The organism is Streptomyces sp. NPDC048436 (genome assembly GCF_043200355.1).
GTDB lineage: Bacteria > Actinomycetota > Actinomycetes > Streptomycetales > Streptomycetaceae > Streptomyces.
On record NZ_JBICXP010000009.1, the window covers coordinates 56,584 to 112,304 of the forward strand.

The 55,721-nt window shown below is 70.6% G+C and carries 52 protein-coding genes (2 of these 52 only partly in view); 21 read left to right on the top strand and 31 right to left on the bottom strand.

Going from position 1 to position 55,721, the window contains the following annotated elements; genetic code table 11:
- Positions 1-398, top strand: the final stretch of a protein-coding gene (locus ACGFX9_RS27935; protein WP_393478603.1) for a DUF5937 family protein. Its footprint begins 715 nt before the window's first position; 398 of the gene's 1,113 nt are visible here — the last part of the coding sequence; its start codon lies beyond the left edge, outside the window; it ends in the stop codon at positions 396-398.
- A gap of 21 nt (positions 399-419) precedes the next feature.
- Here ACGFX9_RS27935 and ACGFX9_RS27940 read toward each other — a convergent pair whose 3' ends face one another.
- Together ACGFX9_RS27940 and ACGFX9_RS27945 are read right to left on the bottom strand one after the other, a co-directional pair.
- Positions 420-1,094 carry a response regulator gene (locus ACGFX9_RS27940; protein WP_393477803.1) on the bottom strand — a complete coding sequence of 225 codons (675 nt, stop codon included), beginning with the start codon at positions 1,092-1,094 and terminating at the stop codon, positions 420-422.
- 96 nt (positions 1,095-1,190) lie between these two features.
- A complete protein-coding gene (locus ACGFX9_RS27945) occupies positions 1,191-2,393 on the bottom strand; it encodes a sensor histidine kinase (protein WP_393477807.1) in 1,203 nt (400 codons plus the stop codon).
- A 186-nt stretch (positions 2,394-2,579) separates the two neighbouring features.
- On the opposite strand from ACGFX9_RS27945, the gene ACGFX9_RS27950 reads away from it, so the two are divergent.
- Positions 2,580-3,551 (top strand): SAM-dependent methyltransferase, encoded by a 972-nt coding sequence (locus tag ACGFX9_RS27950; RefSeq protein ID WP_393478606.1) that lies wholly within the window; start codon positions 2,580-2,582, stop codon positions 3,549-3,551.
- Here the strand turns inward: ACGFX9_RS27950 and ACGFX9_RS27955 are convergent.
- Positions 3,516-4,667 carry an NADH-quinone oxidoreductase subunit D gene (locus ACGFX9_RS27955; protein ID WP_393477811.1) on the bottom strand — a complete coding sequence of 384 codons (1,152 nt, stop codon included), beginning with the start codon at positions 4,665-4,667 and terminating at the stop codon, positions 3,516-3,518. The genes ACGFX9_RS27950 and ACGFX9_RS27955 overlap by 36 nt on opposite strands.
- A gap of 63 nt (positions 4,668-4,730) precedes the next feature.
- On the opposite strand from ACGFX9_RS27955, the gene ACGFX9_RS27960 reads away from it, so the two are divergent.
- The gene (locus ACGFX9_RS27960) at positions 4,731-5,249 is read left to right on the top strand and encodes a PH domain-containing protein (RefSeq protein WP_393477815.1); all 519 of its coding nucleotides are present in this window, start codon (positions 4,731-4,733) and stop codon (positions 5,247-5,249) included.
- A complete protein-coding gene (locus tag ACGFX9_RS27965) occupies positions 5,246-6,589 on the top strand; it encodes a PH domain-containing protein (RefSeq protein WP_393477820.1) in 1,344 nt (447 codons plus the stop codon). Before ACGFX9_RS27960 ends, ACGFX9_RS27965 begins: the two co-directional genes overlap by 4 nt.
- Positions 6,590-6,601: 12 nt before the next feature.
- Here ACGFX9_RS27965 and ACGFX9_RS27970 read toward each other — a convergent pair whose 3' ends face one another.
- From ACGFX9_RS27970 to ACGFX9_RS27985, 4 genes are all read right to left on the bottom strand, one after another.
- Positions 6,602-7,591 carry a hypothetical protein gene (locus tag ACGFX9_RS27970; protein ID WP_393477825.1) on the bottom strand — a complete coding sequence of 330 codons (990 nt, stop codon included), beginning with the start codon at positions 7,589-7,591 and terminating at the stop codon, positions 6,602-6,604.
- 95 nt (positions 7,592-7,686) lie between these two features.
- Entirely contained in the window at positions 7,687-8,661 is a 975-nt protein-coding gene (locus ACGFX9_RS27975) for an ABC transporter substrate-binding protein (protein ID WP_393477830.1), read from the bottom strand.
- A 69-nt stretch (positions 8,662-8,730) separates the two neighbouring features.
- Positions 8,731-9,399 carry an ABC transporter permease gene (locus ACGFX9_RS27980; protein WP_393477835.1) on the bottom strand — a complete coding sequence of 223 codons (669 nt, stop codon included), beginning with the start codon at positions 9,397-9,399 and terminating at the stop codon, positions 8,731-8,733.
- Entirely contained in the window at positions 9,396-10,124 is a 729-nt protein-coding gene (locus tag ACGFX9_RS27985) for an ABC transporter permease (RefSeq protein WP_393477838.1), read from the bottom strand. Before ACGFX9_RS27985 ends, ACGFX9_RS27980 begins: the two co-directional genes overlap by 4 nt.
- A gap of 134 nt (positions 10,125-10,258) precedes the next feature.
- Here ACGFX9_RS27985 and ACGFX9_RS27990 point away from each other — a divergent pair, with 134 nt between their 5' ends.
- Complete coding sequence (locus ACGFX9_RS27990) at positions 10,259-11,416, top strand: ABC transporter ATP-binding protein (protein ID WP_393477841.1); 1,158 nt, start codon at positions 10,259-10,261, stop codon at positions 11,414-11,416.
- Positions 11,417-11,477: 61 nt separating this feature from the next.
- Here ACGFX9_RS27990 and ACGFX9_RS27995 read toward each other — a convergent pair whose 3' ends face one another.
- A complete protein-coding gene (locus ACGFX9_RS27995; protein WP_393477846.1) occupies positions 11,478-12,596 on the bottom strand; it encodes an alpha/beta hydrolase in 1,119 nt (372 codons plus the stop codon).
- A gap of 163 nt (positions 12,597-12,759) precedes the next feature.
- Between ACGFX9_RS27995 and ACGFX9_RS28000 the strand changes: the two genes are divergently transcribed.
- The 6 genes from ACGFX9_RS28000 to ACGFX9_RS28025 all read left to right on the top strand — a co-directional run bounded on the left by ACGFX9_RS28000 (position 12,760) and on the right by ACGFX9_RS28025 (position 17,749).
- Positions 12,760-14,649 (top strand): phosphatidylglycerol lysyltransferase domain-containing protein, encoded by a 1,890-nt coding sequence (locus ACGFX9_RS28000; RefSeq protein ID WP_393477850.1) that lies wholly within the window; start codon positions 12,760-12,762, stop codon positions 14,647-14,649.
- Between the two features lie 30 nt (positions 14,650-14,679).
- Complete coding sequence (folP, locus tag ACGFX9_RS28005; RefSeq protein WP_393477855.1) at positions 14,680-15,552, top strand: dihydropteroate synthase; 873 nt, start codon at positions 14,680-14,682, stop codon at positions 15,550-15,552.
- A complete protein-coding gene (locus ACGFX9_RS28010) occupies positions 15,549-16,097 on the top strand; it encodes a nuclear transport factor 2 family protein (RefSeq protein ID WP_393477858.1) in 549 nt (182 codons plus the stop codon). Before folP ends, ACGFX9_RS28010 begins: the two co-directional genes overlap by 4 nt.
- A gap of 133 nt (positions 16,098-16,230) precedes the next feature.
- Positions 16,231-16,590: a dihydroneopterin aldolase gene (gene folB, locus ACGFX9_RS28015; RefSeq protein ID WP_393477862.1), complete on the top strand. Its 360-nt coding sequence runs from the start codon at positions 16,231-16,233 to the stop codon at positions 16,588-16,590.
- Complete coding sequence (gene folK, locus ACGFX9_RS28020) at positions 16,587-17,198, top strand: 2-amino-4-hydroxy-6-hydroxymethyldihydropteridine diphosphokinase (protein ID WP_393477867.1); 612 nt, start codon at positions 16,587-16,589, stop codon at positions 17,196-17,198. The genes folB and folK overlap by 4 nt, the downstream gene beginning before the upstream one ends.
- A 65-nt stretch (positions 17,199-17,263) precedes the next feature.
- Complete coding sequence (locus tag ACGFX9_RS28025) at positions 17,264-17,749, top strand: DUF3180 domain-containing protein (protein WP_393477870.1); 486 nt, start codon at positions 17,264-17,266, stop codon at positions 17,747-17,749.
- 25 nt (positions 17,750-17,774) lie between these two features.
- Here the strand turns inward: ACGFX9_RS28025 and folE are convergent, their stop codons facing one another.
- The 6 genes from folE to dacB form a co-directional block, all read right to left on the bottom strand.
- A complete protein-coding gene (gene folE, locus ACGFX9_RS28030) occupies positions 17,775-18,380 on the bottom strand; it encodes a GTP cyclohydrolase I FolE (protein ID WP_393477873.1) in 606 nt (201 codons plus the stop codon).
- 130 nt (positions 18,381-18,510) lie between these two features.
- A complete protein-coding gene (gene ftsH, locus ACGFX9_RS28035; RefSeq protein ID WP_393477876.1) occupies positions 18,511-20,547 on the bottom strand; it encodes an ATP-dependent zinc metalloprotease FtsH in 2,037 nt (678 codons plus the stop codon).
- 193 nt (positions 20,548-20,740) lie between these two features.
- Positions 20,741-21,301: a hypoxanthine phosphoribosyltransferase gene (gene hpt / locus ACGFX9_RS28040; protein WP_135330538.1), complete on the bottom strand. Its 561-nt coding sequence runs from the start codon at positions 21,299-21,301 to the stop codon at positions 20,741-20,743.
- A gap of 51 nt (positions 21,302-21,352) precedes the next feature.
- On the bottom strand, positions 21,353-22,525 hold the full coding sequence (gene tilS / locus ACGFX9_RS28045) for a tRNA lysidine(34) synthetase TilS (protein WP_393477878.1): 1,173 nt from the start codon (positions 22,523-22,525) through the stop codon (positions 21,353-21,355).
- Between the two features lie 227 nt (positions 22,526-22,752).
- Positions 22,753-23,883, bottom strand: a complete 1,131-nt coding sequence (locus ACGFX9_RS28050; RefSeq protein ID WP_393477881.1) for a zinc-dependent metalloprotease — start codon at positions 23,881-23,883, stop codon at positions 22,753-22,755.
- Positions 23,884-23,981: 98 nt separating this feature from the next.
- Positions 23,982-25,556, bottom strand: a complete 1,575-nt coding sequence (dacB, locus tag ACGFX9_RS28055) for a D-alanyl-D-alanine carboxypeptidase/D-alanyl-D-alanine-endopeptidase (RefSeq protein ID WP_393477884.1) — start codon at positions 25,554-25,556, stop codon at positions 23,982-23,984.
- A gap of 85 nt (positions 25,557-25,641) precedes the next feature.
- Here dacB and ACGFX9_RS28060 point away from each other — a divergent pair, with 85 nt between their 5' ends.
- Positions 25,642-26,130: an inorganic diphosphatase gene (locus ACGFX9_RS28060; RefSeq protein ID WP_135330561.1), complete on the top strand. Its 489-nt coding sequence runs from the start codon at positions 25,642-25,644 to the stop codon at positions 26,128-26,130.
- Between the two features lie 130 nt (positions 26,131-26,260).
- On the top strand, positions 26,261-27,934 hold the full coding sequence (locus tag ACGFX9_RS28065; protein ID WP_393477886.1) for a threonine/serine exporter ThrE family protein: 1,674 nt from the start codon (positions 26,261-26,263) through the stop codon (positions 27,932-27,934).
- 33 nt (positions 27,935-27,967) lie between these two features.
- Here the strand turns inward: ACGFX9_RS28065 and ACGFX9_RS28070 are convergent, their stop codons facing one another.
- On the bottom strand, positions 27,968-28,660 hold the full coding sequence (locus tag ACGFX9_RS28070) for a DedA family protein (protein WP_393477889.1): 693 nt from the start codon (positions 28,658-28,660) through the stop codon (positions 27,968-27,970).
- Between the two features lie 205 nt (positions 28,661-28,865).
- Positions 28,866-29,624 (bottom strand): MerR family transcriptional regulator, encoded by a 759-nt coding sequence (locus ACGFX9_RS28075; RefSeq protein ID WP_393477893.1) that lies wholly within the window; start codon positions 29,622-29,624, stop codon positions 28,866-28,868.
- Positions 29,625-29,758: 134 nt separating this feature from the next.
- Between ACGFX9_RS28075 and ACGFX9_RS28080 the strand changes: the two genes are divergently transcribed.
- A complete protein-coding gene (locus ACGFX9_RS28080) occupies positions 29,759-31,180 on the top strand; it encodes a glutamate decarboxylase (protein WP_393477897.1) in 1,422 nt (473 codons plus the stop codon).
- Positions 31,181-31,206: 26 nt separating this feature from the next.
- On the opposite strand, the gene ACGFX9_RS28085 is transcribed toward ACGFX9_RS28080, so the two are convergent.
- From ACGFX9_RS28085 to ACGFX9_RS28110, 6 genes are all read right to left on the bottom strand, one after another.
- On the bottom strand, positions 31,207-32,004 hold the full coding sequence (locus tag ACGFX9_RS28085) for an ABC transporter permease (protein ID WP_393478610.1): 798 nt from the start codon (positions 32,002-32,004) through the stop codon (positions 31,207-31,209).
- Positions 32,005-32,048: 44 nt separating this feature from the next.
- The gene (locus tag ACGFX9_RS28090) at positions 32,049-33,002 is read right to left on the bottom strand and encodes an ATP-binding cassette domain-containing protein (protein ID WP_393477902.1); all 954 of its coding nucleotides are present in this window, start codon (positions 33,000-33,002) and stop codon (positions 32,049-32,051) included.
- A 120-nt stretch (positions 33,003-33,122) separates the two neighbouring features.
- Entirely contained in the window at positions 33,123-33,767 is a 645-nt protein-coding gene (locus tag ACGFX9_RS28095) for a PadR family transcriptional regulator (protein WP_393477905.1), read from the bottom strand.
- A gap of 50 nt (positions 33,768-33,817) precedes the next feature.
- A complete protein-coding gene (locus ACGFX9_RS28100; protein ID WP_393477909.1) occupies positions 33,818-34,360 on the bottom strand; it encodes a DinB family protein in 543 nt (180 codons plus the stop codon).
- Between the two features lie 166 nt (positions 34,361-34,526).
- Complete coding sequence (locus tag ACGFX9_RS28105; RefSeq protein ID WP_393477913.1) at positions 34,527-35,984, bottom strand: aldehyde dehydrogenase family protein; 1,458 nt, start codon at positions 35,982-35,984, stop codon at positions 34,527-34,529.
- 57 nt (positions 35,985-36,041) lie between these two features.
- A complete protein-coding gene (locus tag ACGFX9_RS28110; protein WP_393477918.1) occupies positions 36,042-36,905 on the bottom strand; it encodes a helix-turn-helix domain-containing protein in 864 nt (287 codons plus the stop codon).
- 328 nt (positions 36,906-37,233) lie between these two features.
- Here ACGFX9_RS28110 and ACGFX9_RS28115 point away from each other — a divergent pair, with 328 nt between their 5' ends.
- The gene (locus tag ACGFX9_RS28115; RefSeq protein ID WP_393477923.1) at positions 37,234-37,722 is read left to right on the top strand and encodes an ATP-binding protein; all 489 of its coding nucleotides are present in this window, start codon (positions 37,234-37,236) and stop codon (positions 37,720-37,722) included.
- A 61-nt stretch (positions 37,723-37,783) separates the two neighbouring features.
- On the opposite strand, the gene ACGFX9_RS28120 is transcribed toward ACGFX9_RS28115, so the two are convergent.
- The 4 genes from ACGFX9_RS28120 to rpmG all read right to left on the bottom strand — a co-directional run bounded on the left by ACGFX9_RS28120 (position 37,784) and on the right by rpmG (position 39,906).
- On the bottom strand, positions 37,784-38,023 hold the full coding sequence (locus ACGFX9_RS28120; protein ID WP_393477928.1) for a DUF397 domain-containing protein: 240 nt from the start codon (positions 38,021-38,023) through the stop codon (positions 37,784-37,786).
- 307 nt (positions 38,024-38,330) lie between these two features.
- Positions 38,331-39,485: a CobW family GTP-binding protein gene (locus ACGFX9_RS28125; protein ID WP_393477934.1), complete on the bottom strand. Its 1,155-nt coding sequence runs from the start codon at positions 39,483-39,485 to the stop codon at positions 38,331-38,333.
- A 5-nt stretch (positions 39,486-39,490) separates the two neighbouring features.
- A complete protein-coding gene (locus ACGFX9_RS28130; protein WP_393477939.1) occupies positions 39,491-39,736 on the bottom strand; it encodes a type B 50S ribosomal protein L31 in 246 nt (81 codons plus the stop codon).
- A gap of 5 nt (positions 39,737-39,741) precedes the next feature.
- Positions 39,742-39,906 (bottom strand): 50S ribosomal protein L33, encoded by a 165-nt coding sequence (gene rpmG / locus ACGFX9_RS28135; RefSeq protein ID WP_362028402.1) that lies wholly within the window; start codon positions 39,904-39,906, stop codon positions 39,742-39,744.
- An 82-nt stretch (positions 39,907-39,988) separates the two neighbouring features.
- Here rpmG and rpmB point away from each other — a divergent pair, with 82 nt between their 5' ends.
- From rpmB to ACGFX9_RS28150, 3 genes are all read left to right on the top strand, one after another.
- On the top strand, positions 39,989-40,225 hold the full coding sequence (gene rpmB, locus ACGFX9_RS28140; RefSeq protein ID WP_393477942.1) for a 50S ribosomal protein L28: 237 nt from the start codon (positions 39,989-39,991) through the stop codon (positions 40,223-40,225).
- Entirely contained in the window at positions 40,225-40,530 is a 306-nt protein-coding gene (gene rpsN / locus ACGFX9_RS28145; RefSeq protein WP_393477946.1) for a 30S ribosomal protein S14, read from the top strand. The genes rpmB and rpsN overlap by 1 nt, the downstream gene beginning before the upstream one ends.
- Before the next feature lie 66 nt (positions 40,531-40,596).
- On the top strand, positions 40,597-41,091 hold the full coding sequence (locus ACGFX9_RS28150; RefSeq protein WP_393477949.1) for a hypothetical protein: 495 nt from the start codon (positions 40,597-40,599) through the stop codon (positions 41,089-41,091).
- A 39-nt stretch (positions 41,092-41,130) separates the two neighbouring features.
- Here ACGFX9_RS28150 and ACGFX9_RS28155 read toward each other — a convergent pair whose 3' ends face one another.
- Positions 41,131-43,332, bottom strand: coding sequence for an FUSC family protein (locus ACGFX9_RS28155; RefSeq protein WP_393477952.1), 2,202 nt, complete (start codon positions 43,330-43,332; stop codon positions 41,131-41,133).
- A gap of 117 nt (positions 43,333-43,449) precedes the next feature.
- Positions 43,450-44,661, bottom strand: a complete 1,212-nt coding sequence (locus ACGFX9_RS28160) for a DUF2786 domain-containing protein (protein ID WP_393477955.1) — start codon at positions 44,659-44,661, stop codon at positions 43,450-43,452.
- A gap of 84 nt (positions 44,662-44,745) precedes the next feature.
- Here ACGFX9_RS28160 and ACGFX9_RS28165 point away from each other — a divergent pair, with 84 nt between their 5' ends.
- Together ACGFX9_RS28165 and ACGFX9_RS28170 are read left to right on the top strand one after the other, a co-directional pair.
- On the top strand, positions 44,746-45,579 hold the full coding sequence (locus tag ACGFX9_RS28165) for an ABC transporter ATP-binding protein (RefSeq protein ID WP_393477958.1): 834 nt from the start codon (positions 44,746-44,748) through the stop codon (positions 45,577-45,579).
- Positions 45,579-47,801 (top strand): FtsX-like permease family protein, encoded by a 2,223-nt coding sequence (locus ACGFX9_RS28170; protein ID WP_393477961.1) that lies wholly within the window; start codon positions 45,579-45,581, stop codon positions 47,799-47,801. The genes ACGFX9_RS28165 and ACGFX9_RS28170 overlap by 1 nt, the downstream gene beginning before the upstream one ends.
- A 159-nt stretch (positions 47,802-47,960) precedes the next feature.
- Here ACGFX9_RS28170 and ACGFX9_RS28175 read toward each other — a convergent pair whose 3' ends face one another.
- Positions 47,961-48,800 (bottom strand): nitrilase-related carbon-nitrogen hydrolase, encoded by an 840-nt coding sequence (locus tag ACGFX9_RS28175; RefSeq protein ID WP_393477964.1) that lies wholly within the window; start codon positions 48,798-48,800, stop codon positions 47,961-47,963.
- Between the two features lie 168 nt (positions 48,801-48,968).
- Between ACGFX9_RS28175 and ACGFX9_RS28180 the strand changes: the two genes are divergently transcribed.
- Positions 48,969-50,684: a bifunctional 3'-5' exonuclease/DNA polymerase gene (locus tag ACGFX9_RS28180; RefSeq protein WP_393477966.1), complete on the top strand. Its 1,716-nt coding sequence runs from the start codon at positions 48,969-48,971 to the stop codon at positions 50,682-50,684.
- A 38-nt stretch (positions 50,685-50,722) separates the two neighbouring features.
- Here ACGFX9_RS28180 and ACGFX9_RS28185 read toward each other — a convergent pair whose 3' ends face one another.
- Positions 50,723-53,941, bottom strand: coding sequence for a BTAD domain-containing putative transcriptional regulator (locus tag ACGFX9_RS28185; RefSeq protein WP_393477972.1), 3,219 nt, complete (start codon positions 53,939-53,941; stop codon positions 50,723-50,725).
- A 440-nt stretch (positions 53,942-54,381) separates the two neighbouring features.
- Positions 54,382-55,721, bottom strand: partial view of a sensor histidine kinase gene (locus ACGFX9_RS28190; RefSeq protein ID WP_393477977.1) — the 3' portion only. 832 nt of this gene lie beyond the right edge of the window; only the last 1,340 of its 2,172 coding nucleotides appear in the window; its start codon lies beyond the right edge, outside the window — the gene reads right to left on this strand; the stop codon is at positions 54,382-54,384.

Sequence of the window (55,721 nt, forward strand, 5' to 3'; positions counted from 1 at the left end):
CCCTGGGCGCGGGGCTCACGTTCGTGCCGTCGCACTTCGCCTGGCCGCACCTGATGATCCTGCACGCCCCGGGCTGGCGCCCGGTGATCCACTACCCCGTATCCGCCCCGGACCTGGCCACACCCACCTCTGTGGAGACCCTGGAGCGGCGGCTCACGGCCCTCGCGCACCCGGTGCGCCTGCGGCTGTGTCGCAACATGGCCCGCGCGCCGTTCAGCACCGGTGAGCTGGCCCACGCGACCGGCCTGACGGCACCGGAGGTCTCCCGGCACCTCTCGCTCCTGAAGAAGGCGGGCCTGGTCACCACGGTGCGGCGCGGCCGGTACGTGATGCATCAGCTGGACGTCACCGTGGTGGCCCGGCTCGGCAGCGACTTCCTGGAGGGCATCCTGCGCTGACGTCCCGGCCCTTGGCAGCCCTCAGGCCGCTCCGCCACCCGCCCGCACGAGGCCCGTCTCGTAGGCGAGGACGACCACCTGCACCCGGTCCCGCAGGCCCAGCTTGGTCAGGATGCGGCCCACATGGGTCTTCACCGTGGCCTCCGACAGGACGAGCCGCGCCGCGATCTCGCCATTCGAAAGCCCCTGGGCGACCAGGATCATGACCTCGCGCTCGCGGCCCGTGAGCCGCTCGAGCTCCTTGTGCTGCGGCTGTCCGCCCGCGTTCGGCAGCATCGGCGCGAAGCGGTCGAGGAGGCGCCGCGTCGTGGACGGCGCGACCACCGCGTCACCGCTGTGCACGGAACGGATCGCGGCGAGCAGCTCGCCCGGGGGCACGTCCTTGAGCATGAACCCGGAGGCGCCCGCCTTCAGCCCCGAGAAGGCGTACTCGTCGAGGTCGAAGGTCGTCAGGATCAGCACCTTCGGCGGGTTCTCGTCCTGGCAGATGCGCCGGGTCGTCTCCACGCCGTCCAGTTTCGGCATGCGTACGTCCATGAGCACCACGTCGACATCGGTCGACCGCAGCTCCTGGAGCGCCTCGACCCCGTCGCCCGCCTCGGCGACGACCTCCATGTCCGGCTGGGCGGCGAGCACCATCCGGAACCCTGTGCGCAGCAGCGCCTGGTCGTCGACGAGCATGACGCGGATCGACATCAAAGGCCCTTTCGTGGATGTTCATGAGCGAACGGTTGTTCATGAGCGAACGGATGCGGTCATGAGCGTATGGCGTGAACGTCGCGGTGACAGGTGTCAATTTGCGGGCTTGAGCGGGAGCAGCGCACTGATGCGGAAGCCGCCGCCGGGCCGCGGCCCCGCGTCCAGCGTGCCGCCGACCATGCCGACGCGCTCCCGCATGCCGATCAGGCCGTGTCCGCTGCCGTCGGCGCCGCCGTCCTCGTACAGCTCGTGGGGCGCGCCCTTGCCGTCGTCCTCGACGAGCAGCCCAAGGCCGTCGTCGAAGTAGACGAGGCGCACACTCGCGCCGGTGTTCTCGCCGCCGTGCTTGCGGGTGTTGGTGAGCGCCTCCTGCACGATGCGGTACGCGGTGAGCTCCACGCCGCTGGGCAGCGGGCGCGGGGTGCCCTCGACCTTGAAGTCGACCGGGAGGCCGGCCGTGCGGACCTGCTCGATGAGCTCGTCGAGCTGCTCGACGTCGGGCTGCGGGACGTACTCACCGCTCTCCTCGTGCTCGCCGGTGCGCAGCACGCCGAGCAGCCGGCGCATCTCGGCGAGCGCCTGGCGCCCGGTGCCGGAGATGGTCTCCAGGGCCTGCTTGGCCTGCTCCGGGGCGGCGTCCAGGACGTACGCGGCGCCATCGGCCTGGACGACCATCACCGAGACGTTGTGCGCGACCACGTCGTGCAGCTCGCGGGCGATGCGGGCCCGCTCGGCGGCGACCGCCACCTTGGACTGCGCCGCCCGCTCCTTCTCCAGACGGTCGGCGCGCTCCTCCAGCTGCGCGAAGTAGGCCCGGCGGGTGCGGACGGAGTCGCCGAGCACCCAGGCGAGGGCGAAGGGCACCATCTGGAAGACCGTGAAGAGGATGTTCCCGAAGGTGCTTACGCTCTCCTCCGGCCAGCGCAGCGAGGACAGTGGAGCCGCGCACAGGCCGCCTATGAGAGCGAACCGCGAGGCCCACTTCGTGCCGTCGGCCGACGCGCTGTAGATGATCACCAGCATCGCGAAGTCGGCCGGCATCGTCTTCACGTCGAAGATCAGCTGGGCGACGCCGAGGACGGCGGCGAGGACCAGCATCTTCTCGGTGGCCTTGCGGCGCAGCGCCACCACCACGGACATTCCGACGATGACGAGGGCGGCCGGGACCGTCGGGTCATGGCCTTCCGCCTCGGCCATGGAGACGAGGCCGACCGCGGAGATCCCGAGCAGGGCGAGGGCCCAGAAGCCATCGACCCCGGTCGGGTTTCTGCGGAGGAAGTCATAGACGCGCTGCACGTAACCCAGCGTAGGCAGCCGCGGAGCCCCGCGGGGTCAACCGGAGGGCCGATCCGCACCCCGTGCATGTACTCCCCAAGGTGGAGGCCCGCTTAGCCTTCTCGCGTGACGAACGAGGCGGCGGGCAGGGCGGCGGACGAGGCCGGGGGCGGGCGGCACGGCGTGCGGCGCGGCTGGCGGGAGGCCATGGAAGCCGCGCTGTACGGGCCTGACGGCTTCTATCTGCGACCCGAAGGACCCGCCGGGCACTTCCGGACGTCGGTGCACGCGACGCCGCTCTTCGCCGCCGCCGTGGCGCGCCTGCTGTGCCGGGTGGACGAGGCGCTCGACCACCCGGACGAGTTGGCCTTCGTCGATCTTGGCGCGGGGCGCGGTGAGTTGACCGCGGGTGTCCTTGCCGCGCTGCCCGCCGATGTGGCGGCACGCGCGCGTGCCTATGCGGTGGAGCGGGCCGGGCGCCCGCCGGGACTCGACCCGCGCATCGAGTGGCGAGGCCGCCCGCCCGCCGGTGTCTCCGGCCTGCTCTTCGCGAACGAGTGGCTGGACAACGTCCCCCTGGACGTCGTCGAGGCGGATCCGGACGGTCTGGCGCGCCACGTTCTCGTACGCGACGACGGCACCGAATCCCTCGGCCCCCCTGTCGACGGTGCGGACGCCTCCTGGCTCGCGCGCTGGTGGCCGCTCGCCCCGGAGCCGGGCCTGCGCGCGGAGATCGGCCGCCCCCGCGACGAGGCGTGGGCGGCGGCCACGGGGACGCTCACCCGCGGCCTCGCGGTCGCGGTCGACTACGCGCACGACCGCGCGGGACGTCCGCCCTTCGGGACGCTGACGGGGTTCCGCGCGGGCCGCGAGACGGCGCCCGTGCCGGACGGCACCTGCGACATCACGGCCCATGTGGCGCTCGACGCGTGCGCGCTGCCCGGGGCCTCGCTGCTCACCCAGCGCGCCGCCCTGCGCGCCCTGGGGGTCCACGGTGGCCGCCCGCCGCTCTCGCTGGCCTCCACCGATCCGGCGGCGTACGTACGGGCGCTCACGCGCGCGGGAGAGGCGGCCGAACTGACCGCCCCGGGCGGACTCGGCGACTTCGGGTGGCTGTCCCAGCCGGTCGGAGTTGCTGAGGGCCTACTTGTCGATGTCGCCGACCACGAAGAACAGTGACCCAAGGATCGCCACCATGTCGGCGACGAGCTGTCCTGGCAGCAGCTCGGCGAGGGCCTGGATGTTGTTGAACGAGGCCGAGCGGAGCTTGAGGCGGTACGGGGTCTTCTCTCCCTTGGAGACCAGGTAGTAGCCGTTGATGCCGAGAGGATTCTCGGTCCAGGCGTACGTGTGGCCCTCAGGGGCCTTGAGCACCTTCGGGAGGCGCTGGTTGATCGGCCCCTGGGGCAGCTCGGCGAGCCGGTCCAGGCAGGCGTCCGCGAGGTCGAGGGCATTGTGGGTCTGCTCCAGGAGCACCTCGAAGCGGGCCAGGCAGTCACCCTCCTGACGCGTGACGACCCTCAGGGTGTCCTGGAGGTCCCCGTACGCGAGGTAGGGCTCGTCACGGCGCAGGTCGAAGTCGACTCCGGAGGCGCGGGCGATGGGACCGCTCACTCCGTAGGCGTGCACCGCCTCCGGGGACAGCACCCCGACACCGCGCGTACGCCCCCGGAAGATCTCGTTGCCGAGCACCAGCTTGTCGTAGACGTCCATGCGCGAGCGGACCGAGGCGACCGCCCCGCGCGCGCGGGTGGCCCATCCGGCGGGGAGGTCCTCCTTGAGGCCGCCGACCCGGTTGAACATGTAGTGCATACGGCCGCCGGAGATCTCCTCCATCACGTTCTGGAGCTCCTCGCGCTCCCGGAACGCGTGGAACACCGGGGTGATTCCGCCCAGTTCGAGCGGATAGGACCCGAGGAACATCAGGTGGTTCAGTACGCGGTTCAGCTCGGCGAGGAGCGTGCGCATCCAGACGGCGCGCTCGGGCACCTCCATGCCGAGCATCCGCTCCACGGCGAGCACGACGCCCAGCTCGTTCGAGAACGCGGACAGCCAGTCGTGCCGGTTGGCGAGCACCACGATCTGCCGGTAGTCACGCGCCTCGAAGAGCTTCTCCGCACCGCGGTGCATATAGCCGATGACCGGCTCCGCGTGCTGGATCCGCTCGCCGTCGAGGACGAGGCGCAGCCGCAGCACACCGTGCGTGGACGGGTGCTGGGGGCCGATGTTGAGCACCATGTCGGTGCTCTCCGCGGCACCGCCGATGCCGAGCGTGGTCTCCGTCGTGGGGCTCATGCGCGCATTCTCTCGTACGCACGGCCATACGCGACTGTCACATCGGCTACGTAGGCTTGAGGCATGGATACGGGGACGGCACAGCCCGCACGACCGGCGCAGCCTGCCGGGACAGAGGCGGAGCCGGTGTGGACCGGGCTGCCGCGGGGGCTGCTGCGTATGCGGCGGCTGCTCCTCGTGGTGTGGTTCGTGCCGCTCGCCGCGGCCGTCGGGGTGCTCCTGGGGATGTTCGCCGGGCCCGCGTGGGCGGCCTTCGCGGCCCTTCCGCTGGCCGTCGTGGTGTGGGGCTGGCCGGTGCTGGGGCGCAACTGGCGGTCCTGGCGGTACGCGGAACGGGCCGACGACCTGCTGATCAGCCGGGGCGTGCTCTGGCGCGAGGAGACGGTCGTCCCGTACGGCCGGATGCAGCTCGTCGAGGTGACGTCGGGGCCCGTGGAGCGGCGCTTCGGCCTGGCGAGCGTGCAGCTGCACACGGCGGCGGCGGCCACGGACGCGCGGATCCCCGGCCTGCTCCCCGAGGAGGCCGAGCGGCTGCGCGACCGGCTCACCGAACTGGGCGAGGCCCGCTCGGCGGGGCTGTGAGCGGCGTACGGGAGGCGGCGGGGGAAGAACACGCCCCTGGCGCCGAAGACGTACGAGAACGGCGTCTGCACCCCGTGACGCCCCTGCGCAGGGCATGGGCGCCGGTCGCCGTCCTCGTGGGCTTCGCCGTGCACGACCCGAACGGCGCCCAGCGCCGGGTCTCCGAGCTCGCCGCGGCCCAACTGCTCGCCGGGCTCGCCGTCGTCCTCCTGGGCGGCGCCCTGTACGGCTTTTTGAGCTGGTGGTTCACGCACTTCGCCGTCACCGACACCGAGCTGCGCATCCGCACCGGTCTTTTCTTCCGGCGTACGGCGCACATCCGGCTCGACCGGCTGCAGGCGGTGGACGTGACGCAGCCGCTCGCGGCCCGCATCGTGGGTGTCGCCAAGCTCAAGCTGGATGTCGTCGGGACGGAGAAGAAGGACGAACTGGCCTATCTCGGCCAGGAGGAGGCCTCCGTCCTGCGGGCCGAACTCCTCGCGCGGGCAGCCGGTTTCGCGCCCGAGACGGCCCGCGAGGTCGGCGAGGCCCCGGTCCGCAACCTGGTGCACGTTCAACCACGGATGCTCGCCGTCTCACTCCTCCTCACCGGCACGACGTGGGGCATGCTCGTCGCCGGGCTCGCCGTGCCGTCCTTCCTGTGGTTCATCACCCACAACGTGTGGACGGTCCTCGCGGTCGGACTGCCCATGCTGGGCGGGGCGTTCGCGAGCAGTGTGGGGCGCTTCATCGGGGAGTACGACTGGCAGGTGGGCGAGTCCCCCGACGGCCTGCGCATCGACCACGGGCTGCTCGACAAGACGCACGAGACGGTGCCTCCGGGCCGGGTGCAGACGGTGCGGGTCGTGGAGCCGTGGCTGTGGCGGCGGCGTGGCTGGGTGCGGGTGGAGCTGGATGTGGCGGGCTCGTCCAACAGCGTCCTGGTCCCGGTCGCCTCGCGGGAGGTCGCGGAGTCGGTGATCGCGCGGATCCTGCCGGGTGTCCGGGTGCCGGCCGCCGCCGAGCTGATCCGCCCGCCCGCGCGCGCGGCGTGGTGCCTTCCGGTGTGGTGGAAGGGGTACGGACTCGCGGTGACGGACACGGTGTTCGCGGCCCGGCACGGCTTGTTGCGGCGCCGGCTTTCCCTGGTACCGCACGCGAAGGTGCAGAGCGTGCGGCTGAGGCAGGGGCCCTGGGAGCGGTACAAGGGCGTGGCCGACGTCCAGGTGGACACGGGGGCGAACAAGACGGTGACGGCACGGTTGCGTCCCGCCGGGGAGGCGGTCGCACTGCTGTCCGCGCAGGCGGAGCGCTCCCGTACGGGGCGCAGGACCGCGCGGCCGGACCGGTGGATGGCGTGAGGGGCGTCCCGCCTACGCCCGAAGCGCCGACCGCAGCTCCGCCACGTCGATCTGCTCGGTCTCGTCATGCGCCGTCAGGTCGATGACCTGGCCCACGCCCCGCTCGGCGGCGTCGCCCTCCGGGGCCTGCTTGAACTCCGCCTCGGCCTCCGCCTTGTGCACGGCGAGTGCCTCCTCGCCCACGACATCGGCGAGGTCCACGTTCTGGACGGCCTCCAGCGCCCCGGCGGTCGTCTCGCTCTTCGTACCGAAGAAGTCGAAGCCGCCCTGGGCGACCGGCCGCCGCCGGTGTGCGGGCGGCGCGACGGCGACCGCGCGCTCATGCCCGCCGTACCCGTCGGCCGCCCCGGACTTCCCCCGCGCTTCGTCCCCGTCCGTGCGCTGCCGGGCAGCACCGCCGTCGGGGGAAGGCTTCGGTGTCAGCCGGTCGAGCGCCATGTTCGCCCGGTCGTACAACGACGGAGGCGCGATCGCCCCCGGGCGCACGACGGGGGCCGGCGCCTGCGCACGGGCCGCCGGGGCCGGTGGCAGCGCCCGCGCCGGAGCGGAGGCCTCGATGGCGAGCAGCCGCCGTCCCTCGAGCGCGCTGGCCCGCTCGGTCTCCGCCGTCGCGTAGCGCCGCAGCAGCGCCGCGTGTTCGTTGCGCAGCGCGGCGAGCTCGGCGCGCTTTGAACGCAGCTTCGTCTCCAGGCGGCCCCGCAGTTCGCGGGACTCGTCGAGGTCGGATTCGCACTCGGCTATGCGTTCCTCGTAACGCCACTCGTCGCTCTTGCGGGCCCGGCCCAGCTCGGCGACGCGTTTTCCGGCCGCCAGGTCCCAGCGGCGCATGACGACCGAGCCCACGACGGCTGTCGCGGCAGCGGCGGCGGCGAGGCCGCGGAGCACGATGGGTTCCGCGAACAACCAGGCGCCACCGGCGCATACGAGGGAGAGACCTGCGACCGTCGAGGGAGGCAGCAGCCTGTGCAAGGGTGGGGAATGGCGGTGACGTCCACGTGGCATGGCCAGAAACTTACCGCGCGTAGGCGAACTCTGTTGCCCCGCCCGCCAAAAATGGCCGCGCGAGAGCCGAATCCCCCGCCCTTCCCGGCCGGCCGCTACTTCTTGATCAATCCCTTCGACTCCAGATACTCCCGGGCGACATCGGCTTCCTTCTGCCGCTCCACATCGACCTTCCGGTCGAGTTCGGCGAGATCTTCCGTCGTCAGCGCCTTGGTGAGCTTCCCGAGGGCCTCGGCTATCTCCTTGTCGCCCGCTTCCTTCGCGTTCACAACCGGAAGGATGTTGTCCGCGTTCTGGAGCTTCTTGTCGTCCTCAAGGGCCACAAGACCGAAGCTGTCGAGCGTCGCGTCGGTGGTCGTGGTCAGCACCACCTGGTCGGTGCGGTTCTTCACGGCCTGCTTGGACTGTGTGGTGCCGACGCCCTTGGGGTCGATTCCCGTGATGTCGATGCCGTACGTCTTCTTCAGTCCCGGAGCGCAGAACGGCCGCGACTCGCATTCGTCACTCGCGGCGATCTTGACCTTCTCGCCGGACTTACCGAGATCGGAAAGCGTCTTGAGCTTGTGCTCCTTCGCGTATTCCTTGCTCACCGCGAACGCGTTCTGATCGACGGCCTCACCGACGGGAAGCACCTTCAGGCCCCGCGGCTCGGCGAGCTTCTTCAGCTCGGCCACCGTCGCGTCGACATCATTCGACGCGACCGGCTTCGCCTTCGGGCCGTTCTTGCCGAGGTTCAGGAACTCCGCGAGCGTCGCCGCGTATTCGGGAGCGACATCGATCGAGCCCTTCTTCAGCTCGGGTTCGTACACCTCGCGGTTCTGGACGGTTTTGACCTCGGCGTCGTATCCCGCGTCGTCGAGTACGCCCGCGTAGAGCTCGGCGAGCACCTTCTGCTCGGTGAAACGGGCCGACCCGACCACTATCTTGCCCTTGCCGCCCGCTTTGTCCGAGCCGCCCCCGCTGTCCTTCTCCAGGCTGTCCCCGCCGCACGCGGTGAGCCCCGCGGTCAGCGCCACGACGGCCACGGCCGCCCCTGCCATCCGTCGCGCACGACGCGTTGTGCTGTTCATCGGTGAACCACCATTTCGAAAGACTTGGGACTTGGGAAACAGATCACTGGGATCACTGGGATCACTGCGCTACGCCCGCCCGCGCATGGGGCTGAAGACCTTCCCCACCACGACAAGCACCACCTCCACGAACAGCGCGAGCACCGCCACGAGCAGCGCCCCCGCGACCACCTGCGGCGTGTTCTGCAGGTTGAACCCGGCCGTGATGATCCGGCCGAGGCCTCCCTCGCCCGCCATCGCGGCCAGCGTCGCCGTGGCGACGACCTGTACGCCGGCGGACCGGACGCCGGTCATGATCAGTGGGTACGCGAGGGGCAGTTCGACCCGCGCGAACAGCTGGCGGCCGCTCATGCCCATGCCCCGCGCGGCCTCCACCACCGACTTGTCGACCTCACGCATCCCGATGTACGCGTTGGTCAGCAGCGGCGGCACCGCGAACAGCACGAGCGCGATCAGCGTCGGTATGTCCCCGTGCTCACCGAGCGGGGTGAGTGTGAGGAGCACGAGCACCGCGAGGGTCGGCACGGCACGGCCGATGTTCGAGATGTTCACCGCGAGGGCGCCGCCCTTGCCGATGTGGCCGAGGAACAGCGCGATCGGCAGCGCGATCACACACGCGACGGCCAGGCACACACCGCTGAAGTAGAGGTGCTCGGCCAGCCGGTGCCACACCCCCTTCTCGCCCTGCCAGTTGGCGTCCGTGGTCAGCCAGTCGTACGCACCGGTGATCGCGTTCATGCGGGTTCAACCACCTTGGCCGGGCGCTCCGCGCGGGCGGTGCGGTTCGTGCGTATGCGGGTCACGCGTGTCCACGGCGTCAGCCACCGCTGGAGCACGAGAAGCAGAAGGTCGGCGACGACGGCGAGCAGGACACAGAGCGCGGAGGCGGTGAGCACCTGCGCCTTGAAGGTCGTGTCGAGGCCGTCGAGGATCAGCGATCCGAGGCCTCCGTAGTCGACGATCGCGCCCACGGTCGTCAGGGCCACCGTCGAGACGGTGGTGATGCGGACACCGGCGAGCAAGGCGGGCAGCGCGAGCGGCAGTTCGACCTCCCACAGCAGCCGCAGCGGCCCGTACCCCATCCCCCTGGCCGCGTCCCGTGCCTCCTCCGGCACGGCTTGCAGCCCCGCCAGGATGTTGCGCACCAGGATCGTCAGGGAGTACAGCACGAGGCCCGTGACCACCAGCGAGGCGGAGAGCCCGAAGAAGGGCAGCAGGAGCGAGAACATCGCCAGCGAAGGCACGGTGTAGAGGACGGTCGTCACGCCGAGGATCGGCCCGGCGAGGAAGCGCCAGCGGCGTGCGAGCAGCGCGAGCGGCAGCGAGACGGCGACGCCGATCGCGACCGAGGCCGCGGTGATGCCCATGTGCTGCACGGTGGCGTCGATCAGCTCCTGGCTGCGGGAACTGACGTACTCACCGCAGATCCAGTCGTTCGTCACCAGACAGTTCTGCTCGCTCATCCCGCCCCACTCCCCCCGCGTCCTGAATTCTGAGGCCGTCTGGCGAGACCCTAACGCGGAGCACCGACAATCGCCGAGACTCGTCGTACTGGCGCAACATGGGCTTTACACAATGCCCGCGACAATGGGGAATCATGATCCGGTTCGAGCACGTCACCAAGCGGTACGCGGACGGCACCACCGCCGTGGACGACCTGTCCTTCGAGGTCGCCGAGGGCGAACTGGTCACACTCGTGGGCCCGTCGGGCTGCGGGAAGACCACGACGATGAAGATGGTGAACCGTCTCATCGAGCCGACCCAGGGCCGGATATACGTCGAAGGTGACGACATATCCGCCATCGACCCGGTTCAACTCCGGCGCCGCATCGGCTATGTCATCCAGCAGGTCGGCCTCTTCCCGCACAAGACGGTCCTGGAGAACACGGCGACCGTCCCGCACCTCCTCGGCGTCAAGCGCGGCAAGGCCCGCGAGCGCGCCGCCGAACTGCTCGACCTGGTCGGCCTCGACCCGGCCACCTTCGGCGACCGCTACCCCGATCAGCTCTCCGGGGGCCAGCGCCAGCGCGTCGGCGTCGCCCGCGCCCTGGCCGCCGATCCGCCCGTGCTCCTGATGGACGAGCCGTTCGGCGCCGTCGACCCGGTGGTGCGCGAGCACCTGCAGAACGAATTCCTCCGCCTCCAGCAGGCCGTCCGCAAGACCGTGCTCTTCGTCACGCACGACATCGAGGAAGCGGTCCGCCTCGGCGACCGCATGGCCGTCTACGGAGAGGGCCGCATCGAGCAGTTCGACACCCCCTCGACGATCCTGGGCGCCCCCGCCAACGGCTACGTGGCCGACTTCGTCGGCGCTGACCGCGGCCTCAAGCGCCTCTCCGTGACGCCCATCGAGGAGGGCGACCTGGAGCAGCCGCCCGTCCTGCACCTGGACGACCCGCTGCCCGCGAAGCTCGACGCCCGCTGGGCCGTCGTCCTGGACGGCGAGAACAACCTGCACGGCTGGATCTCCGCCGAGCACGCGCACGGCGGCTCCGGGACGGTCCGGGACCGCGCCCGCCGCATGGAGGCGTGGCTTCCGGTGGGCGCGAGCCTGAAGCAGGCGTTCGCCACGATGCTGCAGCACGACGCGGGCTGGATCGCGGTCATCGACAAGGACAGCGAGGGCCGCTTCCTGGGTGTCCTCACCCCGGCCCGGCTGCACGAGGCCCTGCGCAGGTCGACGGCCGCCGACGCCCGCGACATCGCGCGCGGGGAGGTCGAGTTGGAGACGATCACGGCCATCGCCGGTAACTGAGCGGCTACTTGTGGGTGCTTTCTTGAGGGACGCCTAGCTATGGGCACCTTCTTGTGGGCGCTTACTTGCCTTCGAGCCGCCCGCTGAGCCACTCCAGCGTCGCGGGAATCTCCCGGCGCCACGTGTTGAAGTTGTGCCCGCCGCTGTCGAGCGTGATCGACGAGACCCTGGTGGGCGCCTTCACCTTGTCGATGAACTTCTCCGTGTCCCCGTAGTTGTCCTCTCCTTGTTTGCTGGTGGTGACAAGGAGGGACGTCTTGGGCGGCGTCATGTGATCCAGGGACCACATGAGGTCGGCGTGCCGCTCCAACTCCTTGTCGCCGTGGAAGAGATCGCCCGTCGTGACGTCGATGGGCGCCTTGTAGTACGCGGAAAGGCCCGCGCCCGCCGCGTACACATCGGGGTGGTGCACGGCGAGCTTCAGGGCGCAGTAGCCGCCCGTGGAGTCACCGACGACGCCCCAGCTGCCCGCCGTACGGCCCGCCCTGTAGTGCGCGGAAATGGCGCCGGGCAGGTCCTTGGCGAAGAAGGTCTCGGCCTGCGGGCCCCCGGGGATGTCCACGCACTCGGTGTCCCGCGGCGGCGCCACGGTGGGCCGCATCATGACCAGGATCATCGGCTCCATCGTGCCCCGCCTGACCTGCGCGTGGGCGGTCTGCGGGTAGTGCAGGCCCTTGATCAGCGCCTCGGCGGTGCCGGGGTAGCCGGTCAGCACCACGGACACGGGGAACGTGCGGTTCTTGTACCGCGGCTGGAAGTACTCGGGCGGCAGATAGACGTACGCGGGGCTTGCTATGTCGGACTCTTTCCCGCTGACGACGACCTTCTGGATCTGGCCGCCGGTCGAGGGCCTGTCGCCGCCGGGCACCTTCACCGGCCGGGTGCTGCGCACGTCGACGGGGGTCTCACCCTTCGCGGGGTCGTGGTCGACGACCACTCCGGGGCTCGTCTCCTGGCCGAAAAGGTCCGCCCACGTGGCGTAGAAACCGAACGCCTGATTGGCGGCGAGGCCGACCGAGGCGAAGACCGCGAGCTGCGTGGCGAGCAGCAGCCCGATACGGCCGGTGACGGCCCGCCAGGTGCGGCGGGCCAGGCGCGGCCAGAGCCAGACCGTGCCGATGAACAGCACGACGGCGATGAGCACCGTGACCGCGATGACCGTGTTGCTCGTCAGACCCATGGGGTGTTCCGCCTGCGCTTTCTGCCTGTTCCGTAGTTCTTTTCCAGCGGTTTTCCGGTCGGGAGTGAACCCGACTCCCAGAAGAACCGTCCTAGAGGGCGCAATGTCGCCGGATGCCGTTTTGGTGCCGGATTCGAAATCTCTCGCAGAACCACGGGATGCGATGTCTGTCAGGATAGATGCGGAAATGTCGGGCGCGGTTCCGGACAGTGAGGGCAGCCGCCCCGAGGGTCGGCGCCGTACCGGCGGGCTCCGTGACGGCGGGCTCCCTGACGGCAGACTCGGCCGGCTGCTCCGCGGGCCCCGCCCCGAGACCGTACCGACCTTCGTCGCCCGCGCCTGCACCCTCGTAGGCCTCCTGAACGTCGCGTCCGGCGTCTTCCCGCGCTTCAGGCACAGCCGCATGCACGCGATCGCCGAGGTCCTGCCCGGCGCGCTCGGCCCCTTCGCCGCCGCCCTCGCGCTCAGCTCCGGCGTCCTCCTGCTGCTGCTCGCGCACGGCCTGCGCCGCCACAAGCGGCGGGCCTGGCGGGCCGCCGTGGTGCTGCTCCCGGTCGGGGCCGTGGCCCAGTTCGCCTACCGGCACTCGATCATCGGCGTACTGATCTCGCTGGCGCTCCTGACGCTGCTCATGCGCCACCGGGGCGAGTTCGCCGCGCTGCCCGACCCCCGCAGCCGGTGGCGGGCGCTGGCCAACTTCGTGCTCCTGGGCGCCGGTTCCCTCCTCCTCGGCCTGGTGATCGTAAGCGCCCACCCGGGCAACGTCATCGGCGATCCGAGCATCACGGAGCGGCTGGCCCACGTCCTGTACGGCCTGTTCGGCTTCGAAGGCCCGGTCGACTACTACGGACGTACGTCGTGGACGGTCGCCTACTCCCTCGGAGCGCTCGGCCTGCTCACCGCGATCACCACCATCTACCTGGCCTTCCGCCCCGAACACCCGGCCGCACGCCTCACCGAGGACGACGAGACGAAGCTGCGCGCCCTGCTCGACAAGCACGGTGCCCGCGACTCGCTCGGCCACTTCGCGCTCCGCCGCGACAAGGGCGCCGTCTTCTCGCCCAGCGGCAAGGCGGCGGTCACCTACCGCGTCGTCTCCGGGGTGATGCTCGCGAGCGGCGACCCGATCGGCGACGTGGAGGCCTGGCCCGGCGCGATCGAACGCTTCATGGACGAGGCGAAGGCCCACTCCTGGACGCCCGCCGTCATGGGCTGCTCCGAGACGGGCGGCGAGGTCTGGACACGCGAAACCGGCCTCGACGCCCTCGAACTGGGTGACGAGGCGGTGGTGGATGTCGCGGATTTCTCCCTGTCCGGGCGTGCGATGCGCAACGTACGCCAGATGGTGAAGCGGATCGAGCGCAATGGCTACGAGACGCGCGTACGGCGCGTGCGTGACCTCGGGGAGCGGGAGCTTGAGCGGATACAGCGCGCCGCTGACGACTGGCGCGGCACCGACACCGAGCGCGGCTTCTCCATGGCGCTCGGCCGGATCGGCGACCCCGGCGACGGCGACTGTCTGATCGCGACCGCCCACAAGGCGGACGCCGAACCGGGCCCCTACGGAGACCTCAAAGCTGTCCTCCACTTCGTTCCGTGGGGCAAGGACGGCGCCTCCCTCGACCTCATGCGCCGCGACCGCTCGGCCGACCCCGGCATGAACGAGCTGCTCATCGTGGCCGCCCTCCAGGCCGCCCCGAAGCTCGGCATCGCCCGCGTCTCGCTCAACTTCGCGATGTTCCGCGCGGCCCTCGCCCGCGGCGAGAAGATCGGCGCGGGGCCCGTCCTGCGCGCCTGGAGGGGCCTGCTCGTCTTCCTCTCCCGCTGGTTCCAGATCGAGTCCCTGTACAAGTTCAACGCGAAGTTCCGCCCCCGCTGGGAGCCCCGCTTCGTCGTCTACCGCTCCTCCAAGGACCTCCCCCGCATCGGTTTCGCCGCCATGCAGGCCGAGGGCTTCGTCACGCTCGCACTGCCCCGCTTCCTGCGCGGGGCCGGGGCGCAGCGCCGCCCCTGCCCGCACCGGACCGCGGAGCGCGAGGTCCAGGCGGCGTAGAGCCCGCCCCCACGGGCCTAGGCTGGAGGCATGAGTACGTTGAGCGGGCGGGGATCGGTCGAGGGGCTGCCGGAGTGGGGCCGCTGTGCGGTCATGGGGGTCGTGAACGTGACCCCCGACTCCTTCTCCGACGGAGGCCGCTGGTTCGACACCACGGCCGCCGTCAAGCACGGCATCGACCTCGTCGTCCAGGGCGCCGACCTGGTCGACGTGGGCGGTGAGTCGACCCGTCCCGGCGCCTCGCGCGTGGACGAGGACGAGGAGCTGCGGCGCGTGGTCCCCGTCGTGCGGGGGCTCGCGGCCGAGGGCGTGACGGTGTCCGTGGACACGATGCGCGCCACCGTCGCCGAGCAGGCGCTCGCCGCGGGCGCCGTCCTGGTGAACGACGTCAGCGGCGGCCTCGCAGACGAGCGCATGGTCCCCGCGGTCGCCGCCGCCGGGGCGCCCTTCGTGGTCATGCACTGGCGCGGCTTCCTCACCGACATGCACGCCAAGCCCGTGTACGAAGACGTGGTCTCCGAAGTCGTCGACGAGCTCCACGCGCGCGTGGAGGCCGCCATCGAGGGCGGCATCGCCCCCGGGCGCGTCGTCGTCGACCCGGGTCTCGGCTTCTCCAAGGACGCCGAGCACGACCTGGCGCTCCTGGCCCGGCTCGACCGCCTCCATGAGCTCGGCCACCCGATCCTGGTCGCCGCCTCCCGCAAGCGTTTCCTCGGCCGGGTCCTCGCGGGCCCCGAGGGCGCGCCGCCGCCCGCCCGTGAGCGCGACGCCGCCACCGCCGCCGTCTCCGCCATCGCGGCCCACCAGGGCGCCTGGGCGGTCCGCGTGCACGAGGTGCGGGCCACCGCCGACGCGGTCCGTGTCGCACACGCCGTGACCAGCGCGGCCGGCGGCTCTCTGTGACCGCGGCGCGGACGGACGTCGAGCAGGTCGAGGCGGCCAACACGGCCTTCTACGAAGCGCTGGAGCGCGGCGACTTCGACGAGCTCTCCGACCTGTGGCTGGACACGGAATCGGCCCTGGCCACGGAAACGGCCGGCCCCGACGGCCTTGACGACCCCGAGGACCGGGGCCTTGGGGACGACGAGGAAGACGACGAAGCCGCGATCTCCTGCGTCCACCCCGGCTGGCCGGTCCTCACGGGCCGCGGCGAGGTCCTCAGGTCGTACGCGCTGATCATGGCGAACACGGAGTACATCCAGTTCTTCCTCACCGACGTGCACGTCGGCGTCGCCGGTGACACCGCCCTGGTGACCTGCACCGAGAACATTCTCAGCGGCGGCCCGCCGCCCGAGGCCGGCGGTGAGCTCGGCCCGCTCGTCGGCCAGCTCGTGGTCGCCACGAATGTGTTCCGCCGCACAGCCGACGGCTGGAAGCTCTGGTCGCACCACGCCTCACCCGTACTCGCCGAAACCGATGACGAAGAGGGCGAGGAGTCACCCTCCTGAGTGGGTAGGCGGGCGTACAGGAGCCCCCGCGGGCAAGGACTGTCAGAGCTCGCAGGTAGATTCGATCGAGGCTGCTGTGCCGACCGCACTCGGCGCAGGCCTGCCGATACCGACGATTGCAGGAGTGATTCGCGTGGATCGTGTCGCGCTGCGCGGCCTCAAGGCCCGTGGACACCACGGTGTCTTTCCGCGGGAACGCGAAGAGGGCCAGACCTTCATCGTGGACCTGGTCATTGGCCTGGACACGCGAGCGGCGGCGGCCGACGACGACCTGGCGAAGACCGTGCACTACGGCATCGTGGCCGAGGAGGTCGTGGCCGCCGTCGAAGGCGAGCCCGTGGACCTCATCGAGACGCTCGCCGAACGCATCGCCCAGACGTGTCTGAAGCACGAAGGAGTCCTGGAGGTCGAGGTGTGCGTCCACAAACCGGACGCCCCGATCACCGTCCCCTTCGACGACGTGACCGTCACCATCACCCGGAGCCGAGTATGACCGCGTTTTCCACGCAAGGGCAGAGCGACCCGACCGTCCAGCCGGTTCCCACCGCCGTGGTCGAGCAGGTGGACGCCGCCGACACCACCCTCTCCAACCCCAAACGCGCCGTGATCTCCCTGGGCAGCAACCTCGGCAACCGCCTGGAGACGATCCAGGGCGCCGTCGACGCCCTGGAGGACACCCCCGGCCTGCGGGTCAAGGCGGTCTCTCCGGTGTACGAGACGGAGCCCTGGGGCGTCGAGCCCGGCACGCAGCCGTCGTACTTCAACGCGGTGGTCGTGGTGAAGACGACCCTGCCGCCGTCCTCGCTCCTGGAGCGGGCGCACGCCATCGAGGAAGCCTTCCACCGCGTACGGGACGAGCGGTGGGCCGCACGCACGATCGACGTCGACATCGTGGCGTACGCGGACGTCGTCTCTGACGACCCCGACCTCACGCTCCCCCACCCGCGCGCGCACGAGCGGGCCTTCGTGCTCGCCCCCTGGCACGACGTGGAGCCCGACGCGCACCTCGCCGGCCGCGGCGCGGTCGCGGAGCTGCTCGACAAGATCACCCGCGATGGCGTCACGCCCCGTGCCGACCTGGAACTCCGGCTGCCCGAGTAGTCGTTAGGGTCTAACGGACCCGCACGACGAGTTGGCGGGTCCGTACGACGACGAAGGGTCCATCCGTGAAGCAGCTGCGCATCAGGACACTGGCCGGCCTCTTCGTGGTGGCCGGAGTGCTGTCCTGGGCGGGCGCCCGGCTGTGGGACTCCGTCGGTACCCTCCCGCGGGTCCCGCTGGCCGCTCCCATCGTGCTCGCGGTGATCGCCGCGGTGCTCCTCGCCACGGCGCTCTCGCTGCGGGCCAGGCTGCGCGCGCAGCGCGAGCGGCGTCCCGGCGCCAAGGGCGTCGAGCCGATGATGGCCGCGCGGGCCGTCGTCTTCGGCCAGGCCAGCGCCCTGGTCGCCGCCCTCGTCGCCGGGATGTACGGCGGCACGGGCGCCTTCCTCCTGGAGTATCTCGACGTCCCGGCCCGCCGGGACCAGGCGATCTACGCGGGCCTCTCACTCGTGGCGGGCATCGCGGTGATAGCGGCCGCCTTCTTCCTGGAGCGGGTCTGCAAGCTCCCGGAGGACGACGACGAGAACGGCGAGAGGGCCGCGGCCGCCTGAGACGGCTTTTGCCGCCGGACGGGGCCTAGCGCGCCATGATGAGGCTCATCGCCTCGCTGCGCGTCGCGGGGTCCCGCATCTGCCCGCGCACCGCCGACGTGATCGTCTTGGCGCCCGGCTTGCGCACCCCGCGCATGGTCATGCACATGTGCTCGCACTCGACGACGACGATGACGCCACGCGGCTCAAGGATCTCCATCAGGGAGTCCGCGATCTGCGTGGTCAGCCTCTCCTGCACCTGCGGACGGCGCGCGTACACGTCCACGAGGCGGGCGAGCTTCGACAGGCCGGTGATCTTGCCGTCGGACGACGGGATGTAGCCGACGTGCGCGACGCCGTGGAACGGCACCAGGTGATGCTCGCAGGAGCTCTGCACCTCGATGTCCTTCACCAGGACCATCTCGTCGTGGCCCAGGTCGAACGTCGTCGTCAGGACGTCCTCGGCCTTGAGGCGCAGACCGCCGAATATCTCCTTGTACGCGCGTGCCACGCGTGCGGGAGTCTCCCGCAGACCCTCACGGTCCGGGTCCTCCCCGACCGCGATCAGCAGCTCGCGCACGGCGTTCTCGGCACGCTTCTCGTCGAACTCGCCGATCGCGCCCTCGCCGTCCAGCGTCACGGGGTCGGTCATATGTGTGCCTCGTTCCTGGCGTCCCGCATCAGTGCGTATGAAAAAACTGGTGCGTATGAAAAAACTGCGCCCCCCAGGCTAGAACCAGGGGGGCGCAGCATCCATTCCGGGCCTGCTGAGGCGCTCGGGGTCAGCTCTCGGGGCTGTCCTCGGGGGCCACCTCGATGCCGGTCGAGGGCTGGGACTCCGTCGCACCGGCGGTCACCGCGGGGGTGGCGCCGTTCGCTCCGTTCGTCAGTGACAGCTCCCGGGGGGAGAGCACCGGCGGGCGGGTCGAGGGCGTGCGCCGGGTGGAACCGGTCCACGCCGGGCGAGCCGGGCGCTTCACGATGCCGGCGAAGACCTCGGCGATCTGCTCCTTGTTCAGGGTCTCCTTCTCAAGGAGCTGGAGGACCAGGTTGTCGAGAACGTCGCGGTTCTCGACGAGGATCTCCCACGCCTCGTTGTGCGCGGTCTCGATGAGCTTCTTGACCTCTTCGTCGACCAGCGCCGCGACCTCTTCCGAGTAGTCGCGCGGGTGACCCATCTCTCGGCCGAGGAACGGCTCGGTGTTGTCACCGCCGAACTTGATCGCGCCGAGCCGCTCGGTCATGCCGTACTGCGTGACCATGGCCCGTGCGGTCGCGGTGGCCTTCTCGATGTCGTTCGCCGCGCCCGTCGTCGGGTCGTGGAAGACGAGCTCCTCGGCCGCGCGCCCGCCCAGCATGTATGCGAGCTGGTCGAGCATTTCGTTGCGCGTGGTCGAGTACTTGTCCTCTTCGGGCAGGACCATCGTGTAACCGAGGGCCCGTCCGCGCGACAGGATCGTGATCTTGTGGACCGGGTCCGAGTTCGGAGACGCCGCGGCGACCAGGGCGTGACCGCCCTCGTGATACGCGGTGATCTTCTTTTCCTTGTCGGACATGATCCGGGTCCGCTTCTGCGGGCCCGCCACAACGCGGTCGATCGCCTCGTCCAACGCGTGGTTGTCGATCAGCTTCTTGTCGCCGCGCGCCGTCAGGAGCGCCGCTTCGTTCAGCACGTTCGCCAGGTCGGCACCGGTGAAGCCAGGCGTACGCCTGGACACCGCGCCCAGGTCGACGTCCGGGGCGACCGGCTTGCCCTTCTGGTGCACCTTGAGGATGTCCAGACGGCCGATCATGTCCGGGCGGTCGACGGCGATCTGCCGGTCGAAACGTCCGGGGCGAAGGAGCGCCGGGTCGAGGATGTCGGGCCGGTTCGTGGCGGCGATCAGGATGACGCCGCCCTTCACGTCGAAGCCGTCCATCTCGACGAGGAGCTGGTTCAGCGTCTGCTCGCGCTCGTCGTGACCGCCGCCCATACCGGCACCGCGGTGACGGCCGACGGCGTCGATCTCGTCGACGAAGACGATCGCCGGGGCGTTCGCCTTGGCCTGCTCGAAGAGGTCACGCACACGCGAGGCACCGACACCGACGAACATCTCGACGAAGTCGGAACCCGAGATCGAGTAGAAGGGGACGCCGGCCTCACCCGCGACAGCGCGCGCGAGGAGCGTCTTACCCGTACCGGGCGGGCCGTACAGGAGCACGCCCTTGGGGATCTTGGCCCCGACCGCCTGGAACTTCGCCGGCTCCTGGAGGAACTCCTTGATCTCGTGCAGCTCCTCGACGGCCTCGTCGGCTCCGGCCACATCGGTGAACGTCGTCTTGGGGGTGTCCTTGGTGATCAGCTTGGCCTTGGACTTCCCGAACTGCATGACCCGGGAGCCGCCGCCCTGCATCTGATTCATCAGGAACAGGAAGACAACGACGATGAGTACGAAGGGGAGCAGGGAAAGAAGGATGCCGACGAACGGGTTCTGCTTCGACGGCGAGACGGTGTAACCGTCCGGGATCTTCTTGTCCTGGTACTTGTCCTGCAAGATCTTGGCGATGGCGACGCCCTGGTCGCCGATGTAGCTCGCCTGGATCTTGCTGCTGTCCTTGATCTTCTGGTCGCCCTTGAGTTCGACCTTGATGGTCGACTCGTCACCGGTGGTGAGCTTGGCTGATTCGACCTTGTCGTCGTTGATCGCCTGCACTACCTGGCCGGTGTCCACCGTCTTGTAGCCGCCGGACGAACCGACGACCTGCATCAACACGACCACGGCAAGGACGGCCAGCACGATCCACATGACTGGCCCACGGAAGTATCGCTTCACGTCCATCCATACGGAGCGAAGACGCCCCGTCCCTCCTGCCATAGTGAGTTTGATAAAGACTGTTCTTCGGACGGTACCCCAGCATTGTCACCCGAAGCCGCACGGGACGGCTGACAAACCCGTCTTCGCATGCTTCAACGGCGGGAAACGGGTGAGGGTTCCCGGCCGCTCGTGCGGAGTTGGCCGGGAGGCCGGGGATTCAGCCGCCGTAGACGTGCGGAGCGAGGGTGCCGACGAACGGCAGGTTGCGGTACTTCTCCGCGTAGTCCAGGCCGTACCCGATGACGAACTCGTTCGGGATGTCGAACCCGACCCACTCCACGTCGATCGCGACCTTGGCCGCCTCCGGCTTGCGCAGCAGCGTGCACACCTTCAGCGACGCGGGCTCGCGCGAACCCAGGTTGGAGAGCAGCCAGGACAGCGTCAGACCGGAGTCGATGATGTCCTCGACGATCAGGACGTGCTTGCCCTTGATGTCGGTGTCCAGGTCCTTGAGGATCCGCACGACACCGGAGGACTGGGTGCCCGCGCCGTACGACGACACGGCCATCCAGTCCATGGTGAGCGGGGTGGACAGCGCACGCGCCAGGTCCGCCATGACCATCACCGCGCCCTTGAGCACTCCGACGATCAGCAGGTCCTTGCCCGCGTACTCCGCGTCGATCTTGGCGGCCAGCTCAGCCAGCTTCGCGTCGATCTCTTCCTTGGTGATGAGCACCGACTGAAGGTCGGTGCCCATGTCTTTCGCGTCCACCCGCATCACTTTCGGTCGTCCGTCCCACCGGCCGCGCCGGGGCCAGGAGCCCCTCGGTCAACAGCCTTGCCGGATCACCAGTCTGCCACCCTGGCGCTGGGCGACGACTTTGCCCGGGAGGTTGATGGCTCCCTGGCCTCGCCAGCCGGTGATCAGACGGTCGACCTCTTCGAGGTGTCTGGCGAACAGCGCACCGGCCGGGGCGCCCGCCTCGATGGCCGCGCGGCGCACGATGCGGCGGCGTACGGCGGGCGGCAGGGCGTAGAGCTTGGCGCACTCCAGGAGGCCCGCGGCGTCGCGCACGGAGGCTTCCGCCTGCGCGGCCCAGGTGTCCAGGGCGTCGGCATCGTCCCGGGACAGCTGGGCCGTACGGGCGAGTGCTTCCACGACGCCTTTGCCGAGCGCCTTCTCCAGCGCGGGCAGGCCTTCGTGCCGCAGCCGGGAGCGCGTGTAGGCGGGGTCGGTGTTGTGCGGGTCGTCCCAGACGGGCAGCGACTGGACCATGCAGGCCTTGCGGGCGGTCTGCCGGTCGATGTGCAGGAACGGGCGGCGGTAGCGGCGGTCGGCGCCCGGTCCGCCGGACACGGCCGCCATCCCGGACAGGGAGCGGATGCCGGAGCCGCGGGCGAGGCCGAGCAGGACGGTCTCGGCCTGGTCGTCACGGGTGTGGCCGAGCAGGATCGCGGCGGCGCCATGGCGGTCGGCGACGGTGTCGAGCGCGCCGTACCGTGCGTCGCGGGCCGCGGCCTCGGGGCCGCCGTCCCTGCCGACGTCCACGGCGACGGACTCGATGGGGTCGAGGCCGAGGGCGGTGAGCCGCGCCACGACTTCCGCGGCGCGCAGGTCGGACCCGTCCTGCAGCCCGTGGTCGACGGTGACGCCGCCGGCGCGGATGCCGAGTTTGGGGGCCTCGAAGGCGAGGGCGGAGGCGAGGGCCATGGAGTCGGCGCCACCGGAGCACGCGACGAGCACGAGTGGCGCGGGGGCCTGCCCGTGTGGAGGGTGGGGCTGAGCGGGGCGTGCGGGGTCCGCGGGGGGTGCGGGGACGTGCTGGGGGCTGCGCTGTGCGTCGGCGCGCGGGGGATCTGTGCGCGGGGTATCTGTGCGCGGGGTATCTGTGCGCGGGGTATCTGTGCGCGGGGTATCTGTGCGCTGGAGGTCGGTCAGTACGTCGTGGAGTACGCGGCGGACCGCCAGGCGTATCGCCGCGACCGCAGGATGGGGACCCATGTCCGGTTCCCTTCGTGAAATTCGGGGGTGAGCCTCGGACCTGTCACTCAGGACCGCGCTCGAGAGATCGGGCCTCAGCCAGATCTCACGAGGTTAGTCACTCAGAGTGTGTTGATGGTGACAGAGCCGAGCCGTTCCCCGAGCATTGCACGCCTACCCATGGCTCACGGTCCCTCGGACGGGTGATTGCGGGGGCGTTCTCCTGCCATCGGCCGCATCTCGCTCCTTTACTGCCCTCGCTCCCCCTTACGGTGCATCCGCGCGACCCAGTCCGCCGGTTTGGCGATCTCCGCCTTGGTGGGCAGCGTGTTCGGCGAAGTCCACACCCGGTTGAAGCCGTCCATCCCGATCTCGCCGACGACCGCGCGCACGAAACGCTCGCCGTCCCTGTATTGGCGCAATTTCGCGTCGAGGCCGAGCAGCTTGCGCAGGGCCTGGTCAAGGCGGCTCGCCCCGCGGGCACGGCGCTGCTGGAACTTCTCGCGGATTTCGTTGACGGAGGGCACCACGTCGGGACCGACGCCGTCCATCACGAAGTCCGCGTGGCCCTCAAGGAGGGACATGACGGCCGTGAGGCGGGCGAGGATCTCGCGCTGGGCGGGGGTCTGGACGAGCTCCACGATGGAGCGGCCCCCGTCCTCCTCCTCGCCCTCGGGTCGGCCTCCGGCGAAGGACTGGGCCGCTTCCCTGATGCGCTCCAGGAACGTCATCGGGTCGACTTCGGTCTCCGAGAGGAATGACTGGATCTCACCTTCGAGGTGGTCCCGCAGCCAGGGCACGGCGGAGAACTGCGTGCGGTGCGTCTCCTCGTGCAGGCACACCCAGAGCCTGAAGTCATGGGGGTCCACGTCGAGTTCGCGCTCCACGTGCACGATGTTCGGCGCCACGAGGAGGAGCCTGCCGCCGCCGTTCGTTCCCGCGGGGAGGTCACGGGTGCTCGGGGCGAAGGTCTCGTACTGCCCGAGGACACGGGAGGCCAGGAAGGAGAGCAGCATCCCCAGCTCGACGCCGGTGACCTTGCCGCCGACGGCTCCGAGCACGGCGCCGCCGGGGCCGCCGCCGCGGCGGTCCTGCATCTTGTCCAGGAGGGGCTTGAGGATCTCCCGGAAGCCCGCGACGTTCGCCCGGATCCATCCGGCCCGGTCGACGACGAGCACCGGGGTGTCGTGGGTGTCCTCCGTGCCCATCCGGGTGAAGGAACGGACGTGCTCCTCCGAGGACTTGGCATGTTTACGGAGCTCGGCGACGATGGCCCGTGCCTCGTCCCGGCTCACTTCTGGACCCGGCCGCACGAGCCGTGTCGCGGTCGCCACCGCGAGATTCCAGTCGACCATCTCCGCACCACCGATGCTCGTCATGCGTCAACGGTACGTGGTCGGCCCCTCCAACGGAGGGGGTTGAACCCCCAGATTGCCCTGGCCCCACCCCGTAGGGGCCAACGGAACCCCAGTGCCCGTCAGCGGCACCCGCACTTCGCCACCGCCGACGCCATGCCGTCCAGGGCTGCCTGTGCCGCCTTTGGGTCTGTTGTTCCCGTGGTCATGAATGCGAAGACCAGGAGTCGGCCGTCCGCGTCCACGACCGTGCCCGCCAGGGTGTTCACGCCCGTCAGGGTGCCCGTCTTGGCGCGTACGACGCCGGTGCCCGGGGAGTCCTTGGGGTAGCGGTCGACCAGCGTGCCGGTGAATCCTGCCACCGGCAGGCCCGTCACCACCGAGCGGAGTTCGGGGTGGGCGGGGTCGGCGGCGCGGGCCAGGAGCGCGGCCAGCAGTTCGGCGGAGCTGCGGTCGGCGCGGTCCAGGCCGCTGCCGTCGGCGAACTTCGTGCCGTCGAGCGGCAGTCCGGCCTTCTTGAGCTGGGCCCCGATCGCCCTGGCGGCGCCGTCGAAGCTCGCCGGTTCCTTCGAGGCGAGCGCCGCCTGGCGGGCCAGCGCCTCGGCGATGTCGTTGTCGCTGTGCGTCAGCATCCGCTCGACGAGGGCGGAGAGGGGCGGGGACTCGACCTTGGCAAGGGACTCGGCACGGTCGGTCACCTTGGATGGGCCGGGGTCCTTCTTCTTTTTGGTACCCGTCTCGATGCCCTGCTTTTCCAGGAACCCCTCGAACTTCTTCGCCGCCTCCGCCGCCGGGTCACCCGCCCGCGGGGCCGGGCCGCTGGAGGAGTCGTCGAGGCGGCCCTCGTCGGCCATCAGGGCGCTGACCAGGCTGAGGTTCTCGTTCGGGCCGATGGGGTGCTGCGGCTGCCCGGCGTACAGCGAGGTGTCGTACGACAGGGTCACCTTGTCCGTGCCGCGGTCCTTCAGGGCGCGCGCGGTGTCCTCGGCCAGGTCACGCAGGCTCGCGGCGCTTCCCGAGTAGGGGCCGTCCTTGCGGGCGGTGAGCGTGGGGTCGCCGCCTCCCACCAGGACGACTTTCTTCGAGTCCGGCTCGATGACCGTCTTCGTGGTGATGCGGTGGTCCGCACCTGCCGAGGCCAGCGCGGCGACCGCCGTGGCGATCTTGGTGGTGGACGCGGGCGTCAGGGTGTCGCGGCCCCCCTTGCCGTAGACGCGCCGCCCGGTCCCCGCGTCGATGACGACCGCCGTGCGCTCGGGGCCGAGCGCCTTGTCCTTCAGGAGCGGGTCGAGGACACCCGCGAGCGCCTTGCCGTCCGGCGCCGGCGCGGAGCCGCCGTGCGCGGAACCGACGGGGACGCCGAGCCCGCTGAGCACGGAGGGGGCGCTCGGGGCGGCCGAGGGCGCCCGACCGGACGTACGACCGCCGTGATCTGTGCCACCCCCGCCCTCCTGGGAGGCCGCCCAGTCACGCTCGGCCGTACGCTGACCGGAGGAGTCCCAGGGGCCGGCCGCGGCCACCGCACCGGCCGCGATCGCGAGTCCGACGGTGGCGGCACCCGCCGTGAGCTGCAAGGTCTTGAGTTTCGCAGAAGCCTTGAGGGCGGCAGGGAACGTGGCCGCCGACGGTCTCGGAAGCTGCCGCAGCAGCTTCTGGGCCTGCTGCCGGGTCTGCTGCCAAGGCTTGAGCTCCGGCACGACGACCAGCCCCTTTCGCGATCACACATCTGCGTGAGGGACACTTAACCACCCGAAGTATGTGCTGATCATGGAGGAGCCACCCGTGGAGTTCGACGTCACCATCGAGATTCCGAAGGGTTCGCGGAACAAGTACGAGGTGGACCACGAGACCGGCCGGATCCGCTTGGACCGTCGCCTCTTCACGTCGACCAGCTACCCCGCTGACTACGGCTTCGTCGAGAACACCCTCGGCGAGGACGGTGACCCGCTGGACGCCCTCGTCATCCTGGACGAGCCGACCTTCCCGGGCTGCCTCATCAAGTGCCGCGCGATCGGCATGTTCCGGATGACCGACGAGGCGGGCGGCGACGACAAGCTGCTCTGCGTCCCGGCATCGGACCCGCGCGTCGAGCACCTGCGCGACATTCACCACGTCTCCGAGTTCGACCGCCTGGAGATCCAGCACTTCTTCGAGGTCTACAAGGACCTGGAGCCCGGCAAGTCCGTCGAGGGCGCCGACTGGGTCGGCCGAGCCGACGCCGAGGCCGAGATCGAGAAGTCCTACAAGCGTGCCGAGGCCCAGGGTCACTGAGTTCCCTGTTTGCTCACCGGACGGGCCGCGTGGTCTTCACCAGGACCACGCGGCCCGTTCGCGTATCTGTGCGCATACTGTTCGTACGGGAGGTGCGCAAGGTTCGTATGTGGGAGCGAGGCAAGAACGAGTGGCTGACCAGGAGACCGAGGACCGAAAGCCACAGTCGGATGAGGCACGCAGCGCGTTCAGCCCGCCCGCCGGCGTAGTGCCGCAGCCACCGGCTCTCGAGGACGAATCGCAGACGACCTCGGAGTTCGCGATCCCGAACGGCCTTGCGAACCCCGCGACGGTCACGCAGGAGACCGAGAAGTCGGCGTTCACGACGCCGCACACCTACAGCTCCCGCAACGCGCCGCCCGCCTTCACTCCCCCGCACGGCATACCTCTGGTCAAGCTCACCAAGGAAACGCCGTGGCAGGACCAGATGCGCACGATGCTGCGCATGCCGGTCACCGAGCGGCCCACTCCGGAGGCGACGCAGAAGCACGAGGACGAGGCCGGGCCCGCCGTGCCCCGCGTGCTCGACCTGACGCTGCGTATCGGCGAGCTGCTGCTCGCGGGCGGCGAGGGCGCGGAGGACGTGGAGGCGGCGATGTTCGCCGTCTGCCGCAGCTACGGCCTCGACCGCTGCGAGCCGACCGTGACGTTCACGCTGCTCTCGATCTCGTACCAGCCGTCCCTGGTGGACGACCCGGTCACGGCCTCCAGGACGGTACGCCGCCGTGGCACCGACTACACGCGTCTCGCGTCGGTCTTCCACCTGGTGGACGACATCAGCGACACGGACATCGAGGTCTCCCTTGAGGAGGCCTACCGCCGGCTCGCGGCCATCCGCCGTAACCGCCACCCCTACCCCGGCTGGGCGCTCACGGCGGCCGGCGGGCTGCTCGCGGGCTCGGCCTCCGTGCTCGTCGGCGGTGGCGCCCTGGTCTTCCTGGTCGCGGCGTTCGGCGCGATGCTCGGCGACCGGCTCGCCTGGCTGTGCGCGGGCCGCGGACTGCCGGAGTTCTACCAGTTCGTGGGGGCCGCGATGCCGCCCGCCGCGATGGGCGTCACGCTCAGCCTCGTGCACTCCCAGGAGGTCAACGCGTCCGCGGTGATCACCGGTGGGCTCTTCGCGCTGATCCCGGGAAGAGCCCTGGTGGCCGGCGTCCAGGACGGCCTGACCGGCTACTACATCACGGCGGCCGCCCGTCTCCTTGAGGTCTGCTATCTCGTCGTGGGCATCGTCTGCGGTGTGCTGCTCGTGCTGTCGCTCGGCGTGATGCTGGACGCGACGAGCCTGCAGCCCGAGACGACGTTCGTGGCGACCGACTCGCGTCCGGTGATCCAGATCCTGGCCTCGATGGCGCTGAGCCTCGCCTTCGCGATAATGCTCCAGCAGGAACGGAACACCGTACTGATCGTGACCCTCAACGGCGGCATCGCCTGGGTCATGTTCGGCGCCCTCGCGCAGACGCCGCTGGAGCTCTCGCCGGTCGCCGCGACGGCCGTCGCGGCCGGGCTCGTGGGCCTGTTCGGGCAGCTCTTCTCGCGCTACCGCTTCGTCTCCTCGCTGCCGTACGTCACCGCGGCCATCGGCCCGCTGCTGCCCGGTAGCGCCACGTACTTCGGACTGCTCGCCCTCGCTCAGAACGACATGAACACGGGCATCAGCTCGCTCACCAAGGCGGCGGCGACGGCCCTGGCCATCGCGATCGGCGTGAACCTGGGCAGTGAGGTCTCGCGGCTGATCCTCAAGGTGCCGGGCGCCACCACGGCGGCGAACCGCCGCGCGGCGAAGCGGACGCGAGGGTTCTGACCGTTCTGGCCAGAAGCCCCGTCGCCCGCCGAGTCAGCGCTTCGCGTGCCGGCCGCGCGATGCCGGGGTGGCCCCGTGGGCGTCGCCATCGGCCGCCGCCGCCTTCTTGGACTTGCTGCGCGCCCGCAGGAACTCGATCGCGATCGGCACCACCGAGATCAGGACGATCAGGATGAGGATCGCCTCGATGTTCTTGTGCACGAAGTCGATGTTGCCGAGCCACGCGCCGAGCAGCGTGACGCCCGCGCCCCACAGGACGCCGCCGATGATGTTGAACGTGATGAACGAGCGGTACCGCATGCCGCTGACGCCCGCGATGATCGGCGTGAACGTCCGCACGATGGGCACGAAGCGGGCAAGGACCAGCGACTTCGGGCCGTACTTCTCGAAGAAATCGTGCGCCTTGACCACGTTCTCCTGCTTGAACAGCTTGGAGTCCGGGCGGTTGAAGAGCGAGGGGCCGACCTTCTTGCCGAAGAGGTAGCCCGCCTGGTCGCCGAGGATCGCCGCGACGCAGACGAGGACGACACAGAGCCAGAGCGGGAAGTCGAGCTGCTTCGTCGTGATCAGCAGGCCCGTCGTGAACAGCAGCGAGTCACCCGGCAGGAAGAAGCCGATGAGCAGGCCCGACTCGGCGAAGACGATCGCGAGCAGACCCCAGATCCCGAACGTGTTCAGGAGGTAATCCGGATCCAGCCAGCTTGGTCCGAGCGCAAGCGTCGTCACGGTTCGGGGCTCCTGTGGGTGAGAGGGCGGTGCGGCGGGGATGGCCGCCCAAAGCTATCAACGCCAGGTGACGCGCCCAGGTTCCACGGTTCTCCCCAGGGCTGCCGCGTACAACAGGTTATCGGTCCGCCTTCGGCCTCCCCGCCCGCTCCCGGCGCCTCAGCAGAAGCAGAACCAGAAGCAGAACCGGAAGCAGAACCGGACGTCAGCTGTTCCGCGCCCCGTTCGCGACGATCGCGTCCCGCATATAGACGGCGAGCCCGGGCCGGATGGCCTCGTACGTGGCCGTGAAGCGCTCGTCCGCCACGTACATCTCGCCGAGGCAGGTGTGGAGCTCGTGCGGGCAGGTGTAGTGCCAGCGCGAGATGAGCAGGCGGTGCTCCTCCGCGACGTCCATCGCCTCTTCGGAGTCCGCGGGCGTCCCCTGGTCGAGCAGATCCCCCATGCGCGCGTGCAGGGCGTTGAACCCGTCGGTGATCCGCTGATAGTCCTCCTTTGTGTACGAGGCGGCCTTGAGCTGCGACTCCTTGTAGGCGTCGGTGTCGCCCCAGCGTCGCTCGACCTCCTCCGCGTACTGGTCGGGGTCGTGGTCTCCGAAGACCTCGAACTTCTCCTCGGGCGTGAGGTTGATGCCCATCTTTTTCGCCTCCATGGCGGTCTCGACGGCGGCGGCCATCTCCTGGAGCTTGGTGATCCGGGCGGTCAGCAGCTCGTGCTGCCGGCGCAGATGCACGCGTGGGTCCGTCTCCGGGTCGTCCAGGAGGGCGGCCACCTCGTCGAGGGGGAAGCCGAGCTCCCGGTAGAACAGGATCTGCTGCAGCCGGTCCAGGTCGGCGTCGCTGTAGCGCCGGTGACCCGCGTGGCTGCGCCCGCTCGGCACGAGCAGGCCGATCTCGTCGTAGTGGTGCAGCGTGCGCACCGTCACCCCGGCGTAACCGGCGACCCGTCCCACGGAGTAGCTCATGGCCTCCGCCCTCTCTTTTCGGTACGCGGCTCAGCCTGGGTCCTCACGCCACGTGAGGTGCAAGTGCAGGCTCCGGCACCCCGCCATATCCTCGCCAGCAGGGACAGAAAACCTCACCCACGAGGAGACCGCCCATGCCGCGCCGCCACCCCGGCCCCGAGCAGCCCAAGAAGCGCACCCTCTCGGTGAACCCCTTCTACGGAGAGGCCAACCCGGTCAGCGGCATGACCGAGGCGCCGCCCAAGCACCGCCTCCCCGATGGGCCGCTGCCGCCCACGACGGCGTACCAGCTGGTGCACGACGAGCTGATGCTGGACGGCAACTCACGGCTCAACCTCGCCACCTTCGTCACGACGTGGATGGAGCCGCAGGCCGGCGTCCTGATGGCGGAGTGCCGGGACAAGAACATGATCGACAAGGACGAGTATCCGCACACCGCCGAGCTGGAGAAGCGCTGTGTGGCGATGCTCGCCGACCTCTGGCACGCGCCGGACCCTTCGGGCGCCGTCGGCTGTTCGACGACGGGGTCGAGCGAGGCGTGCATGCTCGCCGGGATGGCGCTCAAGCGCCGCTGGGCCACGGCCGAGCGGAACCGTGACCGCTACCCCTCCGCGTCCGCCCGCCCGAACCTCGTCATGGGCGTCAACGTCCAGGTGTGCTGGGACAAGTTCTGCAACTTCTGGGAGGTCGAGGCGCGCCAAGTCCCCATGGAGGGTGACCGGTTCCACCTCGACCCGGTGGCCGCCGCCGAGCTCTGCGACGAGAACACCATCGGGGTCGTGGCGGTGCTCGGGTCCACGTTCGACGGTTCGTACGAGCCGGTCGCCGAGCTCTGCGCGGCCCTCGACGACCTCCAGGAGCGCACCGGTCTCGACATCCCCGTGCACGTGGACGGCGCGTCCGGCGCGATGGTGGCGCCCTTCCTCGACGAGGATCTGGAGTGGGATTTCCGCCTCCCCAGGGTGGCGTCGATCAACACCTCGGGACACAAGTACGGCCTGGTCTATCCGGGCGTCGGCTGGGCCCTGTGGCGGGACGCGGACGCGCTTCCCGAGGAGTTGGTCTTCCGGGTGAACTACCTGGGCGGTGACATGCCGACGTTCGCGCTGAACTTCTCCCGGCCCGGCGCGCAGGTCGTGGCGCAGTACTACACGTTCCTGCGTCTGGGCCGCGACGGCTACCGCGCGGTGCAGCAGGCCGCCCGTGACGTCGCCCGCGGCCTCGCGGACCGTATCGAGGCGCTGGGCGACTTCCGAATGCTCACCCGGGGCGACCAGTTGCCGGTGTTCGCCTTCACGACCCTGGACGACGTGAAGGCGTACGACGTCTTCGACGTGTCACGGCGGCTGCGCGAGCGGGGCTGGCTGGTGCCCGCGTACACCTTCCCGGCCCATCGCGAGGATCTGGCGGTGCTCCGCGTGGTCTGCCGCAACGGCTTCACGGCCGACCTCGCGGAGCTCTTCCTGGCGGACCTGAGCAGCCTGGTGCCCGAACTGCGGGAGCAGCCGCACCCGTTGACCCGGGACCGCGAGGCCGCGACCGGCTTCCACCACTGAGGGGTCCGGAGGAGGGGCCAGAGGGGCTACTTGTCGAGCGCCCCGAACCTCCTCACGGCCAGCGGCATGAAGACGCCCACAAGCACCACGGGCCACGCCACTGCAAGCAGCCCGGCGTGCCCGGCCGCCCAGGACGTCCCCACCACTCCGGGGTCGTTGCCGAACAGGTCACGCACCGCGGTGGCCGTCGCCGACATGGGGTTCCACTCGACCACCGCGCCGAGCCAGCCCGGCATGTTCTGCGGGACCGTGAAGGCGTTGGACAGGAAGCCCACCGGCCAGACCAGGATCTGTACGGCCACGACCAGCTCCGGCTTGCCCGCGACCATCGCCAGGTGGATGCCGATCCACAGCATCGCGAACCGCAGCAGGAGCAGCAGCCCGACCGCGCCGAGCGCGGCCCCGAACGAGCCGTGCCAGCGCCAGCCGATCGCGAGGCCCACGCCGGTCATGACGAGCAGCGAGGCCAGCGACTGGAGCATGTCGGCGGCCGAACGGCCCACGAGGACGGCACCGTTGGTCATCGGCATGGACCGGAACCGGTCGATCACGCCCTTGTTGAGGTCCTGGGTGACGGCGACCATCGTGGCGTCAAGGCCGAAGGCCATGGTCAGGGCGAACATGCCGGGCACCAGGAACTCGGCGTAGTCGCCCTCGATGCCTTTGCCGCCGCCGATCAGGTAGTTGAACATCAGCAGCAGCATCACCGGGAAGACCAGGCCGACGAGGACCTGCACGGGCTGGCGCGCCCAGTGGGCGAGTTCGCGCCGCGTCATGGTCCAGGAGTCGACCGCGGCCCACTTGGCGGGCGTGCCGCTCGTCATCGCCGTACGGCTGATCGGCTTCGTAGGGCTGGTTGTCGTCGTACTCACACGGCCTCCTTCGTACGTTCCTGGTCATCCGCTCGGCCCGTGAGCCGCAGGAACACCTCGTCCAGGGTCGGCCTGCGCACCGCGATGTCCTCCGCCTCCACACCGGCGTCCCGCAGGGCCTGTACGACCCCCGTGAGCGCCTCCATGCGGTCCACCACGGGCGCGCTGGCCAGCCGCCGGTCCGCGTCCAGCGTGGCCTCGCCGGGCAACAGCCTTGCCGCGAGCTCCAGTTGTGAGCCGTCCCGCACCACCACGTCGATCCGGTCACCGCCGATCTTCGACTTCAGCTCGTCCGCCGTGCCGTCCGCGATGACCCGGCCCCGGTCGATCACCGAGATGCGGTGGGCGAGCTGGTCCGCCTCTTCCAGGTACTGCGTGGTGAGCAGCACCGTCGTACCGCCGTCGACCAGCGTGCGCACCGCCTCCCAGACCTCCGTGCGGCCCCGCGGGTCGAGGCCCGTGGTCGGCTCGTCCAGGAAGAGCACGTCGGGCTCCGTGATGAGCGAGGCGGCCAGGTCCAGGCGGCGGCGCATGCCACCGCTGTACTGCTTGACCGCCTTGCGGCCCGTGTCCCCGAGCCCGAACCGCTCCAGGAGCTCGTCGGCCCGCCCGCCCGCGCGCCGGGCACCCAGGTGGTAGAGCCTCCCGAACATGTCCAGGTTCTGCCGGCCGCTCAACTCCTCGTCGAGCGCGGCATGCTGGCCGAGCAGACCGATACGCCTGCGCACCTCGTCGGGCTGCCTCCGTACGTCGTACCCGGCGACCTCCACCCTTCCCTCGTCCGCCCGCAGCAGCGTGGCGAGCACCCGCACCGCCGTGGTCTTGCCCGCGCCGTTCGGACCGAGCACGCCGTGCACCGTGCCGCGCCCGACCACCAGATCGAGGCCGTCGAGCGCCTGCTTCTCCCCGTACCGCTTCCGTGCGCCCTCGACGACGATCGCGTCCGTCATCCGTCTCCCTCCGAGCTGCCACCACCTCGTAGTCAAACTTGACTACAAGCTCAACGCGAAGGAAGGTATCCCCGGAGACGGGATTAGTCAAACTTGATCAGCGTGATTAATCAAACTTGATCAGTCATCGTCTTCCGCGTGCGGCTCACCGGACGCGTACGGGTTTTCCTCACCCTCGGCGAGGACACCCACGAAGGGCTCCCCCTCCCCCGCGAACGTGTACGCCCCGCCTTCGATCCGCTCGATCAGACCGGCGGTCCACTCCACGCCACTGTCCGCCGTGTGGACCCAGAGGTTCATGATCTCGCCGATGTGCCCGATCGATTCGGGGCCGGCCTCGGGCGTGTAGTACTCCGTGACGGACTTCCGCCACTCCTCGACGTTCCGCACCCGCTGCCTCAGCAGCTCGACCGCTTCGCCGCGGGGCAGGTCGACGATGCAGCCGAGGGCCGCCGAGAGCACGTCGGGCCGCTGGTCGTACGAGACCAGGGCGGCCCGGATCAGGCTCAGGTACTCCTCGGTGCCCGCCTCGGTGATCTCGTACTCCGTGCGCGGCGGTCCGCCCGCGGTCGAGGGCGCGATCTCGTGCGCGAGCAGCAGGCCTTGCTTGGCCATCTGCTTCAGCGCGTGGTAGATCGAGCCGGGCTTGGCGTTGGACCACTCGTGGGCGCCCCAGTACTCCAGGTCGTTGCGCACCTGATAGCCGTGGGCCCGCCCCCCGTGCTGACGGACGGCGCCGAGGACGAGGAGTCGGATCACCGACATGAGGCCACCTCTTTCTAATCAACTTTGATTAGAATAGCGGGCCCCTTTTCCTACCAGCTCTCGCCGCGCTCCAGGGCCACCAGCTCGAACGCCGTCTTGCCGTCGAGGGTCTCGCGGATGATGTCGGCGTGACCCGAGTGCCGGGACATCTCGGTGATCAGGCGAAGCAGCACCCACCGCATCGACACGTCCTCCTTCGGGAACCACGGCTGGTCGGGAAGCGAGAAGGTCTCGTCCAGCGTGGGCCGGGAGCGGATGAACTCCTCGGTGCGGCGCGCGACTTGGTCCCAGTACGCGAGCGCCGACTCGACCGTCTCGCCCTCGACCAGGCGGAAACACTCGTCCCAGTTCGCCTCGGTGCGCGCGACCGCGGGGTCGACGCCCATCGCCCGCGCGATCCAACCCTCCTCGACCTCCGCGACGTGCTTGAGCAGCCCGCCGAGCGACAGCTCGCTCGCGCTCGGCTTGGCGGCGGCCTGCGTCTCGCTCAGGCCGATCAGCGACCGCCGGATGCCGCCGCGCTCGGCGTCGAGGAAGGCGAGCAGCGCGCCGCGCTCGTCGCCGGGGGCCTCTGCGTTGACGTGGGTGACCATGGGGTCCGCCTCTCTTGGAGAGCCAGGTGAAGCCTGCCGGGCTTTCCGACACCACGAACGTTACGGACCCTTGCGGTCAGCTTCTGTCCGCAAGGGTCCGGGGCGGTCCGGGGCGGTCCGGGAGTTCACGACGTAGGCGAGGCAGCTCTCCGAAGGCCGGGACTGCTCAGAAGGGGAAGCGGGACCTGCCGTGCTGCACCGAGATCCACTTCTGCGTCGTGAACGCGTCCACCGTCGAGTCGCCGTTCAGCCGTCCCACGCCCGAGCTCTTCTCGCCGCCGAAGGGCACGATCGGCTCGTCGTGCACGGTGCCGTCGTTCACGTGGAACATGCCGCTGTCGATCCGCCGCGCGAACCGCACGCCGCGCTCGACGTCGGCGGTGTGGACGGCGCCGCTGAGCCCGTACGGAGTGTCGTTGGTGAGGCGTACGGCCTCTTCCTCGCCGTCGAAGGGTACGAGCAGCGCCACCGGGCCGAAGATCTCCTGGCGCAGCACCGGGGAGTCGGCCGGCAGGTCCGTCAGGACGGTGGGCGACACGAGGTTGCCGTCGGTGCGGCCGTGCAGGAGCGCCTTCGCGCCCGCGGCGATCGTCTGGTCGACGAGCTTGGTCACCGCGTCCGCCTGGGAGGAGTTGATCAGCGGGCCGATGTGGGTCGCGGGGTCCGCCGGGTCGCCGACGTTCAGGGACGCGGCCTTCGCGACGAACTTCTCGGTGAACTCGGCCTCAAGGGAGCGGTCCACCAAAATGCGGTTGGCGGCCATGCAGACCTGGCCCTGGTGCACGAAGCGGCTGAAGACCGCCGCGTCCACGGCGTAGTCGACGTCCGCGTCGTCCAGGACGACCAGCGCGCTGTTGCCGCCGAGCTCCAGGATCGAGCGCTTGAAGTTCGCGGCGCAGACCGTGGCGACATGACGGCCCACGCGATCGGAGCCGGTGAAGGAGATGACGCTCGGCACCGGGTGTTCGATGAACGCGTCACCGATCTCGGCGATGTCCGTGATGACCACGTTGAGCACGCCGGTCGGCAGGCCCGCGTCCTCGAACAGCTTGGCAAGGAAGCTGCCGCCCATCACGGGGGTGTTCTGATGCGGCTTGAGCACCACCGCGTTGCCGAGGGCGAGCGCCGGGGCGACCGTCTTGAGGGAGAGCAGCAGCGGGAAGTTGAAGGGGCTGATCGTCCCGACCACGCCCACCGGCTCGCGGTAGAGGCGGTTCTCCTTGCCGTCGCCGGGCGACGGCAGGATGCGGCCCTCGGGCTGCAGCGCGACGTGGACGGCCTCGCGCAGGAATTCCTTGGTGAGGTGGATCTCGAAGGCGGCCTTGAGCCGGGTGCCGCCCAGCTCGGCGACGATCGCCTCGGATATCTCTTCCTCACGGTCCTCGATGATGCGCAGGGCGCGCTCGAAGACGGCGCGCCGGGCGTAGGGGCTGGTCGAGCCCCACTCCTTCTGTGCGCGCTCGGCCGCCCGGTAGGCCTGGTCCACCTCGTCCACCGTCGCGACGGTGATCGACGCCAGCTTCTCCCCGTTGTACGGATTGAAGTCGATGATGTCCCAGGAGCCGGAGCCGGCCTTCCACTCACCGTCGATGAACTGGTGAGCCAGGTCAGTGAAGAAGGACATGAGACCCCTTGCCGCAGTCTGTGCAGACATCTGATTTCACGTCATCGTACTGACGAGTCACGTCAGTTGGAGCAGACCACGGAGAAGATCCCGACTATCGGCCGGATTCGGGCTGTCGCTCTGCAGCTGGCCGACCACCCGCTCGTACTGGCCGACTTCCTCGGCCTTGTCGAGGTACAGGGCTCCCGTCAGCTGCTCCACGTACACGACGTCGGAAAGGTCCGACTCCGGGAAGCGCAGCATGGTGAACGCTCCGCTTTCACCCGAGTGCCCACCGAAACTGAACGGCATGACCTGGAGGGTGACATTCGGCCGTTCGGAAATGTCGATCAGGTGCTGAATCTGACCGCGCATCACTTCCCGGTCCCCGTACGGGCGTCGCAGCGCCGCCTCGTCGAGTACACAGTGGAAGCGGGGCGCACGCTCGGAGATGAGCAGTTTCTGGCGCTCAAGGCGCAGGGCGACGCGGCGCTCGATGTCGGCCTTGCTCGCGCCCTTCATACCCCGTGCGACGACCGCGTGGGCGTACGCCTCGGTCTGCAACAGGCCGTTGACGAACTGGACTTCATAGACGCGGATGAGCGACGCGGCGCCTTCGAGGCCGACATACGTCTGGAACCAGCCCGGCAAGATGTCCGAGTAACTGTGCCACCAGCCGGCGAGGTTGGCCTCTTTGGCGAGCGAGAGCAGGGCGACCCGCTCGGCCTCGTCGGTGACGCCGTACAGCGTCAACAGGTCCTCGACGTCCCTGGACTTGAAACTCACACGTCCCAACTCCATGCGGCTGATCTTCGATTCGGATGCGCGGATCGAGTAGCCGGCCGCCTCGCGGGTGATGCCGCGCGATTCCCTCAGGCGCCTGAGTTGCGAGCCAAGGAGCATGCGCCGTACGACCGAGCCGCTCGACTCCCCTGCGGTCACTTCGCTCAATCCTCCCCATCACTTGGAAGCCAGCAGTCTGCCATTAAACGCTTCAGGCCGTACTCGTTCGGTTACAGAAACGGAAAGCCTTCGGAAGTCCTCCACAAGAAGTCGTAGGAAGAAATGGGCAAGAAGTGGCACGGGAACGACCAAGTCCGGCGCGTGCACGTGCATCTGCCCTTGCATCTGCTGTACGCATTCGGAACCATGGTCCGCGCGCACCCGCTGCGTCACCGTCGCATCGAGCTGTACCGATGCGTCGCAGCGTCGCTTTACCGACCGCACCACCGCTTCATCGCTATGACCGCGAAACCGGGGAGTGCCTCGCATGGGGACGAATGGATCGACCATGCTCGAGCCGTTACGGCAGGGGCTTCCCCCACTCGACCCCTCGGCCGTCTCCAGCGCCGCATCCTGCTCCCTGCCCGCCCGCTATGAAGCGGTGGGCAGCGCGCGGCAGTTCACGCGCAAGACGCTGAAGCAGTGGGAACTGGAAGAGCGCTTCGACGACGTCGCCCTTGTCGTCTCCGAACTGGTCACCAACGCTCTCAGACACGCGCTGCCGTCCGACACCCCGCGCAGCGAACAAGGCCCGCCGGTGCGGCTGCACTTGATGCGCTGGACCTCGCGTCTGGTGTGCGCGGTGCGTGACCCCAGCGACGACAGTCCGGTGGCGCGCGAGACCGACGACGACTTCTCCGCCGAATCGGGCCGCGGCCTCTTCCTGGTGGACTCGTTCAGCGACAGCTGGGGCTGGCACCCGCTCGCGGGCGCGCTGCGGGGCAAGGTCGTCTGGGCGCTTTTCCAGCTGGTGTAGCTGTTTCAGCTGATGTAGCTGGTGTAGCTGTTCCAGCTGGCGTGGACGGGCGGGGCGGTGGCTAGCCGCCTATGAGGCCGTCGAACTCCCCGTCCTTCATCCCGAGCAGCATCGCCTCTATCTCGGCGCGCGTGTAGACGAGCGCGGGACCGTCGGGAAACCGCGAGTTGCGTACGGCGACGTCGCCGCCCGGCAGTTTCGCGAACTCCACGCAGGCGCCCTGCGAGTTGCTGTGCCTGCTCTTCTGCCAGGCCACCCCGTGCAGCTCCGTGGCAGCCATGCCGTTAAACACGTGGTGCACAGGTCGCTCCCCGGTGGTGCCAGTGACTGGTGTGGCTCTAGAAGGCTCTAGACATCTCTAGATGCAGTGGTCAACTGTCCGGGATCATAGCGGTGTTCACATGCCGATGCATGGGCAGATGCACGTGCACGCGCGGTGGTCTCTTGATTACAGCTCTGTCAGCACCTGCCCAGGCCCTCGCATGACATGCGAACCCGGCCGTCCCCCGTCCCTCCACCAGGAAGGACGCATACCGCGCCCTTCCTGTTCCAGGATTCACGTATCGGTCGGGGCTTTCGCGTGCGCGGGGACGGCTCGCGGGGGGACGTCAGGCCTCCAGGAGGGTGTCGAAGGCGGGCGGCAGGTGTTGCCAGGCCTCGCGGCCGGCGGCGTACTCCTCGTCGGTCAACAGGCATGACTCCAGGACCTGTTCAAGTCCGTCACGGTCAAGGCCGGGCGAGGTGAAGACCAGGTGCTGGCAGCAGTCGCCGTGCTCGGGATGCCAGTCGAGGGCAGCGGCTGCGCGGCGCACCGGCGGGACCATCTCCCACGCGGCGTCGGGCAGCGAGGCGAGCCACGGCCCCGCGCTCTCGACGCACAGCGCGCCGCCCGCCGCGTCCCAGCCGAGCAGCGTGTCCGGGTGGTCGGCCAGCCAGAAGCGGCCACGGCTGCGGGCCGCCGCGCAGGTCAGGTCCTCAAGGGCCTGGTAGAGGCGCTCCGGGTGGAAGGGGCGGTTCCGGTGCCATACGAGGGTGGCGACGCCGGCCTCGTCGGCGTCGACGGGCAGCAGCGCGCAGGACGGATGCTGGGCCGCGGCGGCGGCTTCGACGTCGAATCCGGCGAGGGCGGCGCCCGCCAGGTCCCCATGACCGCTGATCGGGACCTGGCGGGCCGTCGGGTGGAGCTGGGCGAGGAGCGCGCGGTCCTCGTCGTCGGCTTCCGGGGAGTCGGCGACGGCGAGCACGGGGGCGTACTCCAGTTGGCGCGCCCAGGTGTCGGCGACCGTGCGCTGATCCGTGGGGGCCGCGGCGAGTCCGGCCTCCATGAGGTCGTCGCCGTTGCCGAGGTAGGGCAGCAGGAGGGCGGGGTCGACGGCCGTGATGACGCCGCTCAGGCGCAGGCCCTCGTGCGCCGTGATCACTTCGGCCATCGCCTTGGGCTCGACGGAGTCCCACAGCTCGACGATCGCGAGCCGGGTCAGGCCGGAGTCCGCGAGCCGTTCGAGCTCGGGCACGAGGTCCTCGCGCAGGGCACAGCAGGCGCAGTCGTTGACCAGCGGCGCATCGCCGGTGGAGAGCGTTCCGGAGGCGTCGCGCACCGTACGCACGACGGTGCCGTGCACCGCCGTCGCCAGGTCGTGGTGGAGCGCCACGCTTCCGGGGACGGCGGCGAGGAGCCGCTCGACGGCTTGCTTGCGGGCGTCGGAGTGGAGGCCGCCGATGATGGCGATGTCCATCGAGTTGACGCGGTCAACGGGGTCCATGGGGTTCACCGTGCGCCGTAGCGGCGCTCGAAGCGTTCCACGCGGCCCGCGGTGTCCAGGACCTTTGCCGTGCCCGTGTAGAAGGGGTGGCTCGCGGAGGAGACCTCGACGTCGACGACGGGGTAGGTGCGGCCGTCCTCCCACTCCACGGTCTTCTCGCTGGTCGCGGTGGAGCCGGTGAGGAAGGCGAAGCCGGAGGACTTGTCGCGGAAGACGACGGGGCCGTACGGCGGGTGGATGTCCTTGCGCATGAGGGTCAGCGCTCCTCTCGGAAATCGACGTGGCGCCCTGCGACGGGGTCGTACTTGCGCAGGGTCATGCGGTCGGGGTCGTTACGGCGGTTCTTGCGGGTCACGTACGTGTAGCCCGTGCCGGCCATGGACCGGAGCTTGATGACGGGGCGGAGTTCGTTGCGAGCCATGGCGCTAGTGTATGAAAATGATTCCCGTTTTCAAAACGGTTCCGCAGGGGATCTCCTTCCCACGACCGAGAGGTGCGTCACCATGTCCGCCCACTGCCAGCTGACCGGCGCCACGCCGGGCTTCGGCAACCAGATCTCCCATTCGCACCGGCGTACGTCACGCCGCTTCGACCTCAACGTCCAGCGCAAGCGCTACTGGCTGCCGAGCGAGGGCCGCCACGTACGGCTGCGGCTCAGCGCCAAGGGCATCAAGACCGTCGACGCCATCGGCATCGAGGCCGCCGTCGCCAGGATCCGTGCCCGTGGGGTGAGGGTCTGATGGCGAAGAAGAGCAAGATCGCGAAGAACGAGAAGCGGCGCGAGATCGTCGCGCGGTACGCCGTGCGGCGGGCCGAGCTGAAGGGGATTCTCCGCAGTCCGTCGAGCGGCGAGTCCGAACGGCGGGCCGCGCAGGAGGAGTTGAACCGTCAGCCGAGGGACGCGAGCGCGACGCGCGTACGCAATCGGGACAGCGTCGACGGCCGGCCTCGCGGATACGTCGGAAAGTTCGGACTTTCCAGGGTGAAGCTGCGTGATCAAGCGCACGCCGGATTCCTCCCCGGGGTGCGCAAGTCGTCCTGGTAGCTTGGCGCGCGATTTCATCGATTTCATCGACTTCATCGGCCGGTCATGTAGGGGGATTCAGTGCGCGTGCACGCTCGGAACGTACGTATCGGTGCCGCGGCGGCGGGGCTCGTCGCCGCCCTTGTCCTGACCGGTTGCAGCAGTGACGGCGACGACGGTGGCGGCGGGGGCAAGGACGAGGGCTCGGCGGGGGCTTCCACGCCAGGTGGGGACTCCGATGCCGATGCCGGTTCCGGCGGCAAGGGCGGTAGCCCTGAGGGCAGTTGGCTCGCCACCGCCGACGGAAACCCGCTCGCGCTGGTCATCGCCGGGAAGCAGGCGACGCTGCTCGGCGAGAACGTGCTGTGCAGTGGCACCGCCGCCGGTGAGTCGATCCAGCTGAAGTGCGCCAAGGGCGACTCGGGCCGCACCAAGGGCACGGTCGACTCGGTCGACAAGACGTCGATGACGGTCTCTTGGCAGGGCGCAGGCAAGGACGAGTTCACCCGTACCAAGGGCGGCAAGCTGCCTGAGGGGCTGCCCACGGATGGGCTGCCTACGGACGGGCTTCCGCAGTCCTGAGAGGCCAGTAGTCAGTAGTCAGTAGTCAGTAGTCAGTAGTCAGCGGATCGTGGGGTCTTCGGGGTCCCGCGGTCCGCTTTCCGTTCGCGTCGTCTTCTGCGCGCCTGTCTCCGTGCCGTCCACCAGCATGGGCGGCGGTGCCGTGTCCAGGGCGTCCGAGAGTTCGTCGAGGGTGGTCAGGAGCAGCCTCGCTCCCCTGCGGACCACCCGGTCGGGGAGGTCGGTAACGCCCTCGGCGTCCCAGTCGTCTAGGGCCGCGCGTACGGCGTCCCACTTCGGGACGCGGCGCTCGCGTACCGCCTTCGCGCCCTCCTCGGTCGACGCGCGCAACGTCTCCGCGAGACGGGCCGCGGCGGGCACGGGGGTGGCGTCACGGTCCGGCAGGTGGGCCTCCATCAGCATGGCCACGCGGCCGAGTTGGGCGAGGGCGTCCTCGGCGTCGGCGGCCGCCGCGCGGGAAAGGCCTCGGTGGCGTACCGGCTCGTGCTTGGCGCGGGCGGCGGCCTCCTGCCAGGTGACGCGGGCGTCTCGGGCGGCGAGGAGCATCCCGCGGACGTCCGGGCAGGCCTTGCCTGCGGGGTCGGCGTAGCGGTCGACGACGGCTGCGGCGTAGCGTCCGTCCGCGACCAGCCAGTCCGCGAGGCGGTTGCGCAGGCGCGGGGTCTCCCAGGCCGGGTACACGGCGTACGCGATCATCGCGAGGACGCCTCCGCTGAGCGTGAGCACGACGCGTTCCGGAACCGTCTGCGTCCACTGCTCGCCGCCCATGCCGAGCAGGAACACGACGTACGCGGCGACGCAGGCCTGGGCGGCGACCTGGCCGGTGCGCATCAGCAGGTACATCATCCCGGCGCAGAGCACGGCGAGGACCGCGGAGGGTCCGGTGCCGGGGTGCGCGAGCTGCACGATGCCCGTGGCCAGGGCCACGCCGACGAGGGTGCCGCCGAAGCGGGCCACGGCGCGGGAGTACGTCTGGGAGAAGTCAGGGCGCATCACCATGACGGAGGCCATGGGGGCCCAGTAGCCGTGACCCAGGGGGAGCCAGGTGCCCACGAGATAGCCGGTCGCGGCCACGGCGGTGACACGGACGGCGTGGCGGGTGATGGGGGAACCGTTGCGTTGGCGCAGCTCGGCCCTCATGGCTCGGAGGGCGGCGGGGAGGAGGGCGGGGAAGGTGGGGCGGAGGAGGGGGGTCGCCGCGGGGGCTCGGCCGGGGGGTCGGCCGGAGGCTCGGCCGGGGGGTGCGGCCTCGGTGGGGGGTTTGCCCGCTGTTTCGACTACGTCGCGCAGTAGCGCCGCCAGGCGTTTCGCCGCTCTCTGCGCCGGGCCGGTGAGGATGGCCCCGGTGTCCGGGGTCTTGAGGGTGGCAGCGGCCCCGGGTGGGATCTCCACCGGTTCACCGTGCCGGATGGCCCTCGCCGCCGCGTCCAGGATCGCGCCCGCCGCGGCCAGGATCTCGCGTACGCGGTCACGTTCGGGGCCTTCTTCCGGTACGCCCACCGCCGGGTCGGCCAGGGAGGCGAGCACCGGACGGATGCGTTCCGCGAGGCCGCGGGCGCCGTGGAGTTCGGCGGGGCGGGTGCGGGCCTGGCGCGGGGTGACGGTCGCCGCGTCGCGGGCCGCCATCAGGGGCTCCGGGTCGAAGTCGGCGAGGGGGTCGTGGCGCAGGCGGCGGGCGTAGTCGGCCTCGGCGGCGAGCGCGTCGGCGAGGGCATCGCGGTGGGCGCCCCATCTGCGTACGGGGAAGAGGACCACCAGGGCGGCCTGGACGGCGCCGCCCACGACCATCATCGCGGCGTGGCCCGCGGCGGCGGCGACGGAGCCGGGCAGGGTGACCGTGACCAGCATGATCGCGACGTTGGAGGAGGCGATGATGCCGACGGTCGGGCCCGCGGCCCAGCTCAGGCCGGAGAGGAAGGTCCAGAGGCAGAGAAGGGCGAGGAAGAGGAGGGTATGGGAGCCGGTGAGGTAGCCGAGGAAGGTGGAGATGGCGAGGCTCGTACCGGAGGCGAGGGCGAGTTCCGGGCGGGGGCGCCAGCTGCGCTGGAAGGTGGCGATGGCCGCCTGGAACGCGCCGAACGCGGAGCTGGCGGCCACGGCCGGCCCGAAGAGGGTCAGGCTGACGCCGATGACCACGGCGAGGCCGGCTGCGCCGCGGAGCGCGATGAGGGGTTCAAGTCGCTTCCGCTCGACGGCGAGGCCCGAGCGGGTGGTCTCCTTCAGCGCTCGGAGCCAGGTCACTCTGTGATGATACGGGGCATTTGGGGTGTAGGGCGTGGGGTGGAGGCCCGGGGGGACGTGGCGTGGAGGGCGTGGGGTGCGGGTCGTGGGGTGGGGGTGCTGCCGGGGGCGGGGGTTTTATGGGAGGTGGCGTTGGCCCGGGGTCATGTGGGCCCGGTCCGCTGCGGTCGTGCCGTGGTTCCAGCCGTCCTGGTCCACCGCGCCCCGCACCCGGGTCGTGGTCGTCTCCGGGAACATGCGCTCCGCGTGGGACGTGACGGCCACGTCCCTCGCGGCCAGCACCGGCAGCAGCTCGCCTGCTTCCGGGGACTCCGCAGTGACGTCCCGCGCCGCCGAGGCCAGCCGCGTGCCAAGGCGGTTCGCGTACGCCAGAAGGAACGCCTGACGGAACGTCTTCGTACGCTTCCGGCCGCCCGCCCGCAACCCCGCCTCCGCCTTCGTCATCGCCGCCGTCCCCTGCACGAGCAGGGAGGTGTGGAGGAGCTCGACCACCTCCAGGTCGGGCTCGAAGCCGACGACGGTCGAGAAGCCGTACGCCTCGTTCCACACCGCGCGGCAGCGGTTCGCAGAGGCGACCGCGTCCAGGAGGATCGCCTTCGCCGTCTCGTACGGGGCGTCCACGCCGATGCGGCACGCGCCGGGCCTGTCCTTGGCGTGGGTGCGGGAGGCGAGCAGCGCCTCGTCGATCGTGTGCCGGGCCATCAGCTCCTGCGCCTTGGCGGTGAGCGCCTCCGCCTCCTCGGGGAACCCGGTGGCCTCGGCCTTGGCGAGCAGCGCCCGGATACGGGTGAGGATGCGGGGCTCGTCGTGGCCTGGCGGCGGCGGCGCGTGGAGCGGAGTGCCGGGGGCGGGACCCACCGGCTCGATCGCGGGGAGGCGCAGGAGGAGGCGGTAGAGGGAGAGGGCCGTGGTCGCCTGGGAGAAGCGGTCCGTGGGGGTGTGGGGTCGGCCGCCCTTCGGGGCCAGTTCGTCGAGCTGCGCCCGCCAGCGGGGCGGGAGCGTGTCGCCGTATCGACGGGTCTCCGCCGTGATCAGGTCGGCGGCGAGGTGGAGGTGCTGGGTTTGGTGGGACTGGTGGGAGTGGTGGCGCTGGGTGGCCTGGTGGGTCTGGTGGGGCTGGTGCGTTTTGGTGATCATTCGTATGACGTCCGCCGGTTGCCAGCCCCGCTCCCACGCTCGGCGCACCAGCTCCTCCCCCCTGCGCCGCAGCTCCTCGTCCGCCTCCGGGGCAGCCGCGAGGAGGGACGCGCCGGTGTCGAGGCCCTCGTCGCCGTCCGCGTACAGCGCTGCCGCGAACGCCTTGTCGATCACCTCGGTCACCGGATCCATACGCCCAAGGGTATGGCCGGCCCTACCCCGAGGACGCCCCCCAGTGGTCGTGCCCGGGGGCGCCGCGGACGGTTGGCTTGCCCCATGACCTCAACTGCCGTACGCCTCACCGCGGTCCGCCGCGCCTACCGGGACGTGACCGCCCTCGACGGCGTCGATCTCGCGATACGGGCCGGGACCTTCACCGCGATCATGGGGCCCTCCGGCTCCGGGAAGTCGACGCTGCTGCAGTGCGCGGCCGGGCTCGACCGACCGACGTCCGGGACGGTCGAGGTGGGCGGCACGGAGCTGACGGGGCTGAGCGAGCGCCGTCTGACGCTGCTGCGGAGGGACCGTATCGGCTTCGTCTTCCAGTCCTTCAACCTCCTCCCGTCACTGACCGCGGCCCAGAACGTCGCGCTCCCGTTGCGGCTTGCGGGGCGCAGGCCTTCGCGTACGGAGATCGGGGACGCGTTGGCCCGGGTGGGGCTCGGTGACCGCGCACGGCATCGACCGGGAGAGCTTTCGGGCGGCCAGCAGCAGCGGGTCGCGCTGGCACGGGCACTTGTCACCCGCCCCGCGGTCCTGTTCGGCGACGAGCCGACCGGGGCGCTGGATACGACTGCCAGTCGTGAAGTGCTGGTGCTGTTGCGGGAGTTGGTGGATGGGGAAGGGCAGACCACCGTCATGGTCACGCATGATCCGGTGGCAGCCGCCCATGCGGACCGGGTGGTGTTCCTGGTGGACGGGCGCGTGGCCGATGAGGTGCTTGTGCCGGGTGCGGGTGCGGGTGCGGGTGCGGGGGAGGTTGCTCGGCGGATGGCGGGGCTTGAGTCGGGGGCGACAGGGGTCTCGCGCTCTCGCTACGTGGAGCCGCGGGTAGTCGGTGGCGGTTCGGCGACCGCAGGGGACGCTTCGGCGAGCGTGGGTGGCCGGTGATGTTCCTCGCCTCCCTTCGTACCCGCTGGGCCGGCCTCCTCGGCGCCTTCGTCGCCGTCGCACTCGGCGTGGCACTCACCGCCGCGATGGGGCTCGGACTCGCCTCGACGTTCAGCGCTCCGGAGCGGGAACCCGTGCGGTTCGCCGCGTCGCCCGTGGTCGTTATGGGGCAGAACACCCTGACTGTCCCGGTAAAGAGGGGCCCCGACACCCGGTACGTGACGAAGCCGCTCGCTCATCCACACCCTGTGGATATCGAACTTCTGCGCGACCTTCGCCGCCTCGGGCCGGTCCAGCTGGACGGGGCCGCGCGGGACGCCGTGGGCGTGGACGCTCCCGCCGGGGAGGTGCGCGCGACCGTCGGGTCGCGGGCCCGCGTCCTCACGGGCGGCGAGCGGCGGCTGGCCGATCCGGAGCCGGGGCGGGACGCCGAGGCGCTGGTGGCGGTGAACTCCCTCTTGGGTACGGCGGGCGGGGTCTCCGCTTTTGTCTCCGTCTTCGTCACGGCGTCCACCTTCTCCTTCGTGGTGGCGCTGCGGCGAAGGGAGTTCGGGCTCCTTCGGATGGCCGGCGCGACGCCGGGGCAGATCCGCAGGATGGTGCTCGCCGAGGCGCTCGCGGTGGGCGTCACCGCGTCCGGGGTGGGGTGCGTCCTTGGCGCCTGGGGTGCGCCGGTGCTCGCCGATGCCTTGGTGGACGCGGAGATCGCTCCGGAGTGGTTCACGATCGGCGGGGCGGCCTGGCCGTACCATCTCGCCTTCTGGGTCGGGGTGTTGGTGGCTCTCTCGGGGGCATGGGCCGCCTCGCGGCGGGCGGGGCGGGTCGGTCCGGTCGAGGCGTTGCGTGACGCGTCGGTCGACACCGGGGTCATGCCGTGGAGTCGGCGCGTCGTGGGGGCCGCGTTGCTCGCCGCGGGGGTCGGGATGCTGGCCTTCACCCTCTGGACGGACCCGTCCGCGCTGATGAAGCGCAAGACGTACACGACCCAGCCGATGATCCTGATCACCGCGCTCGCCACCCTCACCCCCCTCCTCGTACGGCCCGTCCTGCGCGCCGTACGCCTCCCCGGCGCCATCGGCCTCCTCGTCCGCGAGAACTCCGCCGCCTCCGTACGCCGGACCGCCGCCGTCGCCGCGCCGGTCCTGGTCACGGTGGCCCTCGCGGGCTCGCTGCTCGGCTCGGCGGAGACCGCGGGCAAGGCGAGGGCCGAGGAGGCCCGGGAGCGGACCGGCGCTCAACTTGTCGTCACGGGAGATGACTTGAGTGGCTTTCAGGAGGTGGCGGCCGGTGTGGACGGCGTCTCGGTGGCTGCATCGTCCGCGTCGACGGCCGTGTTCGTACGGGAGGAAGGCAGCGCGCTCGTCCGCTCCGAGGCGCGCGCGGTGAGTGATCCGGCGGCGTTCGCTTCCGTGTCCCGTCTTCCGGTGGTGGCCGGGGACGTGCGGGATCTCGACGACCGTTCGATCGTCGTGAACGAGGAGTGGGAGCGGCGGCGGGTGGGCGAGCGGGTCGACGTCCGGCTCGGGGACGGGAGGCGTGCGCGGCTGCGGATCGTCGCGGTTCTCGCGCGGGGGACGGGGGACAACGGGGCTTATGTGACGGCGGCGGGGGTTCCGGCAGCGGTCGACCGGATCGATGTGCGGCTGCGGGAGGGGGCTGACCGGGGGGAGGTCGCGGCGGAGCTGCGGGCGGGAGCGGGGCCGGGGGTGCGGGTGCGGTCGGCGGAGGCGTGGCTGGCCGCCACGCATCCGGGGACGAAGCCACAGACCCGTCTCGGCCTGCTGGTACTGCTGGGCATCGCCTTGATCTACACGGCCATCTCCCTGGCGGGCACACTGCTGATGGCTACGTCGGTGCGGGACGCCGAGCTTCGATCGCTGCGGATGGCCGGGGCGACGTGGGGCCAGGTGCGGCTGATGGTGGCTGGGGAGTCATTGCTGGCGGTGGGGGTGGGCACGGTCCTTGGCCTGACGGTGACGCTGCTCAACCTGGGCACATTGAGCACGGCCCTGACCCGCTTGTCGGCACCGGCGGGGGTGGTGGTGCCTTGGGGGGTGGTGGGGGTGACTGCGGGGGTCTGTGCGGTGGTTGGGGTGGGGGCGGGGTTGGCAGGGGGGGTGGTCGGGGGGGGCGGGAGAGGCCTGTTCGACGAGATGAGACCACGGGGCAATCGGGCGGGCGGGCGGGAAAGGCCCGTTCGGCAAGATGAAACCACGGGGTGAACGGGCGGGCGGGCGGGAAAGGCCCGTTCGACCAGGTGAAACCGCAGAGCGGGAAAGGCCCGTTCGACCAGGTGAAACCGCAGAGCGGGAGGACCCCGTCCCGGCAGGGCAACAGCCGAGGAGGAAAAGCCACCGTCCGCCCAGCGCAGCCAAAAGAGCCTAGCTATCACCCCCCTCATCAATAAGCCTCCGCACCTCCCGATCAACCAGCCCCAGCCTCGCCTCGGCGACAAGCGGCACCGCCCGCCGTTGCCGCCGCGCCTCGTGGACGTCGATGTCGACCGTCACCAGGCCCGGCTCCCACTTCGGCGCCTGCGCCACCACCGTGCCGCGCGGGTCGACCACCCGCGAACCGCCCCAGAACGACGCCCCGTTCTCGTTCCCGACCCGGTTCACGAAGACGACCCAGCACTGGAGCATGCGGGCCGTGTAGGAGAGGAGGGTCTCCCAGTACAGGCCCGTGTCCATCGCCTCGGGATCGAGGCTCGCCGCGCTGTTCGTGGGGATGATGATGACCTCGGCGCCGTCCTGCACCGCGAGCCACGGAAGCACCGGCTGCCACGCGTCATTGCATACGAGGGTCGCGGCGCGCCCATGCCCGCCCGGCAAGTCGTACGCACGCAAGTGCTGACCCGGGCTGACATGCTTGCGCTCCTCCCAGGCCAGGTAGTTCGGGAGGTACAACTTCCGGTGGGCATGGAGGAGTTGACCCTTGGCGTAGTACGCGGACGTGTTGTACGCGCGCAGGCTGGTGTGCTCGTGAAGGCCCACCACTACGTCGGCCCCGAGCGTCGAAAGCTCCAGGAGCCGCAGGTCCGTAGCATCGAGCGAGGTGTCCCGCCGCAAGCCCCCCAGGTGGTACCCGTGCAGGCTCAGCTCGGGGAAGACGACGAGGTCCGCGCCCTGCGCCGCCGCCTGCCCGATCTGGTCGCGGGCCACCGCGAGGTTCTCGTCCACCTCGCCGAGGACACAGTCGGTCTGCGCAAGGGCCACTCTCATGGCTCCGAGCCTTACAGCGCCGGGCGGCCCCCGCATGTCGGGGACGCCCGGAAGAGACCTCGCCGGAGGAGCACAGCGGGCAGAGGCCAGCAGACAGCAGCGGACAGCAGACAGCAGACAGACCGGACAAAAGCCCCCGATGTCAGTGGCGGCTGCGAAACTCGACCCATGACCGAGAAGTGGGCCATCGCACCCACCGAGGACGGCGCCGCCGAACTGGCCCCCCTCGGAGGCGACTGCCTGCCATCGGGACCCGTGCGACGCGAGCCGAGCCTCGCCGAAGCCGTGCGCGCCAGGCCCGGCGTGACCCGCTGGGTATGGCGCTCGACCGCCGAGATCTACCCCGTCCTGCTGGCCGCGGGAGTCCGGGTGGACCGTTGCTACGACATCGAGGACGCGGAGCTGCTCCTCCTCGGTCACGAGGGCCGCCTGGGCGAACCCCGCTCGGCCGCAGCCTCCTGGGCGCGGCTCAACAACGCTCCCGTCCCGGCCGACCCACCCCCCAGAGCGGCAGCTCCCGGCGCCCAGGACTCCCTCTTCGAACCCTCCCCCGTGACCTCGCTCCCCTTCGCCGCGCTCCTGGAGGTGTATGCCGCCCAGCAGCGAAGACACGAGGCCGCCGAGCACCCCGGCAGGATGCGGCTGCTCACGGCGGCCGAGTCGGCGGGGATGCTGGTGGCCGCCGAGATGAACGTGGCGGGCCTGCCCTGGCGCGCCGACGTCCACCACGCCCTGCTCACCGACCTCCTCGGCGAGCGGTACGCGGGCGGCGGCAGGAACGCGGGAGCCGCCGAACCCCGCCGCCTCGCCGAACTCGCCGACGAGATCTCCGCGGCGTTCGGCCGCCGGATGCGCCCCGACCTGCCCGCCGACGTCATCAAGGCCTTCGCGCAAGCCGGGATCAAGGTCAAGTCCACCCGGCGCTGGGAGCTGGAGGAGATCGACCACCCGGCCGTGAAGCCCCTCATCCAGTACAAGAAGCTGTACCGGATCTGGACGGCGCACGGCTGGAGCTGGCTCCAGGACTGGGTGCGCGACGGCCGCTTCCGGCCCGAGTACACCCCGGGCGGCACCGTCAGTGGCCGCTGGACCACCAACGGCGGCGGCGCCCTGCAGATCCCCAAGATCATCCGACGTGCGGTCGTCGCCGACCCCGGCTGGCGGCTCGTCGTCGCCGACGCCGACCAGATGGAGCCGCGGGTCCTCGCCGCGATCTCACGCGACCGTGGCCTGATGGAGGTGGCCGGCAGCCACGAGGACCTCTACACGCGCCTGTCCGACCGCGCCTTCTCCGGCGACCGCGAGCACGCCAAGCTCGCGCTCCTCGGTGCCGTCTACGGCCAGACGTCGGGCGACGGCCTGAAGAACCTGGCGGCACTGCGCCGCAGATTCCCCGCCGCGGTCGCGTACGTCGACGACGCGGCGAAGGAGGGCGAGGAGGGCAGGCTCGTACGGACCTGGCTGGGACGGACGAGCCCACCCGCAGCCGGAGCGGGGGACTTCGACGAGGCGGGCATCCCGCAGGACGACCCCGCCGAAACACCCTCCCCCGACGGCGAGTTCACCCCTGGTTACGCCTCCAGCAACGCCCGCGCCCGCGGCCGATTCACCCGTAACTTCGTCGTCCAGGGCAGCGCGGCCGACTGGGCCCTGCTGATGTTGGCCGCCCTGCGCCAGTCCATCGCCGCGTCCGGACTCCGCGCCGAGCTGGTCTTCTTCCAGCACGACGAGGTCATCGTGCACTGCCCGAAGGAGGAGGCCGAGACGGTCACGGCGGCGATCCGCGCGGCCGGCGACCTGGCGGGACGCATCGCGTTCGGCGAGACACCGGTGCGGTTTCCGTTCACCGTGGCGGTGGTGGAGTGTTACGCGGACGCGAAGTAGCGCGTCGGCCGGCCAAGTAGCCACCTGTCAGGTCTTGTTCAGCCCGCCAGCAAGTTCCTCAGCTCTCCGACCACCTCGCTGCTGTCCGTGCCCTCCAGCGACTCCAGGGCCGACTTCCAGTGCGCGTACGCCTCTTCGGTGCGCCCCTCCGCGTACAGCAGGAGCCCTCGCTGATGACGGGCCAGGCCCGCAGTATGGGCGTCGGCCCGCTGCTCCGCACGCTCCAGGAGGTCGACGCACTCGCGCGTCGCCTCCTGCGTACGGGAGACCCCGCGCAGGGCGCGGACCATCCCGAGGCGCACCTTGGACTCGTTGTGCCAGTCCTCGGCGACGCCGTGGATGCGCAGGCTCTCCTCGAAGTGCGTGAGCGCGACGGCCGGTTCGCCCAGGGCGAGATAGGCCTTGCCCATGTCGCAGTGGACTTCCTGGCGAAGGCCTGCGTGCCCGAGCGCCTCGCCGATCGCGAGGCTGCGCTCGTAGTAGGAGATCGCGGCGCGCGCGTCGGTGTGCTCGTAGACATTGCCGAGCGTGCTGAGGGCGAACGCCTCGCTCAAGGGGTCACCGAGGGCCTTGGCCAGCTCCAGGCTGTGCCGCAGCGCCTCGGCCGACTCCTCGTAGCGGCCGAGGGCTTCGAGCAGGAGGCCGCGGTTGATGACACCGCGGTGGACGCACGACATGTGGTCGAGCTCCCGCCACAGCGCAAGCGCCTCGTCGATCAGTTCCAGTGCCCTGTCGCTGCGCCCCGACACGTAGTTGAGGCCGGCGAGATCGGTGAGCGCCTGCGCCTCGGCCGCGGTGTCGTTCCAGCGGCGGGCCGCGGTCACCGCGAGGTGGTTCAGGAGGTCCGCCTCGGTGAGCCGGCCACGGCGCTTGAGATACGAGAAGAAGCAGCGGACGAGTACGGGCAGGAGTACGGAGTCGCGGCCGTGGCGGTCGGCGAGGGCGATGACGTTGGCGAGCTCCGTGTCGCCCCAGGCGAAGGCCTCTTCGGTGGACATCGCTGGGGCGGGCGTGGTGGGCGCGGCGGGCCTGTCCAGCCGCTCCGCGACTCCCCTCAGCCGGTCGTCGCGGTCCAGCCCCTCCGGCATGATCGCCAGCAGGGTCTGGCGCGCCGACTCCGCGTACCAGTGCAGCGCCGTCTCCACGACGTCCACCGCCGCTCTGGTGCAGTCCTGGCGGGCCACTTCCCTCGCGAAGTCACGTACGAGGTCGTGGGGGGCGTATCGGGCGTAGGCCGTCTCGTCGAGGAGCGCGACGTCGACGAGACGGTCGAGGGCGGCTCCCGCGCGCCACTCCTCGACCGCCAGCAGGCGGGCGACGAGGGGGATTCCGTACGCGGGGAGGTCCAGGGCGCCGATCACGGCGAGGGCGGCGGCCGCGTCCCGGTCGGACTCGCGCTCCGAGGTACGCAGCGCGTCCAGGGCCACGGCGAGGGAGCGCCGCACGCTCAGGTCGTCGTACTCCAGGTGGTGCAGCCGGCCGCCGCTGACGGTGAGGAGTTCGGCGAGGGCCTCCGGCGTGAGCGCGCGCCGGGCGGCGAGGCGGGCCGCGATGATGCGCAGGGCGAGGGGGAGGCGGCCCGCGAGTTCGACCAGAGGGTGCCCCGCGTCGAGACCCGCGCGGCCGGATACGGCGCGCAGCAGGGCGGCGCTGTCCCCACCGGAGAGCGGCTCCAGCGGGAAGCGTCCCGCGCCGTCGAGCGCGGTGAGGGTCGAACGGCTGGTGACGATGACCGCGCAGCCGGAGCCCGCGGGCAGCAACGGCCGCACCTGCGCGGCGGTCGCCGCGTCGTCGAGGACCAACAGGGTGCGGGTGGGCGCGAGCAGCGAGCGGAGCAACGCGGCTGCGGCGTCCGGGTGTTCGGGACTGTGACTCGGTTCGACCCCGAGATCCCGGAGGAGTGCGGCGAGGGCTTGCTCCGGGCTGAGGGGGGTCATGCCGGGGGTGGCCCCGCGCAGATTGACGTAGAGCTGCCCGTCGGGGAAGTGCTCACGCAGCCGGTGGGCGACGTGCAGGGCGAGCGCGCTCTTGCCTACGCCGGCCATGCCGGAGAGGACGGCTATGGGGGGCGAGGGGTCTGTGGTGCCGTGAGAGGCGGGGGCAGGCACTCCACGGCCGCCATCGCTACCGCCTTCACTCCCGGCGGCCTGTCCTGCGAGGAGGGTCGCCAGGGAGCGCACTACTGGGGCGCGGCCCGTGAAGTGGGCTGGTGCTGGGGGGAGTTGGGCGGGGCGGGTGCGGGTGCGGGTGGGCGCAGGTGCGGGGGTGGAGGCGTGTGAGGCGTCGACCGAGGGAGCGGGGGCGGGGCGTGCAGCGTCAGGGTTCGCGGCGGGGCGCGGTACGGAGCTTGGGGCGGGGTCCGCCACGGACCCCGGCCCGGCATCCACCCCTGCACCCGGGGCAGCATCCACCCCGGCACCCGCCCCGGAACGCGAGCGGTGGCCCGCCGCAAAGCCCACGTCCGCACCCGCCTCCGCGTCCACCCCCGCACCCGCACCCGCACCAGAGGCCGCACCCGCCGCCCCAGAACCCCCCGCGAAACCAACCCCCGCAACCTCCCGCAGCACCACCCCATGCGCCGCCCGCACCGCCGCTCCCGGCTCCACCCCGAGTTCGTCCACCAGTCTGCGCCGCAGCTCGCGGTGGACGGCGAGGGCCTCCGCCTGGCGGCCCGAGCGGTGCAGCACCAGCATCAGTTGCCCATGGAAGGCCTCCCGCAAGGGGTACTCCGCGACCAGCTCCGCCAGCTCCGGCACGAGGCCTCCGCCGCCACCCCCCGTCGCCAACTCCGCGTCGTACCGCAGTTCGAGGGCGAGGAGCCGCGCCTCCTCAAGGCGCGGTACGAGCGCGTGGCCCGCCGAGTCCGCGGGCATCCCGTCCAGCGGGGTGCCGCGCCACAGGGCCAGCGCGGCGGAGGCCGCGTCCACGCAGCCGTGCCAGTCACGTTCACCGTGCGCCGCCCGCGCCCGCGCCACCAGCTGTTCGAAGACCCGTACGTCCAGCTCGCCGTCGTCCACCCGCAGCCGGTACCCCGGAGGCACCGCCCGCAGCCGCTCAGGGTCGTCGAGGAGACGGCGCAGTCGCGTCACGTGATTCTGCAGCGAGGCATGGGCCGACGCGGGCGGGGCACCACCCCAGAGCGCGTCCTTGAGGGCTTCGACGGAGACGACCCTGCCCGGTTCGAGCAGCAGCGCGGCCAGCAGAGCACGCCCCTTGGCGCTCTGGACGGGCTGCGGCTCGCCATCGGCGTCGTACACGGCAGGAGCTCCAAGAAGCCCGAACCGCAAGTCGCCGCACCACACGCCCACGCCATCTCCCGCCAGCCGTTGGCCACATGTTAGCGATCGGTTGGCGGCTCCTGATGGGATCAGTACATCGGGCCCGGCCCCGCCGGTACTCGCGCGCAACGCGTAACTCGGGGGAGTGTCACCGTTGCGGCCGGGCCCGCTCAGCTCCTGCGGAGTTGCCTCAAATCCCCTACGGGGAGAGGGATTTGAGGCGCTCTCGCGGGCGGCCAGGCCGCGCGGTAGCCGTCGTACCCCCACGGCGAGCGACGAACCGCAGGCCCCCACCGGCCCCCACCGGACCCGGCGTCCCTTGGTTTCCGGCACCAGTTACTCACCGATCGCCCACTATTCGCGCACGTACTTATTCGAGTGCGCGCCCGCGCACCCAGCGAATGCCCCCCGGACGCACCTCACTCCGACAACGGCACCCGCACCGTGAACACCGCTCCCTCCCCCGGCGTACTCCGCGCCGTCACCGTCCCGCCGTGCCCCTCCACCAGCTTCCGGACGATGGCGAGGCCGAGGCCGCTGCCGCCCGTCGACCGCGTACGCGACTTGTCCGCGCGCCAGAAGCGGTCGAAGACGTGCGGCAGGTCGGTCGGCTCGATGCCGGTACCGGTGTCGGCGACCTCCACCTCCACCGCGTCGGGCGTGGCGCGGCAGCTGATCGTGACGCTGCCGCCCTCCGGCGTGTGCCGGATCGCGTTGGAGACCAGGTTGCCGATCGCCTGGCGCAGCCGGAGCGGATCGGCCGTGAAGCAGGGATCGCCGTACGTCTTCGCGCTCAGCCGTACGCCCGCCGCCTCGGCCCCCGCCTGATGCGCCGCCGCGACCTGGTCCACGACGTCGGACGTGTGTATGGGCTCGCGGTGCAGCCGGAGCGTACCGGCATCGGCGGCGGCCAGATCCTGGAGATCGTTGACGATGTGCTGGAGCAGCAGGGCCTCTTCGAGGAGCGAGGAGACCAGCTCGGGGTCGGTGGCGACCACGCCGTCCTCGGCCGCCTCGAGCCAGCCTCGGATGTTGGAAAGCGGCGTACGCAGCTCATGCGCGACGTCACTGACCATGGCCTGGCGCTGGTCCTCCAGGGCCTTGCGGTGCGCGGCCATGTCGTTGAAGGCGTCGGCGAGCTGACGTATCTCACCGGCGGAGCCCGCCGAGCGCGCGGTCACCGGTTCGCTCGCCTCGCCCGTCTTCATGCGCTGGGTCGCGGTCGTCAGCGCCCGCAGCGGCCGGATCAGCCGGGTCGCGGCGAAGGCGGTGACGGCGACCGTCACCGCGAGGATGCCCGCCGAGAGCCCCGCGAGCCGCGTGGTGTCGGCCCCGGAGAGGCTGAACCCCGAGTTCGCGCCCGCGCGGGCCGCCGCGGTGCGCGAACCGTCGGAGCTGGTGACGAAGAGGAGCGCGGGCGCGGAGACGTACGGCCCGAGCTGCTCACGCCGCGCGCTGCCTACGCAGGCGGCGGCCTTGGTGTCGGCCTCACGGTCCACGCGGGTGCTGTCCACCGGGTCGGGGAGTGGTCCGGTGGGGGCCGTTGACTCGGTGTCCGGCTCGGCAGGACTGGGGGTGGGAGCGGGAGTGGGAGTGGGGACGGGAGTGGCCCGCCCGGAGGACGTACCCGGCCCAGAAGGCGCACCCCGCTCGGAAGGCGCACCCGACCCCGAAGGCGTACCCGGCTCGGCAGGGACGACGAAACTCGCCCAAGGTCTCCCCGTCCTGGCGGCGCGTTCCGCCACCCCGCCGTCAGACC

What these genes read in the sequence shown, in the direction of transcription:
- ACGFX9_RS28105 (WP_393477913.1), bottom strand. Translation starts at nt 35,984, where the DNA reads ATGTCCTTCTTCACTGACCTGGCTCACCAGTTCATCGACGGTGAGTGG.
- ACGFX9_RS27990 (WP_393477841.1), top strand. Translation starts at nt 10,259, where the DNA reads ATGATCCGGTTCGAGCACGTCACCAAGCGGTACGCGGACGGCACCACC.
- ACGFX9_RS28180 (WP_393477966.1), top strand. Translation starts at nt 48,969, where the DNA reads ATGACCGAGAAGTGGGCCATCGCACCCACCGAGGACGGCGCCGCCGAA.
- ACGFX9_RS28075 (WP_393477893.1), bottom strand. Translation starts at nt 29,624, where the DNA reads ATGAGCTACTCCGTGGGACGGGTCGCCGGTTACGCCGGGGTGACGGTG.
- ACGFX9_RS28115 (WP_393477923.1), top strand. Translation starts at nt 37,234, where the DNA reads ATGGGGACGAATGGATCGACCATGCTCGAGCCGTTACGGCAGGGGCTT.
- ACGFX9_RS27940 (WP_393477803.1), bottom strand. Translation starts at nt 1,094, where the DNA reads ATGTCGATCCGCGTCATGCTCGTCGACGACCAGGCGCTGCTGCGCACA.
- hpt (WP_135330538.1), bottom strand. Translation starts at nt 21,301, where the DNA reads ATGCGGGTGGACGCGAAAGACATGGGCACCGACCTTCAGTCGGTGCTC.
- ACGFX9_RS27980 (WP_393477835.1), bottom strand. Translation starts at nt 9,399, where the DNA reads ATGAACGCGATCACCGGTGCGTACGACTGGCTGACCACGGACGCCAAC.
- ACGFX9_RS28095 (WP_393477905.1), bottom strand. Translation starts at nt 33,767, where the DNA reads ATGTCGGTGATCCGACTCCTCGTCCTCGGCGCCGTCCGTCAGCACGGG.
- ACGFX9_RS28160 (WP_393477955.1), bottom strand. Translation starts at nt 44,661, where the DNA reads ATGGATCCGGTGACCGAGGTGATCGACAAGGCGTTCGCGGCAGCGCTG.
- ACGFX9_RS28175 (WP_393477964.1), bottom strand. Translation starts at nt 48,800, where the DNA reads ATGAGAGTGGCCCTTGCGCAGACCGACTGTGTCCTCGGCGAGGTGGAC.
- ACGFX9_RS27950 (WP_393478606.1), top strand. Translation starts at nt 2,580, where the DNA reads ATGGAAGCCGCGCTGTACGGGCCTGACGGCTTCTATCTGCGACCCGAA.
- ftsH (WP_393477876.1), bottom strand. Translation starts at nt 20,547, where the DNA reads ATGGACGTGAAGCGATACTTCCGTGGGCCAGTCATGTGGATCGTGCTG.
- ACGFX9_RS28165 (WP_393477958.1), top strand. Translation starts at nt 44,746, where the DNA reads ATGACCTCAACTGCCGTACGCCTCACCGCGGTCCGCCGCGCCTACCGG.
- ACGFX9_RS28100 (WP_393477909.1), bottom strand. Translation starts at nt 34,360, where the DNA reads ATGGTCACCCACGTCAACGCAGAGGCCCCCGGCGACGAGCGCGGCGCG.
- tilS (WP_393477878.1), bottom strand. Translation starts at nt 22,525, where the DNA reads ATGGGTCCCCATCCTGCGGTCGCGGCGATACGCCTGGCGGTCCGCCGC.
- ACGFX9_RS28170 (WP_393477961.1), top strand. Translation starts at nt 45,579, where the DNA reads ATGTTCCTCGCCTCCCTTCGTACCCGCTGGGCCGGCCTCCTCGGCGCC.
- folK (WP_393477867.1), top strand. Translation starts at nt 16,587, where the DNA reads ATGACCGCGTTTTCCACGCAAGGGCAGAGCGACCCGACCGTCCAGCCG.
- ACGFX9_RS27970 (WP_393477825.1), bottom strand. Translation starts at nt 7,591, where the DNA reads ATGCCACGTGGACGTCACCGCCATTCCCCACCCTTGCACAGGCTGCTG.
- folE (WP_393477873.1), bottom strand. Translation starts at nt 18,380, where the DNA reads ATGACCGACCCCGTGACGCTGGACGGCGAGGGCGCGATCGGCGAGTTC.
- ACGFX9_RS27995 (WP_393477846.1), bottom strand. Translation starts at nt 12,596, where the DNA reads ATGGGTCTGACGAGCAACACGGTCATCGCGGTCACGGTGCTCATCGCC.
- ACGFX9_RS28050 (WP_393477881.1), bottom strand. Translation starts at nt 23,883, where the DNA reads ATGACGAGCATCGGTGGTGCGGAGATGGTCGACTGGAATCTCGCGGTG.
- rpmB (WP_393477942.1), top strand. Translation starts at nt 39,989, where the DNA reads ATGTCCGCCCACTGCCAGCTGACCGGCGCCACGCCGGGCTTCGGCAAC.
- rpmG (WP_362028402.1), bottom strand. Translation starts at nt 39,906, where the DNA reads ATGGCTCGCAACGAACTCCGCCCCGTCATCAAGCTCCGGTCCATGGCC.
- ACGFX9_RS27960 (WP_393477815.1), top strand. Translation starts at nt 4,731, where the DNA reads ATGGATACGGGGACGGCACAGCCCGCACGACCGGCGCAGCCTGCCGGG.
- ACGFX9_RS27985 (WP_393477838.1), bottom strand. Translation starts at nt 10,124, where the DNA reads ATGAGCGAGCAGAACTGTCTGGTGACGAACGACTGGATCTGCGGTGAG.
- ACGFX9_RS27955 (WP_393477811.1), bottom strand. Translation starts at nt 4,667, where the DNA reads ATGAGCCCCACGACGGAGACCACGCTCGGCATCGGCGGTGCCGCGGAG.
- ACGFX9_RS28125 (WP_393477934.1), bottom strand. Translation starts at nt 39,485, where the DNA reads ATGGACCCCGTTGACCGCGTCAACTCGATGGACATCGCCATCATCGGC.
- folP (WP_393477855.1), top strand. Translation starts at nt 14,680, where the DNA reads ATGAGTACGTTGAGCGGGCGGGGATCGGTCGAGGGGCTGCCGGAGTGG.
- ACGFX9_RS28000 (WP_393477850.1), top strand. Translation starts at nt 12,760, where the DNA reads ATGTCTGTCAGGATAGATGCGGAAATGTCGGGCGCGGTTCCGGACAGT.
- ACGFX9_RS28090 (WP_393477902.1), bottom strand. Translation starts at nt 33,002, where the DNA reads ATGACGGACGCGATCGTCGTCGAGGGCGCACGGAAGCGGTACGGGGAG.
- ACGFX9_RS28130 (WP_393477939.1), bottom strand. Translation starts at nt 39,736, where the DNA reads ATGCGCAAGGACATCCACCCGCCGTACGGCCCCGTCGTCTTCCGCGAC.
- ACGFX9_RS28080 (WP_393477897.1), top strand. Translation starts at nt 29,759, where the DNA reads ATGCCGCGCCGCCACCCCGGCCCCGAGCAGCCCAAGAAGCGCACCCTC.
- ACGFX9_RS27975 (WP_393477830.1), bottom strand. Translation starts at nt 8,661, where the DNA reads ATGAACAGCACAACGCGTCGTGCGCGACGGATGGCAGGGGCGGCCGTG.
- ACGFX9_RS28085 (WP_393478610.1), bottom strand. Translation starts at nt 32,004, where the DNA reads ATGACGAGCGGCACGCCCGCCAAGTGGGCCGCGGTCGACTCCTGGACC.
- rpsN (WP_393477946.1), top strand. Translation starts at nt 40,225, where the DNA reads ATGGCGAAGAAGAGCAAGATCGCGAAGAACGAGAAGCGGCGCGAGATC.